A 57,438-nucleotide genomic window follows, 5' to 3' on the forward strand; every position below is an offset into this window, starting at 1 on the left:
ATCGCCAGCATCGACGAGCAGGGCAAGCTCGACCCCGCGCTGCGTGAAGCCATCGAAAACGCCGAAACCAAGCAGCGCCTCGAAGACCTCTACCTGCCCTACAAGCAGAAGCGCCGCACCAAGGCCCAGATCGCCCGTGAAGCCGGCATCGAACCCCTCGCCAATGCGCTTCTGGCCGACCCGACCCTGGTGCCGGAAAGCGAAGCCAGCGCTTACCTGAACGCCGAAGCCGGTTTCGCCGACACCAAATCGGTGCTCGACGGTGCCCGCCAGATCCTGATGGAGCGCTTCGCCGAGGATGCCGAGCTGATCGGCAAGCTGCGCGAATACCTGCAGGATCACGGCGTCGTCGCCTCGACGGTGATCGCCGATAAGGAAAACGACCCGGCCGCCGCCAAGTTCCGCGACTGGTTCGACTTCCGCGAAGCCATCGGCACCGTGCCGTCCCACCGGGCGCTGGCCCTGTTCCGCGGCCGCAACGAAGGCTTCCTGCGCCTGCAACTGGCCCTCGACTCCGACCCCACCGACGGCAGCACGCCCGGCCCCAACCCCTGCGAAGGGCGCATCGCCGGCCATTTCGGCGTCAAGGACCAGGGGCGTGCCGCCGACGCCTGGCTGCGCGAAACCGTGCGCTGGGCGTGGAGCGTCAAGATCTCCCTGCACCTGGAACTCGAACTGCTCGGCCAGCTGCGCGAGCAGGCGGAAGAGGAAGCCATCCGCGTCTTCGGCCGCAACCTGAAGGACCTGTTGCTCGCCGCCCCCGCCGGCGCCCGCGCCACCCTGGGCCTTGACCCCGGCCTGCGCACCGGCGTCAAGGTGGCCATCGTCGACCAGACCGGCAAGCTCCTCGACACCGCCACCATCTACCCCCACGAGCCGCGCCGCGACTGGGACGGCAGCCTGCATACCCTGTCCAAGCTGTGCGAGAAGCACAAGGTGTCGCTGATCGCCATCGGCAACGGCACCGCCAGCCGCGAGACCGACAAGCTCGCCGCCGACCTCATCAAACTGCGCCCCGAGCTGCACATGACCAAGATCGTCGTGTCGGAAGCCGGCGCCTCGGTGTATTCGGCGTCCGAACTGGCCGCCAAGGAATTCCCGGACCTAGACGTCAGCCTGCGCGGCGCCGTCTCCATCGCCCGCCGCCTGCAGGATCCGCTGGCCGAACTGGTCAAGATCGACCCCAAGTCCATCGGCGTCGGCCAATACCAGCACGACGTCAACCAGACCCGCCTGGCCCGCGCGCTGGATTCAGTGGTTGAGGACTGCGTGAACGCCGTCGGCGTGGACGTGAACATGGCCTCCGTCGCCCTGCTGACCCGCATCTCCGGCCTCAACGCCACGCTGGCCGCCAACATCGTCGCCCACCGGGACGCCAACGGTCCCTTCCCCAACCGTGCCGCGCTGCTCGACGTGCCGCGCCTCGGCCCCAAGACCTTCGAACAGGCCGCCGGCTTCCTGCGCATCACCAGCGGCAGCAACCCGCTCGACGCCTCCGCGGTGCACCCGGAAGCCTATCCGGTGGTCGAGCGCATCCTCGCCGACATCCAGAAGAACGTCCGTGACCTGATGGGCGACGCCCGCGCCATCGGCCAGCTGAAGGCCGAGCGCTATACAGACGAACGCTTCGGCCTGCCCACCGTGCAGGACATCCTGAAGGAACTCGACAAACCCGGCCGTGACCCGCGCCCCGAGTTCAAGACCGCCAGCTTCAAGGAAGGCGTCGAGGACCTGAAGGACCTCGCCGTCGGCATGATCCTCGAAGGCGTGGTCACCAACGTCACGAACTTTGGCGCCTTCGTGGACATCGGCGTCCATCAGGACGGCCTGGTCCACGTATCGGCCCTGTCCGACCGCTTCGTCAAGGACCCGCACACCATCGTGAAGGCCGGTCAGGTCGTGAAAGTGAAGGTCACCGAAGTGGATCTGCCCCGCAAGCGCATCGCCCTCACCATGCGCATGGGCGACCAGCCCCAGGCCGGCGGCCACAAGCCCGGCGGCGACCGGCGCGACGCACCGCGCGGCGGCCAGCGCCCGGCCGGCAAACCGAACCGCGAACCAGCCCTCGCCGGCTCGCTGGCCTCCGCCTTCGCCAAGGCCCTCAAGAAATAAGCCCGCGCCCACTCCGGGACGGCTAAAATCCGTTCCATCTGTTTGATTTTCCAGCGACGCCCTCCGGGGCGTCGCGCTGTTTTCCCGATGACCACGATCTACGGCATAAAAAACTGCGACACCATGAAGAAGGCCTTCGCCTGGCTCGACGAACATGGCGTCGCCTACACCTTCCACGACTACAAGAAGTCCGGCATCGACTCGGGCAAGCTGCACGCCTGGAGCAAGGCCATCGGCTGGAAGAGCCTCGTCAATACCCGCGGCACCACCTGGCGCAAGCTGTCCGCCGAGCAGCAAGCCATCGAGACCCAGAGCGCCGCTGTGCAGCTGATGCAGGAATTTCCCAGCCTGATCCGCCGCCCGGTCATCGAGACCGACAGCGGCCAGTTGCTGGTCGGCCTCGACACCACCCTGTACACCAGCTTCCTCACCGCGACGGGAACCCCGGAATGAGCAACTCCTACATCCAGCGCTTCCTGCTTGAGGACCTCGACATCCGCGGCGCCGTCGTCAAGCTCGACGACGTCTGGCAAGGTATCCTCGAAAACCGCGACTACCCGGCCAACGTCCGCGACCTGCTCGGCGCCATGAGCGCCATCGCCAGCGTCATCGGCGGCAACCTCAAGCAGGCCGGCCGCCTGACCATCCAGCTGCAGGGCCACGGCCCGGTCAGCCTGCTGGTGGTGGACATCAACGAAGCCCTCAACCTGCGCGGCTACGCCAAGGCCACCCCCGAAGCCGCCGGCCAGCACGGCATCGCCGACCTGCTCGGCGACGGCCAGCTGCTGCTGAGCCTCGACATGCCCGGCCTGCGCCACCCGTACCAGAGCTATGTGCCGATCGAGGGCGACAGCGTCGCCGAGATCTTCGAGCACTACCTGACCCAGTCCGAACAGCAACCCGCCGCGCTGCACACCGCCGCATCGGAAAACGCCGCCGCCTGCCTGTTCCTGCAAAAGCTGCCGGACGCCGACAAGAAGGACGCCGACGGCTGGGACCGCGTCACCCGCCTGGCCTCGACGATCCGCCCCGAAGAACTGCTCAACCTGCCCGCCGACGAAGTGCTGCTGCGCCTCTTCCACCAGGAAACCGTGCGCCTGCTGGACGCCCGCGAAGTCACGCACGACTGGCCACAGGACTGGGACAAGGTACGCGACATGCTTCGCTCCCTCGGCCGTGCCGAACTGGAGTCCATGCTGGCCGAACACGGCGAAGTGCTGATCCACGACGACCTGTCGAACCACGAATACCGCTTCAGTGCGGACGACATCGGCGCGCTGTTCGACGAACCGCCCACCCTTCACTGACACAACCCCTTGCACCCGCGGACTTGCCCGAAACCCTGCCGAAAAGTAGACTTCCACGGCTTTAGTCCGCACTCACGCAGCAGATCTTCTATGGCCGACGCTTCCCAGGGCAAATTGATCGAGTTCAAAGGCGCCAGCCTGGCGGTGATGACCGCCTACGTCAGGGAGACGGACGCCGTGCGTCTCGCCGACGCCATGCACATGATGATGGGCGGCATGCCCGACTTCTTTGCCGGCGAACCGGTAGTGCTCGACTTCTCCCAACTGACTGGTGCCCCCGACTGGGTGGACTGGACCGCCATCACCAGCCTGCTGCGGCGCTACCAGGTGCAGCCCATCGGCGTGCGCCACCTGCCCGGACACCTGCACGAAGGTGCCCGTCGCGCCAACCTGGCGATGCTCGGCCAGGAAGGCATGTCGGCCGAAAGGCCCGTCGCCACGCCGCAACCCGCAGCGCCGGCGCCCCAACCCGAACCCGTGGCGGCGCCCGCTCCGGCCCCTGCGCCGGAACCCGTTGCCGAAGCCCAGCCGACTACCGGCAGTTCCGTGGCCCCCACACTGATCGTCGAGCGCCCGCTGCGCTCCGGCCAACAGGTCTACGCCAAGGGCGGCGACCTCGTGCTGCTCGCCGGCATGAGCCCCGGCTCGGAAGTCATCGCCGACGGCAGCATCCACGTCTATGGCCCGCTGCGCGGCCGCGCCCTCGCCGGCGCCCGGGGCGACACATCGGCCCGCATCTTCAGCACCAATTTCGGTCCCGAGCTGGTCTCCATCGCCGGGGTGTACCGCACCTTCGAACGCGGCATCCAGCAAAACGTCGCCGGGCGTGCCGCCCAGGTGCGCCTCATCGGCTCGGACAACCAACATACTCTCGAAATCACCCCGCTTCAGAACGACCACTGAAGCGACACCACTATTTAAGGGGATCCCGTGACACGCGTCATCGTAATCACGTCCGGCAAGGGCGGCGTCGGCAAGACCACCACCAGTGCGAGCATCTCGTCCGGGCTGGCCTTGCGTGGCTTCAAGACCGCGGTCATCGACTTCGACGTCGGCCTGCGCAACCTCGACCTGATCATGGGCTGCGAACGCCGGGTGGTGTACGACCTGGTCAACGTCATCAATGGCGAAGCCAACCTGAGCCAGGCCCTGATCAAGGACAAGCACTGCGACAACCTGTTCATCCTGCCCGCCTCGCAAACCCGCGACAAGGACGCGCTGACCGAGGAAGGCGTCGAGAAGGTCCTGAAGGATCTCTCCCACCAGGGCTTCGACTACGTGGTCTGCGACTCCCCCGCCGGCATCGAGCGCGGCGCCGTCATGGCGCTGACCTTCGCCGACGAGGCCATCGTCGTCTCCAACCCCGAAGTCTCCTCGGTGCGCGACTCCGACCGCATCCTCGGCATCCTGCAGAGCAAGAGCCGCCGCGCCATCGAAGGCCGCGAACCGGTCAAGGAACACCTCCTGATCACCCGCTATGCAGCCAAGCGCGTCGAAGAAGGCGAAATGCTGTCCTACAAGGACGTGCAGGAGCTGCTGCGCGTGCCGCTGATCGGCGTGATTCCCGAATCCGACGACGTCCTGCAGGCCTCCAACCAGGGCACGCCCGCCATCCACCTGAAGGACAGCGACGTCGCCTTCGCCTATCAGGACGTGGTAGCCCGCTTCCTCGGTGAAGACCGCCCGCTGCGCTTCGTCAGCTATGAAAAGCCCGGCATCCTGAAGCGACTCTTCGGAGGCAAGTAAGATGTCCCTCCTTTCCTACTTTTTCGGCTCGAAGCCCAAGACCGCCGCGGTAGCCAAGGAGCGCCTGTCGCTCATCATTGCCCACGAGCGCACCAGCAACCGTGCACCGGACTTCCTGCCCGCGCTGCAGAAGGAACTCATCGAAGTCATCTCCAAGTACGTCAATGTCGGCCTCGACGACATCAAGGTCCAGCTCGAAAAGCAGGACAACTGCGAGATCCTCGAAGTGAACATCACGCTGCCCGAGCAGCCGCAGAAATAAACCCAACAGCCCGGATGGTGAAATTGGTAAACACAGCGGACTTAAAATCCGCCGCCTCACGGCCTACGGGTTCGATTCCCGTTCCGGGCACCACCCAACACCAAGCAATGGCCCCTCACGGGGCCGTTGTTATTTATGATCGAGAAGATCGTAATTACTCGTCGTGATCGGAGGGTAAGGCAGTGACCGCCAGAGATGTGGAATCCGCGCTGCTCGCCCGGTGCTCTTCCGTTGCACGAGAAGCTGCGCAATCGGCCCAGGACCAGCGCGAGGCCAATGTGTTCCGCTTGGCGGCGATGGTCGTCCAGTCTCGATTTCCCGTCGAATCCAGGTGCTTGCTGCAAGCCAGCGAGCAGTATTTCGCCTTGCATCCGAACGAAAGACTGGCTCCGGCAGATGTCGTCAGAAAGGGCTGGATTTTCAGCCTGCCTCGCTTGCGGGACATGCTGACACACCAGTTCTACAGGCATTGAAGCCATGTCGGCCAACCAGATGTTTCATACCCACACGGCCCTGGCGGAGGGATTGCGGGAGTTGTTCAAGCAACTTGCAGAACGGCTGTCACTGTGCAGCCCCGTAAATGTGTACCTGGCGGGTGGGATGGCCGTTCATCTCTACACGGCCAATCGCGTCACGACCGATGTAGACGCGGAATTCGGGGGACGCATCCATCTTCCGAATGATCTGATGGTCGAGGTCACGCTGGAGGATGGAAGCCAGCAGGTCGTCTATCTCGACACCAATTACAACTCGACCTTTGCACTGTTGCACGAGGACTACCTGGATGACGCCATTCCGGTAGATCTCGGCGTGGATCAGCTTCGCGTGCACGTCCTTTCGCCCGTTGATCTTGCCGTAAGCAAGATCTCCCGCTTCGCCGACAACGACAAAGAGGACATTGCAGCATTGGTTCGACTCGGCCTGACAAGCGCCGACGAAATCGAGCAACGTGCAACGAGCGCCCTGGCGGGTTACGTCGGCGGGCAAGCCATGCTGCAACTGAATCTGCGGGATGCAGTCGCCATGGCTCGTCGGGTTGAAGCGGAAGGGCTGTCAGCCACACAAGCACACAGCGGCGAGCATCAGCCTCATAAAGAATGAATGGACGCACAATGACCCACATTTTTGCGGACTCGAAATCCGCCTCTTCGCAGCCTACGGGTTCGATTCCCGTTCCGGGCACCACCTTTGCCGGCGTCAGCCGTTTCGCGCCGTGATCGTCCTCGACCTCAGCTGCGAGCAGGGCCATCGCTTCGAAGCCTGGTTCGCCTCCAGCGACGCCTTCGAAAACCAGCTCGCCCGAAATCTGGTGAGCTGTCCCCACTGCGGCACTCACCAGGTCAGGCGGCTGCCCTCCGCGCCCTACGTGCAGACCTCGTCCCACTCCCGGCCGCCTGTCGCGGAGCCGGACCCGCAGGCCATCGCAGCCAAGCTGATCGAAGCCCTGCGTACCGCCGCCCGGCAGTCCGAGGACGTCGGCGAGCGTTTCGTCGAGGAAGCCCGCCGCATTCACCATGGCGACGCCGAAGAACGGGCCATCCGCGGTCAGGCCAAGCCCAGCGACATGATCGAACTGCTGGAAGAAGGCATCCCCATCCTGCCCGTTCCGCCGGACAAGGACGACCTGCACTGAGCCTCCGCGCCGGGGATACACCTCATCCCCCGCCGTTCACCACCGCAACCCGCCCCTCCGTCTCACGGACGAGCCGCTCGGCCAGCGCGTGGCGGGCCGCGGCTTCGCCATGGACCAGACGCACCTCCGCCGGCAACACCAGCATGCGGGTGACGAAGCGCACCAGATCGTTCTGATCCGCATGCGCCGAATAGCCGGACAGGGAATGAATGCCGGCCCGAATCCCGACGCGCTCCCCATCGATCTCCACATAGCCGCCCTGCGGCCCGTAGGTCTGGATCGCATGGCCCGGCGTACCGCGCGCCTGGTAGCCGACAAACAGCACATCGTGGCGCGGGTCGTGCAGCATCGCCTTCAGATAGTTCATCACCCGCCCGCCGGCACACATACCACTGGCCGCGATCACCACCGCCGGCTCGCCGCTGCGGGCCAGGCGGCGCACCGTCGCCTCGTGTTCCACATGATCCTCTATCCCCGTCAGCTGCTCGAAGGCCAGCGGCTTGCGGCCGGCACGCACACGGGCCAGCCCCTCCTCGTCCCAGAACGGCTGCAGTTCCCCATACAGCCGCGTGAAGCGTCCGGCCAGCGGTGAATCCAGATAGAACGGCAAGCTCGCCCAGCTTGCCGCATGGGGCCCCGGCTGGCGCCGCTGCTGGTACAGGATGTCCTCGAACTCGTAGAGCAACTCCTGCGTACGGCCGATGCTGAAAGCCGGCACGATCACCGTGCCACCGTTGCCGAGCGCCTTCTCCACCACCGTCTGCAGCTGCCGGCGCCGATCGTGGCGGTTCTCGTGGATCTTGTCTCCATAAGTGCTCTCCAGCACCACCACATCCGCCGCCTCAGGCGAGCGTGGCGCCGGTAGCAGCGGCGTGAACGGCGCCCCCAGATCGCCCGAGAACACCACCCGCCTCACCGCGCCGCCGGCCCGCGTCAGTTCCACCTCCACATAGGCCGAACCGAGAATGTGCCCGGCGCGCTGCAAGCGAATCCGGCAACCCGCCCCCTTTGCCCCATTCCCATCGAAAACCCGGTACCAGGTATTCCACTTGAGCGGGCGGATGCGCTGCTCGACCATCTCCAGATAGCGCTCCACCAGCCGCGCATCGCGGCTCACCCCGAACGCGAAGGCATCCGCCAGCACCACCGGCAACAGCTTGGCCGACGGCTCGCTGCACAGGATCAAGCCCTTGAAACCCGCCGCCAGCAACCACGGAATCCGCCCCACGTGATCGATATGCACATGGGTCACCACCAAGGCCCGCACAGCCTCCAGCGGAAAACCGATCTCCAGCCGATCCTGCGCCGCCGCACCGTCCGGCGCCGTCTCCGCGCCCTGGAACAGGCCGCAGTCGATCAACAGGCTGTTGATGTCATCGATGAAGAGCTGGTGACACGATCCCGTCACCCCGTCGACTGCGCCGTGATGGATGATGTTTGCATTCATGGCCGCAGTTTATACGGCGCACAAAAAATTCCATACAAATAAATTGAGGTCCTTCCGAAAGCCCCTGGACCACAAGTCACATTGCAAGGCGGAGCATCGCTGTATATCTTTGTGTACAACGAAATCTCCGGAGCCGCCGTCATGAACCGTCCCACCCATCTGTTCCAGACCGATAATGCCGCCACCACGACACCCGCCTGGATGGAAGACGCGTTCCCCCCGCCGGCCAGACTGCCCGCCGGCAGCTTCGTGCGGCGGCGCACGCGGCTGCACGAGCTCGACGGCTATTTCCACTGCTCGCTGATCGGCACCTGCCTGAGCACCGCCGATCTACGCAAGCTCATCCCCAAATATTCCGAACTGGATCGCACCAAGGCCACCGACCTGGACATCCACCACATGGCCGTCCGCCTTTCCGGCGAAGGCGGCCCCGGCGCCAAGGCCCTCAACAAACTGCTCGACACCCTCTATGCCGCCGACCTGAAGCGCTTCCAGCGCCACAAGAACGACGACGAACTCTATGCGGCCTGGACCGAATGCCTGCGCCACGGCGACGTTCCCGGCGCCTACTGGGCCCTGATGACCCACCCGGCCACCTCCCTCAGCCTGCGTCAGCAGGTCTTCGGCGAAGTGCACATGCTGTCCCACCTGGTCGGGGCGGCCAATCGCGCCGACATCCGCCGCCTACTCGCCCTCGAAGAAGACAACGCCCACCTCAAGGAAAAGGTCGAACGCCAGCAAGCCCGCCTGCAGGAACTCGCCCAGCAACACAGCGCCCTCGAACGGCAGCGCGCCGCCGCCCCCCTCCCCACCCCGGCGGACACCCGCATCACCCAACTGGAAGCCCAGGTGCACGCCCTCGAAGCCGCCCTGCAAACGCAAAACCAGCAGGCCGCCCACCACGAGGCCCGCGCCAACAAACTGGAAGAGCGCCTGCAGGAAGCCGACGCCAAGGCCCAGTCCCTCAAGACCGCCCTCACCGAATCGCGTCGCTTCGGCGACGAGATCCGCGCCGAATTCGAAGCCATCGACCGCCACCTCACCGCCCAGTTCTCCGACGCCGGCCCCGCCCAGGGCAGCATCGCCGACGCCCTGCGCGGCAAACGCATCCTCTACGTCGGCGGCCGCCCCCATTCATCCCAGGCCATCCACGCCATGGTCAAGACCGCCGGCGGCGAACTCATCCTCCACGACGGCGGCATCGAAGACCGCCGCGGCCTGTTTGCCAGCAGCCTGGCCAACACCGACCTCGTCGTCTTCCCCACCGACTGCGTCGGCCACAACGCCGTCGCCCTGCTCAAACGCGCCTGCGAACGCCACGGCGTCCCCTACCGGCCGCTGCGCAGCGCCGGCCTCGCCAGCTTCGCCGCCCTGGCCGCCGAACTGGCACGGACGGAAAGCAGCAGCACCGCCTGCCCGCCCCCATCCCGCTTCTGCCTGCACCACGGCTAGAACACCTGCCCAAGTACCCAGTAGAAGCGAGCCCTGCGCCGGGGTGCTCCGGCGCGCTACATTTCCTTGCATTTCTTAACCGCCCCTTGCGGAGACTTCGGAAAGAATGCCTTCCGGATTCCCCCACCTGCGAAGGAGACACCCATGAGTCATGCACACGAGAATCTGAACACCAGGACCACTGCCGGTTTCCAGTTCACCTTCACCGACGGCCAGATAACGGGTATCGGCACTGTGTACGGCACACACACCCATAGCCTCACCATCCCCAGCAACACCACCTTCACGGTAACGGACGGCGTCGTCACGGAAACCCTCACCAAACCGTGGGGCACCGACACCATCCAATACACCCAGGACACAAGCGACGCCACGCTCTACCACATCACGTCCGAAACCCACACCATCGCCGAGCCCGACACCACCGACAGCCAGGGCCACCTCCACGGCTACACCTTCACCATCAGCGACGGCGCCGTGACGGGCGTCCAGATCGTCACCGGCACGACGGGCGACGACGATGACGACGGCAAGACCATCACGCACAACCGGGAGATCCTGCCCGGCCAGCACTTCACACTGAACGCCGACGGCAGCATCACCGAAACCACCCTGTCCGGCAGCACCGTCAAGACCATCCAGTTCGTCGCCGATGACACCAGCGGCTTCTACGCCATCGCCTCCGAAACCACCACCTTCATCCAGGCCGGCAGCGCCACCACCCGCCTCAACGTGCAGCCCCTCATCCGCGACAGCTTCACCTTCGACGCCAACGGCGCCATCACCCAGGTTGAAGCGGTCCGCCCCGACGGCAGCACCAAGATCCTCAACACCTCCCCCAACACCACCTTCACCGAACTCGAAGCCGGCTACGTCCTGGAAACCTTCACCAAGGGCCACAAGAGCTACTTCGAGGTTTACCACGACGGCAACGGCGACGGCATCTACACCAGCGTAGCCCAGGGCAGCGGCACCGCCGTCGACCTCGTCGGCCTCAAGGCCCAGATCGACGCCACCGTCGACGTGCTGACCTGAGCCCCCCGCTTAGTGAAGGGCGAACGAATCCGCCATCGCCTCGCCCTGCACGAAGTGCGCGCCCCCCGGATCGAGTTGCGCAGCAGTCACACCGACCGGCGCAACCGATGCGGGGGCGCCCCCCCTTACGCTTTGCCGCCCTCCAGCCACGCCCTCACCTTGCTGGCGGGCATCGGACGGGCGATGGCGAAGCCCTGGGCGGTTTCGCACCCCAGACGCGTCAGCTGGACCACATGGGTGAGCGTTTCAGCCCCAGTGGCAACCACCGGCCAGCGAAAAGCGTCCGCCAGGGCCAGGATGCTCCGCACAACGGCACGGTCATCCGGATGTTCCAGCATGCGCCCGACGAAGCGGCGATCGATCTTCAATCGCACCGGCGGCAAGCCACTCAGATAAGTGAAGCGCGCAAAACTCGTCCCGAAACCATCGATGGCAAAGCGGATGCCCAGCTCCGTGCACGCCCGCACCTGCCTCAGCAACGCCGGCATCTGCTCGATCAATGCCCGCTCCCGCACCTCCAGCTCGAGATCGGCGGCGGACAAATCGGGATAGGCATCGATCAACGCCCCGATGTACGCACTCAAATTGCTGCGCTGGAGCGAACGTGCCGAAATATTCACGCTGACCGGCACCCGCACCCCCACCGCACGCCACGCCGCCATCTGGCGCACGGCCTCGTGCAGCACCCACAGATCGATCCTCTCCGCGGCCCCTGCGTCGTCCAGCAACGTACGGAAATCCCGCGGCAACAGAATCCCCCGGTCCGGGTGCCGCCAGCGCAGCAAAGCCTCCATCCCCGTCGCCTGCTGCGTGCGCAGCCCCAGCTGAGGCTGGAAGAACAGGCAGAACGCCCCGCGGGCAAAACACTCGAAATCCCGCCCGAGCTGGCGCGCCGCCGACAGACTCAAAAGCGAATCCGGGTTGTCACACTCGAACATCGGCACGCCTCACCCCCCAATCATCGTCAAACCGGAAGCACTCCGCCCAAGCCCGCACCTGCTCGGCCGGCATCGGTGGCGCCACACAAAAGCCCTGGATCACATCGCAGCCCAGTTCCGCCAACAGGCTCGCATGCGCCGCCGTCTCCACCCCCTCGGCCACCACGGTGTGATGGAACGCATGCCCCAGGCCCAGCACACCCGCCACAATAGCCCGGTCCTGCTCATCGTCCACCATGCCCGCCACAAAGGAACGATCGATCTTCAGACTGCCCACCGGCAGGCACTTGAGATGGCTCAGGGACGAAAAGCCCGTACCGAAATCATCGAGCGCAAAGCGGATCCCACCCGCCGCGCACCGCTCAATCTGCGCCCGCACCTGGGCCAGTGGCGCGATCAGGGCCGTCTCGAGAATCTCCAGCTCGAGATCCAGCGGCGACACCTCCGAACTGCGCGCAAACAAGCCCTGCAGATACCCGCACAAACCGACGCGCCGCAGCGCATGGGGAGACACATTCACGCTCACCGACGTCCTGAACCCCGCCCGCCGCCACGCAGCCAACTGGCCCACTGCCGCCTGCAGCACCCACAAGTCGATCTGCTCGGCCGTCCACGGATCGGCCAGCAAACCCGCAAAGTCCTGTGGCAACAATATCCCACGGCTCGGGTGACACCAGCGCAGCAAAGCCTCAAAGCCCACCAGGCTGCGCGCGCCCAAAGCCACCTTGGGCTGGAAGAACAAGCAGAACGCCCCCTGCCCGCCCTCCGCCTCGCCCCCTATCCCGCCGGAATCCAGACCGGCGGCAAGCTCATCACCATCACCTATCACCGGCCTTCTCCTCCATGCGTACCGCCGGGCTGAAACGCTCCGGGTACAGCAACTGCTCCTCGTTGATCACATGCCTGCCCAGCGCCTCCGCCAGGCGCGCCGCCAGCTCCGGCGAAGGGCGCTGCACACCGCACTCCAGCGCCGAAATATGCGGCTGGGTCACCTGAACCAAACGTGCCAACTGGCTCTGGGTCAGCCCCAGACTCATGCGCACAAGGCGCAGCGGCGTTGTCATGAAGCCAACCTCATATGCAAAACATGTATCAGTAACTATAAGTTTCGATTATCAAACAAGTCAACAGCATTAATTATTTACCGGCATATAGGTATTACCTATATTTTAAGTCCTATGAAGATAGGACAACGAATCAAAGCAACACGGGAACTTAGGGGGCTCAGCCAAGGAGAACTCGCCCGGCGGGTTGGAGTGTCTCAGCCCGCCGCATCCGAATGGGAAAGCTGCCGAACCGAACCCACCGTCGAAAACCTCCGCGCCCTCGCCGTGGAACTCGACCTGTGGTTTGAATGGCTCGTCACCGGGCGCGGCGCCCGCGACTACGACCCCAACCAGCCCCAGCCCCCCGAATACCGCGTCGCGCCACCCCTCCCCGCCGACGAGCGCGACCTCCAGGCCGCCTACCGCAAGCTCACCCCCGCCCGCCGCGAAGCCCTGCTCGACTTCCTCAAGCGCTGGGGCTGAACGCCCCGGAACACCGCGCCCCGCAGTGCCCCCGCACGCGGGGCGTCCGGTGCTACCGCACCCGCCAGACAAGCTCCACCGCCCCCTCACCCCGCCCCTCCGGGCCGCCCCCTGCCTGCGCCCCGCCTCCCCACGTTCCGCGTCTCCTCCCCTTCGGCGACAGCGCCCGGCCCCCCTGCGCCCGGCCCCCCTGCGCCCGGCCCCTCAAAATATTCACATACAATATTCAATTAGGGTAACCTGTAAATCCATGAGATGTTTGGCCTGCGCCACAAAATCAAACCAGCGCGACGCATGAAAATTCCATCCCGTTGCTTCGCGTAAAGATCCAGCGGGGCCGACAAGCGATTTTTTGGATCCAAAAAAACAATTTTTCATATGAAAAATCAATTTTTTCAACCCACAAAACTGTTCCGCCAAGCCACTCAACCCTCGCGCCATCCCACCCAATCATCAAGACGCGTGACGCCATGCTTTTAACGCCTGGCCCAAAGCGCGCGACACGCCGCCCACTGTTTTTTTCGTGCCGCCGCAGCATTTCGTCCCATGAAAAAATTTTCCGTCGGCGTGAAAAATCCGATTTTTCCTATGAAAAAAAGATTTTTTCCCAAGAAAAAATCGTCCGGCGGCATCGCCAATTCCCCAATTCAGAGCACGTCAACATCCCGCAAAGCCAGGCGGGAAGCGGGTTTCCGGGCTTATGCCGAAACCTGCGCAAGCGCTTCAAGGTTCATTGAGCACTTCTTTCAACCAAGCAGCACAAACTGGAGACGATGAAATGGCAAAGAGTTACTACCTGCCCAAGGACGACAACGGCAAAGTGGCCCTACTGGACCTGCTGGCCACCCGCTTGCCGATCTATGCGGAAACCCTCGAAGTCAGCCCCGCCGACCTTGCCAGCCTGCAAGCCGACGCAGCCGCCTTCCGCTACATGATCAACGCCCACAACGTCATCCAGGGCAATGCACGCCTGTGGACGACCTTCAAGAACCTGCAGCGCGACGGCGGCGCCGGCACCGGCGCCTTCCCCCCGGCCGCCAACCTCTCGGCCCCGGTGCCCACCGTGCCGCCCGGCATCATTCCCCGCGTCACCGCCTTGATCGCCCGCATCAAGACGGCCCGCAACTACACCGAAGCCATCGGGCAGGATCTCAGCATCGTCGGCAGCAACCAGATCGTCGATCCCGACGGCTGGAAGCCCATCATCGACATCGCCATCAAGGCCGGCCGCCCGGTCATCCAATGGACCAAGGGTGACGCCGACTCCATCGAGATCTGGGCCGACCGGGGCGACGACAAGGGCCTCAGCTTCCACACCATCACCACCGACCCGGCCTACACCGACGCCAGCCCCGCCCCGAGCACCTCCGCCCTGTGGAAATACAAAGCCATCTACCGCCTGCGCGATGAGCAGGTCGGCAACTGGAGCGACGTGATCAGCGTGGCCGTCGGCAGCTGAACGCCGGCTGCGCCGGGCCTGGCACAGCCGTTCAGGGGGCGCCGCCGCCCCCCGCCGAAGCACCCGGCGGCCGCTGGCTTTTTTGAGCAGGCCGGTCGGCCGGAAACCGATCTCAAGTGAATTAAGAGTCGGAGCCCAATGCCGCAGGTCACAGACTCGCGGGTCCAATTGACCGCAATATCAATGCCATTACAGCCTATCGGGTGCTCATCGGCCGGAGCATTCGTGCAACAGGTTTTACCCTGTTGTTCCCGGACCGCTGCGTACCAATCCCATTCAATGGTTCATGCGATGGATAAAGATACCGGGTTCTGCCTGATCTTCGCGCTGGATGGACAACAGTTCGCGCTGCCGCTGCCCATGGTGGAAAAGGTCGTACGCGCGCAGGCCATCACCCCTTTACCCCAGGCCCCCACCGTCGTCTCGGGAATCATCGACTTTCACGGCGAGATTGTGCCGGTCATGGACATCCGTCTCCGCCTCGGCCTGCCCGCCCGGCCGATCGCCCTCTCCGATCAGATCATCATTGCGCGAACGCCCCATCGCCCCATTGCCTTCGCAGTCGAAAAGATCCTGGACGTCGCGGCATGGCACGATCAGGACAGGGTCCCCGCCGAGGCGGTCGTTGCGGGAGTCAAGTTCCTCGACGGCGTGCTCCGGAACCAGGCAGGCATGATCCTCATGTACGATCCAGGCGCCTTCTTCCTGCCGGAAGAACATCAACAGCTGGACCGGTTGGTGAGCTAGGCCCGCAATATGGACGCACCGGCCGACGCCTTCGACGATCCGATCCGCAGCGCCCTCTGCGAAATGCTGTCGATGCGCCTGGGCCTGCATTTTCCGCCGGAGCGCTGGCCGGACCTCCTGCGCCGCATGGCCCCCGCCGCCGCCGAACTGGGCTACCGTACGGTTCGGGACGGCCTGCACGGCTTGCTGGCCAAGCCCCTGGGGCAGCGGGAGCTGGAGGTGCTGGGGCGCCATCTGACCGTGGGAGAAACCTATTTCTTCCGTGACCCCGAGATCTTCGCGGCCCTGGAGCAGCACCTGCTGCCGGATCTGATCCGTCACCGCCGCGACACCACTCGGCGCATCCGCATCTGGAGCATCGGCTGCAGTAGCGGCGAGGAAGCCTATTCCATCGCCATCGCCGTGGCGAACAGGCTGCCCGACATCGAGCAATGGAATGTCTCCATCCAGGCCACCGACATCAATCTCCATGCGCTGACCCAGGCCCGCGAAGGCGTCTACGGCAACTGGTCCTTCCGCACACCGCTCCCCCCGGCGTGGCAACGCTGGTTTTCCGCCCCGCGTGCCGGCCATCGGGCCGTTGCACCGCAGATCAAGTCCCTGGTGAGTTTCTCCTACCTCAACCTGATGGACGGCCACTACCCGGCGGTCGTCACCAACACCAACGCCATGGACCTGATCTTTTGCCGCAACGTCCTGATGTATTTCCATCCGCAACGGGTGGCGGAGGCCCTGGAACGGATCGGCAACAGCCTGCTCGGCGGCGGCTGGCTCGTGCTCAGCCCGGTGGAAAGCGCACTGGTCACCGCCCCCCCGCTGCGCCCTCGCCACCTGCCGGGCGTCCTGTTCTACCAAAAGGCGGAAGCGGACGGCACCTGGCCGCTTGCAGCTGAGCCCATGACACATCCTCCCCACACGGCATCAAGCACCCCCGCCCCCCATCATGGGCGAACATCCCCACTGATTTCCGAGCCCTCTCCTCCCGCCCCCAGCCTACCCCCGCCCCCACCCGCACCGGACCTCGCACAGACCTTGGTCCGGCAGGCGCGTGAGCAGGCCGATCGCGGCCGGCTGGCTGAAGCCCTGGCCTCCTGCGACCAAGCCATCGCCCAAGACAAGCTCAACCCGGCCTGGGCTTTTCTGCGGGCCTCCATACTGCTCGAACTGGGGTATGACGACGACGCGGCCGCTGCCTTGCAGCGCACACTGTACCTGGACCACGATTTCGTCATGGCCCACGTCACCCTCGCCAATCTGTTGCAGCGCCGCGGCCGACATGCGAGTGCGTGCAAGCACTACCGCAACGCCCTGGAGTTGCTCGCGCCACTGGATGCACAACAGGTTCCACTGGAGGCCGATGGGATGACCGCCGGACGCCTGCGGGAGTACATCGCAGCAACCCTCGCAGCGGGCGGCGAGGCCGCCCCCGGTCAAATGGAGCGATGACATGAGCAGGGAGAAAGCGGCTGCGCCCCGGCGCAGCATCGACTGGAGCGATGTCCACCGCCGCCTGGAGCAGGTCCGGCATGCAGTGGAGAACGACGGCACTCCGGACGCGCAGGAAACGGCACGCATCCTGGCTGCCCGGGCTCAGGCCCTGGCCACGCCCAAGCTGGCGGAAAGCGACGGCGAGACCATCGACGTGATCGAGTTCCTGCTCTCCGGCGAACGCTACGGCATGGGCTTCACGTACGTGCGGGAAGTCTTCCCCCTCCTCGACCTGACCCGCCTGCCCTGCACCCCACCCTTTGTGCTCGGCATCGTCAATGTCCGTGGCGAGATCGTCTCCGTGGTCGATCTGCGCAAGTTCTTCGATCTGCCCGAAAACGGGCTCGGCGATCTCAACAAGGTCATCGTCCTGCACTCTACGGCGATGACGTTCGGAATCCTGGCAGATAGCGTTATGGGGGTCCGGACTGTGCCACGGAGCGAACTGCAACCCTCCCTGCCGACCCTGACGGGACTGCGGGAACGATATCTCCTGGGCGTGACCGGCGATCCCATGGTCATTCTCGATGCAGCCAAGCTGCTGGCCGACCCGCGTCTCGTCATCGACGAGTCGGTGGCCCCATGACGGGGACAACTACCGGAAGAAGGAGCCGACGATGAAAGCCTCGATAGGTACGAAGCTCTGGTTGAGTTTGCTGGCGGTCCTGGCCGTCCTGATGGTCGTAGCGGGGGTGTCCTACCTGAGCACGATAAAACAGGCGGAAACCGTGCGATGGGTCACCCACACGCGGGACGTACAGGGGAAGCTGAAGGATCTGCTGATCCTGCTGCAGGATGCCGAAACCGGGCAACGGGGCTATCTCATCACCGGCGAAGACCGTTACCTGCCCCCATTCCTCTCGGTGCAGAACGGCATCGACAGCACCTTGCGGTCGCTCCGCGACCTGACGACGGACAACGCCAACCAGCAGAGGCGGCTGGATACCCTGGGCCCACTGCTGTCGGGCAAGCTCGACGAACTCAAGGAGACCATCTCCCTGAGGAAGAACAAGGGCTTCGAGCCGGCACGGCAAGTCGTCATGACGGACCGGGGGAAGAAGGCCATGGACGACATCCGCGTCCTGCTGAAGGACATGGAAAACCAAGAACTCGCGCTCCTCAAGGTGCGTGAGGAGGAAGCCCGCGTACAAACCGACAACACGGCGCTGATCATCGTCGGCGGCTTGCTCGCGGCAATGGGGCTGGTGCTCTGCGCCGGACTCTTCCTGACCCAGCACATCGCCCAGCCGCTGAAGGCCGTCAGCGACGCGGCAGAGCAGATCGCCGTCGGTAATCTTGCCGTCGACCTGTCAGCAGGCGCGCGGGACGACGAAGTCGGGGTCCTGATGCGTACCTTCGCCCTCATGGCCAGATCCCTGCAGGACATCGCCCTGGTGGCGGACAGGATCGCCGCCGGCGACCTGACGGCCCGGATCACCCCCCAGTCGAGCCAGGACGTGCTGGGCAACGCCCTGTCGACGATGGTGGAGAACCTGCGCCGGATGACTCAGGAGGTCGGAGAAGGCATCAACATACTGGCAGCCTCGTCGAGCGAAATTGTGGCAGCCACATCCCAGGTGGCATCGAGCTCGGCGGAGACGGCAACCGCCGTGAGCCAGACCATGGCAACCGTCGAAGAAGTGAAGCAGACCTCGCTACTGGCGGCGGACAAGGCCAAGCTGGTTTCGGAAACCGCCCTGCGCACAGTGGAAATCTCAAAGAGCGGACGCAAGTCGGTGGAAGACTCGGTGGAGTCCATGCACCGGATCCAGGAGCAGATGGAGTCCATCGCCGAGAGCATCGTGCGGCTTTCCGAACAAGGCCAGGCCATCGGCGAGATCATCGCCACAGTCAACGATCTGGCGGAGCAGTCGAACCTGCTCGCGGTGAATGCAGCGATCGAGGCCGCCAAGGCCGGCGACCAGGGCAAGGGCTTCTCGGTGGTGGCGCAGGAAGTGAAGAGCCTGGCCGCCCAGTCGAAACAGGCCACGGCGCAAGTCCGGGCGATCCTCGGCGACATCCAGAAGGCCACGGGCGGCGCGGTCATGGCGACCGAACAGGGCAACAAGGCGGTGGAAGCCGGCGTCAAGCTATCGGCCGAGGTGGGCGAATCGATCCGCATACTGGCCGAGAGTATTGCCGAGGCGGCACGGGCCGCCACGCAGATCGCCGTCTCGTCGCAGCAGCAACTGGTGGGCATGGACCAGGCCGTGCTGGCGATCCAGAACATCCGCGAAGCCAGCATCCAGAACGTGGCGGGCACCAAGCAGACCGAAAGCACCGCGCAGAACCTCCATGAACTGGGCGTACGGCTCAAGCAACTGATCGCCCGCTACCAGACCTGAGCCATGGAGAAGAACGACGATGCCTTCCGCAAGCGTCTCCTCGCCACCTTCAGAAACGAAGCGGCGGAGCACGTCCAGGCCCTTTCCTCGGGTTTGATCGCCCTCGAAAAGACGGCGGCGCCCGAGGAGCGGCAGGGCATCGTCGAAACCGTGTTCCGCGAGACCCATAGCCTGAAAGGAGCCGCTCGGGCGGTAGGCAAGAGCGAGATCGAGACACTCTGCCAGTCCATGGAGAGTTTCTTTTCCCTGCTCAAGCAGGGTAAGGCCAGCGTCTCCGCCGGGCAGTTCGATCTGCTCAACGAAGCCGTGGATGTGCTGAGCGCCCTGCTGGGGAGCGTCGAAGAGGCGCCCACCAAGGCCCAACTGGCGGCAGTCCGGGAGTTGCGCCAGCGCCTGAGTGCCAACGGCCCCCGGAACACGGAGGCGCCCGCCCCCGTTGTGCGGAATGACATTCCCCCGGATCCCCAGGCTCCGCCGAGCGCCTCACCGCCCGAAGACACGGCCGGCGTCGCCGCCGGACCCACGATGGGCAAGGCCCTCCCCGACCCGCCCCCGCTCCGGGGCGGAGATACGGTGCGGGTGCCCGTGGCACGGCTGGACGCCATCCTGTTTCAGTCCGAATCCCTGCTCGCCGCCAAGCTCACGGCCCACCAGCGGGTCATGGACGTCCGCGCGGCCCAATCCGGCGTCATTGCGCTGGCCCGGCAGAGGGCCCGGATCGCACCGGAGGCCAGGGCCTTGCTGCGGCGCCTGGAACGCAGGGAACAGCGCGGGGAAGCGGGCAACCGGCGCAAGGACGACACCCGCTTGCGCCGGTTGCTGGAATACCTGCAGCAGGAAGATGACTTCATCAAGACCCACGCGATGCGCCTGGAAGCCCTGGCCAAGGCGGCCGAGCACGACTGGCGCAGCCTGGGGAGCACGGCCGACGGCCTGCTCGACGACGTGAAGATGGCGCTGATGCTGCCCATCTCCTCGATCGCGGAGGTGCTTCCCAAGTTCGTCCGGGACGGCTCCCGCAGCCAGGGCAAGGACGTGGATTTCAGGATTCGCGGCGCCGAGACGGAGATCGACCGGCGAATCCTGGAAGACCTGCGCGACCCCTTGATCCATCTGGTCCGCAACAGCCTCGACCATGGCATCGAGAAGCCGGAGACGCGGCTGGCGGCGGGCAAGCCGCGACGGGGCCTGATCGAGCTGAGCGCCAGCCAGATCGAAGGCAGCCGCATCGAGATCGTCATCGCGGACGACGGCGCCGGCATTCCCCTCGACAAGGTTCGCGATGTGGCCCATCGGCTGCAACTGGCCCCCCCCTCTGGCAACGGCGACGCCGGCAGCACGGCTCTCGACGACGCCGCCTGCCTCGAGCTGATCTTCCAATCCGGCGTGTCCACCAGCCCGATCGTCACCGATCTGTCCGGTCGCGGCCTGGGGCTGACCATTGTGCGGGAGAAGGTGGAGCGCCTGGGCGGCTCGGTCTCGGTCGGCGCGTCTCCCGCCGGGGGAACCCGTTTCCGGCTCGTGCTGCCCCTGACGCTGGCAACCTTCCGCGGCGTGCATGTGCGCAGCGGCGAACGGGAGTTCATCTTCCCGAACGCACACCTGACCCAGGTGGCACGGGTCGCCAGACAGGCCATTGCCACGGTGGAGAACCGGGAAACCATTCCGCTGAACGGCCAAGCCTTGTCTCTGGCACGCCTGGCTCAGGTGCTCGGCATCCCCGCCGACAAGGCGCAAGCGCGAACGGAGAGCGTGCAACTGGTGGTCGCGGGGACAGCAGAGAACCGCATCGCTTTTCAGGTGGACGAGGTCCTGGGCGAGCAGGAGGTGTTGGTCAAGGGCCTGGGCCGGCAATTGCGGCGCGTACGCAACATTGCCGGCGCCACGGTGCTGGGCAGTGGCCGGGTGGTACCGATCCTCCACGTCCCCGACCTGCTCAAATCGGCGCGGCATGCTGCGCCCTCCCCGGAGCCCGCCACCGATGCCGCCGCGGCGCGCAAGTCCCTGCTGGTGGCGGAGGACTCGATCACCTCGCGCATGTTGCTCAAGGGCATCCTCGAAGCGGCCGGCTATAACGTGAAGACCGCGGTGGACGGCCTCGACGCCTACACCCAGTTGCGCACCGAGCCCTTCGACCTGCTGGTGTCCGACGTGGATATGCCGCGCATGAACGGCTTCGATCTCACCGCCAAGGTGCGCGCCGACAAAGCCCTCGCCGACCTGCCGGTGGTGCTGGTCACGGCCTTGAGCTCCCGCGCAGACCTGGAGCGGGGTGCCGAAGCGGGCGCCAATGCCTACATCGTCAAGGGCAGCTTCGACCAGAGCAACCTGCTGACAGCCATCAGAAGGCTCCTATGATGACCAGCACCAAGCGTATCCGTGTCCTGGTGGTGGAGGACTCCGCCGTGCAGCGCGAGTTGCAGGTGCACCTGCTCAACAGCGACCCGCAACTGGAAGTAGTCGGCACGGCCAGGGACGGGCGCGAAGCCATAGAACAGGTGCGGCGCTGCCAGCCCGACGTGGTGACCATGGATTTCCATATGCCCCACCTGGACGGTGCGGCGGCCACCCGCATCATCATGGAAAGCCTGCCGGTGCCCATCGTGGTGATCTCTGGCAGCTCCGCCCAGCATGAAGTGGCCGAAACCTTCCTGGCGCTGGACGCCGGCGCGCTGGTCATCATCGAAAAGCCTTACCTGCCGGATAGCGAGGCCGCCCGCAAGATGGTCGAAACCGTCAAGCTGATGGCCGAGGTCAAGGTAGTGCGGCGCTGGTCCGCGGCCCAGACGGGAAAGGCCACGCCGGTGCGGACCGAGCCGGACCCGACGTCCCCGGTGAGCCTGGTCGCCATCGGCGCATCCACGGGCGGCCCCCTGGTCCTGCAGACCATACTGGCCAGCTTGCCGCGGGACTTTCCCGTGCCCGTGCTCATCGTCCAGCACATCAGCCCCGGCTTCACGGAAGGATTCACCGAATGGCTGGCCGCGGCCAGTGGCTTTCCCGTGCAGATGGCCACCCAGGACGCCCGACTGGAACCCGGTCGGGCCTACGTGGCCCCCGACGGCCGGCACATGGAGGTCAAGGACGACGGCCATGGCGGCCACAGGATTGTATTGACCGGGGGCGAACCGGAGAACGGACACCGGCCGTCCGTCTCCCACCTTTTCAACTCCGTGGCGGGGGCCGTGGGAGACAAGGCGGTGGGCGTGCTCCTGACCGGCATGGGCAAGGACGGCGCGGCCGAGCTGGGCCTCCTGCGCCGGAAGGGGGCCGTCACCATTGCCCAGAGCCGCGAAAGTTCAGTCGTGGCCGGAATGCCCGGGGAGGCTATCCGGCTCGATGCGGCGGCCCACATCCTGGCGCCGGCCGAGATTGGCGGCCTTCTGGCGCTCCTGGTGAAACGCCGCAACGGCAACAGCATTCACGAACCGTCAAAGCGTTGAGAAATCGAGGTACATCATGCAACCCGCCCCCAATGAAGCGAGCGCCGTAGATATCCTGGTCGTCGAGGACAGCCCCACCCAGGCCGAACAACTGTGCTACCTGCTGCAACAGCATGGCTACCGGACCCGCATGGCGGCCAACGGCCGCCTTGGCCTCGAAGAAATCCGGCGTTGCAAACCGACGCTGGTCATCAGCGACATCGTCATGCCCGAAATGGACGGCTACGCCCTGTGCCGGGCCGTCAAGGCCGATCCCGAACTCAAGGACATCCCGGTGGTGATCGTCACCTCCCTGTCCGGCATCCAGGACATTGCCCGCAGCCTGGAATGCGGCGCCGACAACTTCATCCGCAAGCCCTACGAGCCCCACGCGCTGCTGGCGCGGGTCGAGTACATTCTGCTCAATCTGGAACTGCGCAAGGGCAAGCGGATCAATATCGGCCTCGAGGTCTACCTGGGCGGCAAGAAGCACTACATCACTTCGGAACGGGAGCAGATCATCGACCTGCTGATCTCCACCTACGAAGAAGCGGTGCGCATGAACGAGGAGATGCAACAGCAGCAGATCGAGATTGCCCGCTCCAGCCAGACCCTGGCCGGGCTCTACCGTATCGCGGACGAATTGAACCGGGTCAGCACGCCGGCCCAGGTCTGCGAACTGGCCCTGCAGGCCACGATGGACCTCCCCAAGTTCGAGGCCGGCTGGATCTACCTCGCCGACGCAGACGGCAAGCAGAGCTATCGCCTCGTCGCGGCCAGCAAGACCGGCACAGCCGCTTCGCAGCGGGGGGCCGACACCCTGGAGTGGATCGGGGACATCTCGTCCGCCACCGCCACCGGGCGCAACGCCAGCGTTCCGCTCGCCCTGGAGCGGCGCCACCTGGGGGTCATCCAGCTGCTGGCAGTGGACGGAGAGAGCTTCAACGACGAGGATCTGAACGTCCTCGACACCATCGGCAACCAGGTGGCCGTAGCCCTGGAACGGGCACACCTGCACCAGCACCTCGAAAACCTGGTGGAGCAGCGCACCGCCGCCCTGCAGGCCGAAGTGGTCGAACGGCGCCGGGCCGAAGAGCGGGTGGTCAGCCTCAACCGCATCTACGCCGTGCTCTCCAACATCAATACGTTGATCGTGCGGGTCCATGAACGGGAGGAGCTGTTCCGCGAAGCCTGCCGCGTCGCCGTGGAGTTCGGCCACTTCGGCCTGGCCTGGGTGGGGATGACAAGTGCGGACAACGCGCATATCAAACCCACCGCCTGGCATGGCGTGGGCCTGTGGGCCGAGAGCATCGGCTTCGCAGCGGCGACCGATGTCGGCAACCTGGACGAGGCCCTGGTCAACGAAGCCATCCAGCAGCAACAAACCGTCGTCTGCCGCGACCTGACGCAGGCCGCCAGCATGCCCCTGGCGGCGCTCGCCGTGTCGCACGGCTACCACGCCCTCTGCGCCCTGCCCCTGCAGGTGGACAAACAGACCGTGGCCCTGATGTTCCTCTATGCGCACACGCCCGAAGTGTTCAATGCCGACGAGATGCACCTGCTGGAAGAACTGGCCGGGAACATCTCCTTTGCGCTCGACCATATCGCCAAGGAAGAGCGCATCAACTACCTGGCCTACTATGACGCGCTGACCGGTCTGCCCAACCGCGACCTGCTACTGGAACGCCTGCGCCAGAGCATTGGTTTCGCCCAGCGCCACGGCAGCACAGTCGCCGTGATCTGCCTCGACCTGGATCGTTTCAAGATCGTCAACGACGGCCTCGGCCACTATGTCGGCGACAAGCTGCTGCAAACCGTGGCTGGCCTGCTGTCGGGCATGTTGCGCGACGGCGACACGGTCGGCCGGCTGGTGGCCGACAAATTCGTCATGATCTGCGCCGACCTGCGCGATGCGGACGATCTGCCCCCTGTCATCGAGCGGCTGCAAGCCGTGCTGCGCGCCCCCATCCCCATCGGCGAAGAAAGCACCAATCTCACCGCCAGTGTCGGCATCAGCTTTTGCCCCAAGGACAGCGACGACCCGATCACCCTGGTCAAGTACGCCGAACTGGCCATGTATCAGGCCAAGGAACGGGGCGGCAACCAGCACCGCTTGTTCACCACCGAGCTGGACACCCGGGTCTCCGAGCGGGTGAAGCTGCAAAACCGGCTTGGCACGGCGCTGGAGGCCGGAGAACTGGTGGTGTATTACCAGCCCCAGGTCAGCGCGATGAACGGCGTGGTGTGCGGCATGGAGGCCCTGATCCGCTGGCGGCACCCTCAATTCGGCCTGGTGCCCCCCGGGCAGTTCATTCCCGTGGCCGAAGAAAGCGGACTGATCATTCCCATCGGAGAGTGGGTGCTGCAGGAAGCCTGCCGGCAGAACCAGGCGTGGCGCGACGAAGGCCTGTCCGACTTCCCGGTTTCGGTCAACGTCTCCATCGCCCAGCTGCGCGACAACCGCCTGCTCGCCGCAGTGCGCCGCGCGCTCAACGAGACCCGCCTCGATCCCCACTACCTGGAGCTGGAGCTGACCGAGAGCATGGTGATGGAGAACCCAGAGATGCTGATTGCCTTCCTGCAGCGCACCCGGGAAATGGGCATACAGATCTCCATCGACGATTTCGGCACGGGCTATTCCAGCCTCAATTACCTGAAGCGCCTCCCCCTCGACCGGCTCAAGGTGGACTACAGCTTCGTCCGCGACATCACCCGTGACCCGGCCAGCGCCTCGATCTGCCGCGCCGTCATCGCCATTGCCCACAACCTGCGCCTGGGGGTGGTGGCCGAGGGGGTTGAAACCGAGGGCCAGGCCAGCTACCTGGCACGCCACTATTGCGAAAGCCTGCAAGGCTATTACTTCAGCAAACCCCTTCCCGCGGATGAGATCACGGCCCTGCTGCGCAAACGCGAGCCCCTGATCAAACTGGCCTCCGAGCTGAATGCCCGGCGCACCCTGCTGCTGGTGGACGACGAAGAGAACATCCGCAACGCCCTGCGCCGCCTGCTGCGCAGCGATGGCTACCAGATACTGGTGGCGTCGGGCCCCACCGAAGCCTTCGAGCTGCTGGCCACCAACCGGGTGGGCGTGATCCTGGCCGATCAACGCATGCCCGACATGAGTGGCACCGAGTTCCTGCGCCGCGTGAAGGACATCTACCCCGAGGCGATCCGCATCGTCCTGTCCGGCTACACCGATCTTGATACCGTCACCGCATCGATCAATCAAGGCTCGGTATACAAGTTTCTGGCCAAACCCTGGGACAACGACGCCCTCCGCGAAATCCTGCGTGAAGCCTTCTGGCGCTACGAACTCTCCAAGGGGATCGCCACCGACTGGTACTCGGCGGGCAGCGTCCAGGGTCTTCATGGCGGACAATGATGCCCATGCCGATAAACGGTAAACATCCCCAACGGCAAACTCGGCAAATTTGATACTCTTGTAAAATCCAACAGGAGCAAACGCCCCCATGAATGCGGTAGAGATTTTCCCGTGGAGCGCAAATTTCGAGACGGGGATCGCGGAGATCGACGAACAACACCAGCAACTGGTCCGGCTGGTGAATCGACTGGCCAGCCATCTGGCCTATTCGGCAGATCTGCCGGGGCTCGATGAGATCTTCGGCGAGCTTGCCGCCTACGCCCAGTACCACTTTGCAACCGAAGAAGTGACCTGGCACGAGGCCCTGCCGGACGACCCATGGGAAGTCGAACACCGCAAGACGCACCAGACCTTCATCGACGACGTGATGCGTCTGCGCAATACCCAGGCCGGCAAGTCCACCGACATGACCGTCGAAGAGATCCTGAGCTTCCTGTGCCAATGGCTGGCCTTCCACATCCTCTACAGCGACCGGCGCATGGCGCAGGCCGTCATCGCCATCCGCGCCGGCCAGCCCCTGGAAGACGCCAAGCGGCACAGCAACAGCGCCATGAACAGTACCGTGCGGGCCCTGATCGAGACCGTGCTGGCAATGTACGACAGCCTGTCCAACCGCACCCTGCAGCTCATGAAGGAACTCGGCGCCCGCCAGAAACTTGAAGCCAAGCTGCGACTGGCCGGCAGCGTATTCGACAACACCCTCGAATCAATCTGCATCATCGACGACGTTGGCAACATCATCGACGCCAACCCGGCCTTTGCCCAAAGCTGCGGAACGAGTCGCGACGAACTGCTGGGAGCCCCGCTCGCCACCTTCAAATCCGGCCTCGGCAACGATGACAACAACGCCCCTGCCATATGGAGCGCGGTAAACAGCAGCGGCCACTGGAGTGGTGCCATTCAGTGCCGGGCGCCCAGCGGCGAACTCTCTGCCGAGTGGCTGACCCTTTCCTCCGTCCGCAATGGCGATGATTTCGGCATCGGCCATTACGTGGCCGTCTTCTCCAGTGTCGGCGGCCTGATCCAGCGCCAGCAGGCCATGGAACACTGGGCCCACCACGACGCCCTCACCGGTCTGCCCAACCGCCTGCTCCTCAAGGACCGCCTCGAACAAGCCCTCGCCCAGGCCCGCCGCGGCGGCGGCCTGTTGGGCGTGTGCTACGTGGACCTGGACGACTTCAAACCGGTCAACGACACCTTCGGCCACGCCGCCGGCGACCACGTGCTGCAAGTCACCGCCGAGCGCATCCGCAAGGAACTGCGCGGCACCGACACCGTCGCCCGCATCGGCGGCGACGAGTTCGTGATCCTGCTGAACGGCCTGCAAGAGGGCAGCGACCGCCTGGCCTGCCTGGACCGCATCATCGAAGCCATCCGCCAGCCCATCGCCCTGGGCCACGACGGTGCCGGCCCCAGCACCCGCATCTCCGCCAGCATCGGCATCAGCTTCTCGCCCCGTGACGGCCGCAACGCCGACGATCTGCTCCACCACGCCGACCAGGCCCTGTACCAGGGCAAACTGGCCGGCAAGGGCGGCTACCGGATCTACGCGCCAACGGACGCAGCCTGACTCAGCAGTCCCCGTACTCCTGAATCCACGCGATCAGCGCCCGCGTGGACTGATCCAGCCCCTCGCTATCCGTCTCACCAGTCAAGGCCGGCAGCAGGCGGCCGGCGAGTTGCTTGCCCAGCTCCACCCCCCACTGGTCGAAAGAGTTGATGCCCCAGATCACGCCCTGCACGAACACCTTGTGCTCGTACAACGCCAGCAACATGCCCAGGTAGTAAGGCACGATGCGCGGCAGGATGATGGTGGTGGACGGCTGGTTGCCGGCAAACACCTTGTGCGGCAGCAGCGAGGCCATCTGGTCCGCCGGCACGCGGGCGGCCTCCAGTTCGGCCCGGGCTTCCGCCTCGGTCTTGCCGAAGGCCAGGGCCGCACTCTGGGCCAGGAAGTTGGCCATCAACGGTGCCTGGTGCCCCGGCAAAGGAAAATCGCTCTGCGCGCTGGCAATGAAATCACAGGGCACCAGCCAGCCACCCTGGTGCAGCAGCTGGAAGAACGCGTGCTGCCCGTTACTCCCGATCTCGCCCCACACAATCGGGTTGGCCTGACAGGACAGCGGCTGTCCATCGCGCCCCACCGTCTTGCCGTTGGACTCCATCTCCAGCTGCTGCAGGAAGGACGGCAGGAAACGCAGGGACTCGTGGTAAGGCAGCACCGCACTGGTACTCGCCCCCAGGAAATTGGTGTTCCACACCCCGATCAGCGCCATCAGCACCGGCAGGTTGCGCTCGAACGGCGCCTCGCGGAAATGGTTGTCCATCGCCTGCGCACCGGCCAGCAAACGCTCGAACCCATTCATGCCGATCGCCAGCGCAATCGGCAAGCCCACCGCCGACCACAGGGAATAACGTCCGCCCACCCAGTCCCACATGCGGAACACGTTGGCCGCAGGCAGTCCGAAAGTCTGGGCCTTCTCCATGGCCGACGTCACCGCCACGAAATGCAGCGGCAAAGCCCGCGCCGCATCGTCGCCCGCCGCCGCACACAACCACTCCCGCGCCGTGTGCGCATTGAGCATGGTCTCCTGCGTTGTGAAGGTCTTGCTCGCCACGATGAACAGCGTGGAACGCGGATTCAGCGAATCCAGCAGCTTGGCCAGATGCGCACTGTCCACGTTGGACACGAAATGCATCTTCAACCCCTGGCGCTGATAAGCAGACAGCGCCCGCACCACCGTCTTCGGCCCCAGATCCGACCCGCCAATCCCGATGTTCACCACATCGCGGATCGCCTCGCCGGAAAACCCGCGCCACAGCCCGCCACGCACCTTCTCGGAGAATTCCCGCATCTGAGCGCGCACGGCGCGCACTTCGGGCATCACGTTGCAAGTGGCCGAGGGAAACACACCGGGCTTCATGTAACGCAAAGCCGTGTGGAGAACCGCGCGATCTTCGCTTACATTGATCTTATCACCGGCAAACAACCGCGCCCGCCAGCCTTCCAAATCGGCGACCTTAGTCAGATCAAGCAGGAGTTCAATCGTGCGCTGATCGACACGCTGCTTGGAGAAGTCGACGAGCATGCCTTCGAGTTCGAAGGAGAGGCGGGAGAAGCGCTCGGGGTCAGATGAAAAAAGATCACGTAGATGGACTTGCTCAGCACAACGTTTGTGCCCGGTCAGAGCCTGCCACACAGATGTAGTAGTAAGCATAATTGAAGTTTAGGAGAACACTGCGCAAAAGAATACACTCATTCAACATGAAAACTCAAACATCATTTATTACAATCAATACTACGAAATATAGTTTCCCTACAAAAGGAGAACACCATGCACCAAAGATCTAAACTTTCAATCTTAATAATGGCCTCCATTTTTTCCACTGCAGTTTATTCAACAGAAAGAAACATAGGAGTCAATGTCACAAACATCTTTCTTCTACCCATAGAAGAACAAGAACGTACCATTCGAGCCATAAGTGATGCCCATGTAAAATCAATTAGAACGAGCATCCCAAACACAAAAGACGGCATAGAATTTGCCAGGCGCATACAAAAGAACAATATAAAAATACACCTTATCATCCGACTAGATGAAAGCATCCCCTCCTCAACTCCTCGTCGGGAATATGATCGAGCAAACTTCCCCCGCGTGTGGCCTTCACCTCCGCTTTCAAGCCTCGACCCCAATTACTTTCGCTCATTCTTTAGAAAAAAACTAACTGATCTATCTGGCGCTGGCATACAGATATCTGCATTTGAAATATTTAACGAGATCAATACCGCAGCTTTCAATGCAGACTTTCCTGTACCTGGGGAAGGGCGCCAACTTGGATACGCTGATCTAACAACCTCAGACACAGGCATTAAAGTTGCGAAGGGGCTCGACAGGTACATCGAAATTCTAAAAATAGCGAAAGAAGAACTCCAGGCATCTCAAAATTACAAGAACACACCTCTAATTAGCGCTGGACTAGGCGGCATTGAAGCACCCGAGGGAAAGCTAGACAAAATCAACACCGATCTTATCAGTATAAATGCCACCATTAAGTATCTAAACCAACATGGAGCAAGTAACTATGTAGACGGCTACGGGGTACACGTATATCCGTGGGAAAATGGCCCCGGAAATCCAACTGAAGCGGTGAGACGCAAAGAGCGACTTGACCGCTATGTGCTAACAAACTGCGGAAAATTGGCCAACTCTCCGCCGTGCTGGATCACCGAATGGGGCTTCAAAGCAGACTCAGCATCCTGTCCGACGGAAGACAAGAAGCGACTATTATTGGTGGACGAAACGAGAAAAACCTTTGAAACATATATGAGGAACGGCCAAGTCTCAGCAATTTACTATTACACTTGGAATTCAGATCCATTAAACCCAAGAAACAACGACGAAAACCGCCTAGCTGCATACCTATGCAACCGCTTGACAGAATCAGGAAAAAGGGCGATAGAGGACTAAGAAGAAGGGCTAGAGCCATTCCTCTTAGTCAACTCAATTATGAACGGCCAATGGGGTAGTACTCAAACCCTGCAGCCCGCATGAACGAGGGATCAAACATGTTTCGCCCATCAAAAACAACCGGATTATGCAAGCGGCTCTTAATAAGTTCAAAGTCCGGACTGCGAAACTCTTTCCATTCAGTCACAATCACAAGTGCATTTGCATCATCCAAAGCGCTATTAGGACGCCCGGCAAATGAAAGCCCTTTTTGATCACCAATAACTCTCTCAGCCTCTTGCATTGCGACCGGATCATATGCAGCAACGGTCGCACCGCGCTTTAGCAACTCCTCGACAATTATCCGACTCGGAGCCTCACGCATATCGTCAGTATTCGGCTTAAAGGCAAGCCCCCAAAGCGCAAATCGCATTCCGCTCAAATCAGGGCCATACCGCTTAATAATTTTCTGAACGAGAACCAATTTCTGCGCGTCATTAGCCTCTTCTACTGCAGTAAGGACTCGAACGTCAACCTGCGCTTGAGCAGCTATTTTTATAAGTGCCTTCACATCCTTCGGGAAGCACGAACCGCCGTAACCGCACCCAGGATAAAGGAAATGTCTTCCAATACGAGGATCACTTCCGATCCCTTGCCGCACAAGCTCAATATCAGCACCTAGCTGTTCTGCCAAATTTGCCAACTCATTCATGAAACTAATACGAGTGGCAAGCATAGCGTTCGCCGCATATTTGGTCAGCTCCGCGGACCGCACGTCCATGAAGACCAACTTGTCGTGATTGCGTTGAAAAGGGGCGTAAACTTGCCGCATCACATCAACGGCCCGTTCATCTTCAGCTCCGACCACGATGCGATCAGGACGCATGAAGTCTTCAATTGCAGCACCTTCCTTCAAAAACTCCGGATTTGAGACTACGCTAAAAGGAAAGCTAACCCCTCTATTGGCCAACTCCTCATCGACAGCGGCCTTAACTTGATCCGCAGTCCCTACAGGAACCGTCGACTTATCAATAACAACCCTGTATCCGTCCATATAGCGACCGATATTCCGTGCCGCCGAAAGTACGTATTTCAAATCCGCCGATCCATCCTCATCCGGAGGCGTACCTACAGCGATAAACTGCACTTCGCCAAACAAGGCTGCGCGTTCGATATCGGTCGTAAACTGGAGCCGTCCGGCCTCCACGTTCCTGCGCACCACTTCCTGCAGCCCAGGTTCGTGAATTGGAATTCCGCCTTCTTCAAGGATCTTGATTTTCTCGGGATCTACATCCAGACACAGCACATTATTACCAACATCAGCAAGGCAAGCCCCCGAAACCAAGCCAACGTAACCAGTGCCAATTACAGTTATCTTCACTTTCAATCCCTTCAAGAAATCACTTATTCACAATAAAGTTGTACCAACTGTTTATGAAGTCGATTTACAGAGAATTCCTTCTTGAATCTCTCATAACCAGCCACTCCAACTGCAGTCAAATCCATACGAGAAAGCATTTTTATTGATGAGGCCAGATCCATCGATGACTCGGACGGGAACACAACACCTGTAACTCCGTCATCAACAATTTCTGGCAACGCCCCAGCGTTAGATACAACGACAGGCAACATTGCCCTCATGCCTTCAATTGCTACCAAGCCGAATCCTTCCCAACGAGACGGAACTATCAGAATATCTGCGGCAGAATATAAGGTCTCCAGCTGAGCAGCGTTAACCCATCCAGTTAGCGAACAATTGCTGATGCTTTTAACAGCCCCCCCCCCAACAACGACGTCGCCAGCAATGACAAGATGGAATTCATCACTTAACGACTCCATTGCTTCGATAAGTACGTCTACACCTTTCTGCCTATCCAACCGCCCAACAAACAAAAGCCGAACCTTCGCTCTCTCAGGCCAGACAGGGCCCGAAACAGGCATAGCCTTTTGTCTTTCAATCGAAATCCCATTCCTGATAACCATCAAACGATCTCTAGGAAACCCCGCTTTGAGAGCGGCCTGATGCTCATAATCAGAAATACAAATCACTTTGTAGCAGAGTCGAGACAAAACAAGCTCAACAAGGCCAAGAGCCTTCTTCGCCCCCCCACTCAATGGTCTATCCCAAGCCCATCCATGAGGGCAATACACAACTCTGCAATTTGGCCCCAATACGCGCATAATGGGACGAACACTAAATCCAGCAAACGTTGAATGAATATGGAGCACCTCGGGCAGATAAGCCCGACTGAACTCAGCACAAGCAAACGCTAGCCGAATCGCCCTTCTCCATCGCGGGCCGCTGTCGTCGTAAGAAATGACCTTGGCAATTTCATTGACGCGTCCCAACTCGCCAATCTGAGATATCGGTACCATCAGGGCTACATTCTCAGCCCCGAATTCATTGACTTGAAGTGGCACCAACTCTCGAAAATAGGTGGCAATACCACCCTTAATCGTCTCCGCAACATGGAGAATACGCATTTATCAACTCCGGCAACGAGTATCACGTCCGTTTCTGCAGAGTACGAGCAGGCACTCCGCCAACGGTATCCCCATCAGCAACGCTTCGAACGACAACAGCATTTGCTCCGATACGAGAGTGACTTCCGACAGAAACATCCCCAACGACGCATGCACCCGCGTATATAACAACTCCGTCACCGACAACTGGATATGACGTATCTGATCCGCCACCGAGTCCCAAAGTGACGTTTTGAAATATCGTCACGCCCTGACCGATTTCCACGCCATCACCCACAACTATACCAATAGCATGAGGCAAACACAAACCCTTACCTATATAAGATCTAGGGGACAAATAACAGGAATGCCTCTTGATAATATTTTTCCATAGCATTTTTGAAAGGAGGCGAAAAAAGCCACCCTTCCAAAAAAAATATGATGAAAGCCGATACTTAACCACAGCGGAAAACCCAGGATCTACATAGAACTTCAAAAGAAGATCAATGATCGACTTTCCACCTTCAACAACCCGCAAGTCGTCCCGAAGAGTTTCCACAAGCCCCTGACGTACTTTTGAATTATTTCTTCTCATACTGCTTAGACCTTCTCTTTACGGCCTCAATGACCCCCATCGGAACACTAAACAGAATCACTGTCTTAACAAGACCGTACCACGCATAGACATTTAAAAAATCGAAGTATTTCAACTGAAGAGAAAGACGTGCGCGCAGCTGAACTTTTCTCTTACGGACAGACACTCCCTGAGAAGAGACCTGATAATCCATTAGATAGCGGGGAATATTAGCGAACGAATACCCTTGCCTTGACGCTCGACAAAGAAACTCATAGTCCTGAGCTACGGAAAACTCTTCATTGTATCCACCAAGCTCTCTAAACACCGACGCTCGAAAACACCAGCTAGGATGCAGCAGAGGGCTATTCAAATGTAGAAACCTTTTGATATCTCCTGGCTCGCACGGCGGACTGAAGTGAAAAAGAGTCTTTCCAACATCAGACTCGTCAAAAAACCTAGCCCATGTTCCCACCCCATGGATTTCCGGCCGTTGGGACAAGAACTCAAGCTGCTCGAAGAATCGGTCACCATTAGCAATATCATCTGCATCCATTCTAGCGATGAATCTATATGGCTTTTCCAGAATTACTCCCAGCCCAATATTTAGCGCCTTCGTCAGCCCCTTATTCTGATCCAACCGAACCAAGCTTACCGCTTGATTGTATTTATTCGGCAATTGAACTGGAGGACTCGAAGCGTCATCAACAATATAAACATCTACTCCAACTTTAGAGTCCAAAAGGCTATCGAGAGCACGAAAAAGAGTATTTCCGTCATTGTGCGTCGCTAAAAGAACCGCAGTTTCGTTACTCATAGTACCTTACGTATCCAAAGCAAAATTAGTCGTAGCACGTGTCTTAATTGTGGCAGGCACTCCAACAGCTAACGCACCGGGCGGAACATCAACAAGAACGACCGAATTAGCGCCAACTACCGCGCTCTCCCCGATGCTTATATCACCAATAATCTTTGCTCCCGCACCAATAAACGCGTTTGCACCGACTTTAACCCCAGTGTTGCTCCCCCGCCCTTTCTTTCCTATCGTGACACCTTGTAGGATAGTTACTCCCGAAGATATTTCCGCGACCCCAATGACAATTCCGATTGGATGCGGGAAATAAACACCCGAAGAGAGAAGAGCATGGTATGAAATTTCACATCCAGTCAAAACGCTGGAAAAATACCAAACAACTCTGGCCGCTAATTTCCCGAAAACCGGCACCCTCAACAGCATTCGCTGGAGACGATATAAAAGTAGCGCATGCAGGCCCCGCGAAAATAGTAATGCGACAACTACGGAAGGAAAACTTGAAGAGGACGAATGGGCCAACACATCCCCTTTCATCACAAAAAACACATTCCTTTCCATTTCCATATCGAAGCTCACACGCGCCTATTATTTCTATAAAATCGCTGCTCAGGATCGTCCGACATGACATAGGCGCACAGGACACCAATCAATACCCAGACGGAAAAATTTCGAAAGCTGTCGTAGCTGATGCCGCTTAAAAACACGTAAAAGACTGCGCTAAGCAAAGCACGTCCAATTCTTGCTACGCCACCCTTCCTTTCCTGATCGCGAATCTTCTTCAACAACAAATACAGCATGTAACAGTGCACGCCATACCAAGACAATAACCCAACCCCCCCCAACTCCGCTCCAATTCTGAGAGGAAGAGAATATACCGGCGGCCAAGTAAAATCGGGATCAACAAACCAGTTATTTATTTCATAACTATTCCATGCCCAGCTAGGAAGCATGTCATACGCAATAAACGCATATTGACCCAAACCGATACCAACTACCGGGTTGTCTACAAATATGGTGAATGCCGCAACATTCGATGCATACCGGCTCAAATTCGAAACACTATCTCCAGCCAGGATGCTGTCAACGACATTATCGTGAACAAGGACTAGCACGCTTCCCACGGCTATCACACTCAATGGAAAGACAACAAATATCACTACTTTCTGAAGCGACTCATTTAAACCAAGTAGAAATCTGTTTACTACCAACCCACCCACAAGGCCAATTAAAAGAACGGTCGCAGTCCGAGCATTCGCAACCACCATAAATACAACCACAAGCCAAAACAGATATCTGAACCACTTTCCGTCTTTGTCTGCATGCTGAGCCTGAGCCAACCTGGCAATTACGAACATATACCCTAGAAACAACCCAAAGACCGACGGCTCAAACGTAACACTTTGAAGTCGCCAAGGGCTAAATGAAGGCCAACGCCCTGCACGAAACACCTGAGATATAAGATCGTACACACCAAGAAGGCCATCGCTGAACCAGGCCCCCAACTCAATGGATGAAACGACAACGCAAAATCCAAATATCCATATAGAAGGCCCAACAACAAATCTATAGAGAGAGTCTCCAGAACGGACGACATTAAATGTCAAAATAGCAACAACTATTCCAAAATAAAGAACAGGGAGCGAACTAATATACTTATTTAAACCAGTTCTTCCCTTCAGCTCCGACCCAATTATTTGATCGAAATTGAATGCAAAACTCAGAGCCACCGAGACTGTAATAAAAAGCACCAGCCAAAAAAAGGGCCTTGGAACTCTCATATTCTTGATGTACGGAACAGCAAGAACTACTGACAACAAGAAAATATAGAAAGCCCCCTCCATGGCGTATTCGCCAAGAAATGACAATCCAGCAATCCCGCTGAACGGGATCGCCATCACACCAAGCCGAAAGAATCTTTTATAGATATGGGTCACAGCCACGGCAATCCGATAAGCTCATCGAGACACATTCCTAAACGTACGATACCGATAAATGTACGTCACAAAATATGCGATCCAAGTACTTGCTATAGCACCTGACAACTGAAACTTAAGAACAAGCGAGATATTTGAGAGAAAAGCCACCAACAAACATAACAATGTCAACCTCATGAACAGAAGATCCATTCTCGCCGTGTATAACTTGTACCCCTCCAAATCCGCAACGATTCGAACAAGCACCCCCACCAACAAGAATGCAAAACTCCCATACTGCGACTGAAGCTCGGCCTGCTTCACGTACGGAGCAAACCATGGAAATGCTGCGATAGCCAAACAAACTAATATCAACGATGCAGCCACTGACCTTCTAAAGCATGACAAGAAAAGAGCGTCAAATCGCTTATAGTCTTTCTTTACATGGGACGAAACCAAACCAGGTCTCGCGACCTGCATTACTCCTGAACTCACCAGATTATAAAGAGCCATGCCAACCGAGGAAAAGAACGTATATACGCCAGCTTCCGCAACCCCCAAAAAAGCCCCAATCAAGTACCTATCAATATAAAAGCTCGCATTACTCGCAATCTCACTTATATAAAGATACTTTGATCCTTTAAGGTATTCACGCCCCCATGAATACGCCTCCAAGATATTCAAACAGACTTTTTCCCAGGGCCACTTCCTCAAGTGATATCCACTGCATGCTGTCGTAATGAGCAAACCAACAGTCCAAAACTGCAGTAGGGTGGCAAAGCTCGTGCTTTCCTTTTCAAAAAAGACAAAGGCTGTGTAGGCGTAAATCCATAGCGATGACCGCACAAAAACTAAGATGTTCGCAAGCACAGGCCTGCCAGTTGCTATAAGCAAATTGAAGGCGTCGTTGTTAACATGCTCAAAAAATATGATAACCACAAGAAGGCTCCAGAACGGAGCATTCTTAACGACGTCAACGCAACCTCCAACGAACAGAAGAGGAAGATAAACGCTAAAAACTATTGATCCATACCGTGACAACTTCACTACAGTGACATCTAGGCTCTCATGGGAGGCATCTCTCGCTAATGTTTGCGCAAATCCGAAGGATGCCATCACGGGAACGATTGCAACCGCACCTACGATCATGCCGTAGACCCCAAGACTCTCTAGCCCTAAGAATCTCGCGATTACAATCGTAATCCCAAACTTTGCAGCGAGCGTCGCTACTCTCGTGCTCATTACAAACAGCGACACCCAATTGCCGTTCTTCATAGACAAAGCTTAAATGACCTATATAACTTCTTAACGCAGGAATTTCAAAAGGCTACCTGAGTTCACACTAACCAAACCATTGATGCACAAAAGTCCGCACTACACACTGTCTTTATATGAATAGCGGTACACATAGCCTTTATAGCCATATCTATAGCGCTGCTTATCTACATTCAAATCATTGAATACAAAGCCTTTTACATGGACACCAGACTGATGCAATCGCTTAACGGCCTGCTCCAACTCTCTAATCGGATGACGACCTGCTCGTGCCACCATGAGCGTGGCACCAACATGGCGACCGATAATTGCGGCATCCGACACAGCCAGAATTGGCGGAGCATCGACGATGACCGTATCAAAGCGTTCCCCCAACTTTTCAAGCAATTCTTCGAAACGCAAATGCATCAGTAGTTCAGAAGGGTTCGGAGGGATCTGGCCTGTCGTGACGACCCACAAGTTTTCGACCGAGGTAGGCTTTACGATGCTCTCAATACTCGAACTGCCTGCCACGTATTCCGACACCCCAGTTTCCCTGCTAAGGCCAAACTCCTTATTAATATGGCCACGGCGCAAGTCAGCATCAACAATCACCACACGTTTGCCCGCTTGGGCTAGCACAGCACCGAGGTTCTTGGAAATAAAACTCTTGCCCAAGCCAGGACTGGCACCAGTAATCAACAGCGAATTCTGCTGAGCATCAAGCAGAGCAAAGTGAATTGTTGTGCGCAGGCTACGCAAGCTCTCGATAGCATCGTCCTCTGGATTAGAGATCGCCAGCAAGGCCCCTCCTCCTCCTCTGGCACTCTTGCCACGTTTGCTCATAGTGGCCTCCTCGTTGCTATGGGGAATTGACGCATAGACTGGCAACCCCAACTTGGACTCCACCTCTTCCGGATCTTCAACCACCACATTCAGCGTTCGAAGCACCCACACGACCACGAAACTGACAATCAGCCCCAAAAAACCACCAATAATAAAAATGACAAATGGTTTCAAGCTAACCGGCTGCGTCGTTACTGCTGCAGGATCAACAATACGCACATCACCGATGGTGCCGGCTTTGGTTACACGCAATTGTTGAGTCGTGTTGACAAGGTCGGTGTATAGCGTCGTGTAAACTTCTACGTCCCGCGCCAGACGCAACACAGTCTGCTGAGTGTCAGGCAGCTTTGCGATGGCGCCATCAAATTCGGCGCGACGGGCCTTGAGTTTCTCGATCTTTGCATCGGCGGCCTGAATACGCGGGTGCTCCGGCGTGAAATACTGGCGGAGCTCGTCCCGTTCCTGCTTCAAGGCAACAATTTGGTTGTCCACGTCGACAATAGAGCCCAGCACGCTCTGGGTTTCGATAGACAGATCGAGGGAGCCTCGGTTCTGACGGTAGCCGTTGTAGGCAGCCTCGGCTGCATCGAGTTGTCGCTTGACTTCCGGCAGTTGGGTTTCTAGGAACTGGAGGGTGTGCTCAGCCTCGGCGGAGCGACGCTCGACGTTCTGGCGCACATAGGTATTAAGGATGTCATCCAGAACGACGCCTATCTTGTCCGCGTCATCCCCCTTCAGGCTGACTTCGAGAATGCCCGACTTCTTGCCCCGTTCCTTGATGGTGTACTGCTTGGTGAGCCTGTCGAGAGCTTCATCAGGGGAAAGGCGAATCAGCTTGAAGCGGGTGCCAGGGCGAGCAACGACCTTCGGAACAAAAATGGAAAAGCCATTAGCCGACGCACGCTCGCCAACCTTGCCACTCAGAACGGGCTCATCACCATCAGAAAATAGCTCGAAATGCCCCCCCTCGCCGAGCACGAAGGTCAGCTTTTCATCCAACCAATCGCGGGGCACCTCCAATGCATCCACCTGAATCTCTTCTCCACCCCACGCAAAGCTCGACAGGCCGAACCATGGACTGTTCAGCCCTTCATCCTTGTAGCGACGTGCAATACCCTGACCAATAATCGGAAAGTAGCGGGGATCAGCCTGGATGTTGAGGCGCTTCTTCTGGATGACCTTCTCGAGGACCATGCGGGAATTAAGGATTTCCTGCTCGGCAGCCACTGTCGTGTCACCACCGATGCCGAGCAGCGGTCCCAAGTCCTTAAGAGCCGACATGGCGCTATTGCCACCAGGTCCTTTTTCCTCCACCTGGACCAGCCCATCAGCCCGGTAGACCGGCTTGACAATGAACACCCAGGCCGCACCTAGCAGTATGCCGAAAGCCGTGACCGCAGCGATGATCCAGCGGTACTCCATGAGGATGCCGATGATCTCACCAAGCGCTAGGCCCTCGTCGTCCTGATCGTCAAGCCTGGAATAAGTTTGCGGCGGCAACTGGGAAGATTTGAGTTGATCGTGTTCCATGAACGGTCCGTAGTTCTTGTCTCTCTCTTGCTCCCGCCCCCAAAAAACACAGGGGACGGAGTGATTTCCTGGCCTAGGCCGAAGCTGGCCAGCCCGAAATGCTTACGGCTGCCGGCCACCAAACAGCGGATAGCGCGCGTTGCTGGTCTGGTAGAGCATCTGGGCGGTGGGAAGGATGTTGGAAATCACCCTGTTCCAGCGCACCACATCGGCGGCGTCCACATAAACGATGTCCCGCGGACGCAGCGGGAACTTGTCAGCCAGCAGCATGGAGTCCGGCGAGCTGCCATCCAGATGAAAGAGTTCGGGAGTTTGGCCCTCGCCGCGCATCACGTAGATCCATTTGGGATTGGAGCGATCCTGGCTGATGTAGCCAGCATCCGCCAGGGCCTCGGCCAGCGTGGAGCGCTTCTTGGTCATGACCAGGGAGCCGGGCTTGGTGACTTCACCGAGGATGAAGACCTTATTGAAGCTGCGGTCGGAGACGTTGAGGATGTCCCCCGCCTCAAGCAAGGTGTTCTGCTCGGTGGCGCCGTTGTCGTACATGGCTTGGATATCCACCCGGTAGGTGACGCCCTTGCGGGTGAGCAGCACATTGCTGTAGTCCGCCTCGGGCGTGAAACCGCCCGCCAGGTTGACGGCTTCGAGCACCGTCATGGGGATATCGGTGATGTATTGCTGGCCGGGCTTGCTCACTTCTCCCACCACATAGACGCGCTGGCTGCGGAAGGCTGCCATGCGCACGTCGATCTGGGCTTTTTCGATGTACTTGGACAGCTTGCTGACCAGCAGTTCGCGGATCTGCCGGGTGGTCTTACCCGCAACCGGGAGTACGCCTACATAGGGATAGTAGATGGTGCCGTTTTCCGACACCACGGTACCGGCCTGATCTGCAGAGCGATACTGGCCGGCCGGGGTGGTGAGTTCGGGGTGATCCCAGACGATGATGGTCAGGATGTCACCGGGGCCGACCTTGTAATCCGGCGATGGCGGAATGACGGGCGCGGTGCGGCGGCCTTCGCCTGCCAGGGCGGACGGGCTGGCGGCGGGCTTGGGTGGTTGCGCGTTGCGGAACTGCTCGATGATCAACTCGGCGGTGATCGGCTTGATTGCGACATTGTCTGGCACCGGTTCAGCCGCGCCCTGCTGCTTGACGGGCAGTTTGACGGCGGATTGTTCGCGCATGGAATAGGCGCGATCGCCGGGCACGACGGCACAGCCCGCCCCAAGCAGCGATACGATGCCGGCCGCGATCAGACCACGGGCAAGGAACTGTGTATGAGAACAGGAAAAATTTGAAGTGGGCAGGTCTGTGGAGTCGCTCATGGTCCAATTTCAATATGCTGGAGCCGCCTCGCGAAGACCCACCCTGGATGCCCACATGATGTGCAGGCCCCTTCTACGGCACCTTTTCCCATGCCAGACATGAGCAGGCGTTCGGTCTTCGGTCTGGCCGACGCCCCCGTTTATAGGTGACGAAAGCATGACCGAGCGGCCGGAACGTCAATCGCCCCGACACGCTCGAAAAATTTACAAAGAGCCCTGTAAACAGAAATTTATGGGCCCAATCCTAGCATGCAAGCTGGGAATTTATTTCAGGCGAATTACCCGCCTGAGGTGTAAATAGATAACTCTTTGTAAATAACGACATCAACCTGAAACGCGCTTACCCACCAGAACAAGCACCAGCGCCAGGCTGGTCAGGATCTGAGTGAGGCCGACTTCGGTTTCGTCCGAGGTGCTGAGTTCCACCGCCGACACCTTGCCCTGCCCCGCCCCTGCCGGCACATACCGGCTACCGTACGCGGCTCGCTCGGCCGCGCCCCCCTGGTCGCCATAGATCAACCCACTGGCCCCTGCGACGATCGTGGCCGCAACTCCACCGGAGACATGCACGCCACCGCCACCTTCACCTCCTGCAGCCCATGAGGGACTTGCAGCCCATATGCCTATGGCTACAACGAATGGAAGAGCAGTTTTGCTTTTCATGATGGCAACACCATGCAGTCAATGATCGATGAATTTTATGTAGCAACAATCAAGCCAGACAATGCTTCGCAACATTTGAGGTTTGTTAAATTCACAACAATTCATTATGTTGCGGCAAAACATGCTTTTTGCACTTGCAGCATAGACCGCAAAAAAATGTGTCGACTGTTAAATTTTCCGACACTAACTTAAGTTATAGATGGTCCGGCCACCGAAAAATTGACATGACAAAGTACAAACAACTCATGTAACATAAATTATGTCTTTGTTTATTAAAGACTTTAATTTTGCTAACACAAACCATACCAAATGTTCGTGCATTATTTCGCGACCGAGGCGGTTTGGTGAATGTACGGTACCTCTACTCCGATGTATGCTGCAACGCAAAATCCCAACGGGATCGACATGTATAGTTCCATCGAGAACCATCACAGTTTTCTGCGCCCCAGCTATACGCTGACATCGGCGATAGAGGCTTTTCTGTACCCCGTGACAGCGGTATTGGTGCTGCTGGCATTGGCGCTGGCCAACGGCCAGCATGTGGGGTCTGCCTACATGGTGCTGGCGATCCTCACCTTCTCGCTACTGTTTCCGGGGGTCACACGTTTCAACGAGCGCCCGCGCCGGGTGATCCGCAAGGCGGTCACCAGCTGGGTGTTGTTTACGGTCTTGCTGGGCAGCTTTGGGGTTGCCAGCGGCTACATCAACCATTTTCCCCGCCCTGCGCTGCTGGGCTGGGTGCTGATCACCCCGTTTGCGCTGCTCACGGTGCATTTTGTGGCCCGCCATGTGCTGCTGGGCGTGCTGGCCAAAGGCAAGCGACAGCGCACCGTTGTGGTGGGCGGCGTCAATGAGGTGGGGCTGCGCATTGCCCAGCAATTCAGTGACAACCCTTACCTGGGCTGCCGGGTGGTCGGCTTCTTTGATGACCGCGCGCTCGACCGCCTGCCCGAGACAAATGGTTTGCCCACGCTGGGCCGCATCAATGAACTGGCCGAGTTCGTCAAGCTGAACCACGTGGACCATATCTACCTGGCGCTGCCGATGGCGAGCCAGCCGCGCATCCTGTCCTTGCTGGACGATCTGAAGGACACCACGGCGTCGATCTTCTTCGTACCGGACATCTTCGTGACCGACCTGATCCAGGGGCAGCTCCATTCGGTGGGCAATACGCCGGTGGTGGCGGTCTGTGACACGCCGTTTACGGGCTTCCGCGGGCTGGCCAAGCGGCTGTCGGACATCGTGCTGTCGTCGATCTTCCTGGTGCTGCTGGCGCCGATCATGCTGGTGCTGGCCATCGGCGTGAAGATGTCGTCGCCCGGCCCGGTCATCTTCAAGCAGCGCCGCTATGGGCTGGATGGCAAGGAGATCCTGGTTTACAAGTTCCGCTCCATGCGCACCACCGACAATGGCCCGGTGGTGAAGCAGGCCACCAAGGGCGATCCGCGCATCACCCCCTTTGGCGCCTTCATCCGCAAGACCTCGCTGGATGAGCTGCCGCAATTCATCAATGTTCTGCAAGGCCGCATGAGCATCGTCGGCCCCCGCCCGCATGCGGTGGCCCACAACGAGACCTATCGCAAGCTGGTCAAGGGCTACATGGTCCGCCACAAGGTCAAACCGGGTATTACTGGCTGGGCCCAGGTGAGCGGCTATCGGGGTGAGACGGAAACGGTGGACAAGATGGAGAAGCGCATCGAGTTCGACCTGGAGTACCTGCGTAACTGGTCGCTCGGCTTCGATCTGTGGATCATCTTCAAGACCGTGGCCGTGGTGTTCAAGGACAAGAACGCGTACTGAGCCTTACCGGCAGCGCAAAAAGACAGAGGCCAGGATCATCTCCTGGCCTCTGTCTTTTTGCGCCCTCCGAGCACACTGGAGGGCGTCTGCATGGCGTTTGCTCAGCGGCCGCGGGAATCCCCCCAGCGCAGGGGGAATTCGTCGTCACCGACGTAATAGGCATTGCCCTGACGATTTACGCAGTACTGGGGCGAGATGATCATTTCGCTGAAGCGCTGGCCTTCGGCAAGGCGGGTGTACTCGAAGAGGATGCTGCGCTCAACGCGCACGCCCGACTTGAGATGACTGCCGTGGCCGAGCCAGGTGGGGCCGATGACGGACACGCCCGGGTCGATGCGGACGCTGGAGCCGATATAGACGGGGCCGACGATCTGCACGCTGTCCCAGGCAATGGAGGTGTTGGGGCCGACCCACACGCCCGGACGGATCTCCTTGCCGGGCATGTCCATCTGGGCGACCTCGCCGCTCAGCACACGCTGCAGAACCGTCCAGTAGTCCGACAGGCGGCCGATGTCGATCCAGTTGAAGAAGCGCTTCTGGGCGTAGAAGGGCAATTCCTGCTCGACGAGCATGGGGAAAAGCTCGCTGCCGATGTCGAAGGCCTTGCCCGGCGGCACGAGCTTGAGGACCTCGGGTTCGAACAGGTAGATGCCGGTACTGGCCAGCGTGGACTTGGCCTCTTCGGGCGTCGGCTTTTCCTGGAAGGATTTGACGTGCCCCTCGTCGTCGGCAACGACGACGCCGTAGTTCTGCACCTGGTCACGCGGGACGTCGAGGGTGACGACGCTGGCCACGGCCTGTTTGGAGCGATGTTCGTGGATGGCGGCGCCAAGATCGAGGTCGATGATGGCATCGCCGCAGATCACAAGCGTGGTTTCGTCGAAGAAGCCGCTGAAGTCCTGGATCTTGCGCATACCACCGGCAGAGCCGAGGGGCTTGGGCACGACCTCGCCGTGGTCGCGGACGCCTTCGTAGGAGTAACCGATGGAAACGCCCCAGCGGTGGCCATCGCCGAAGTAGTTTTCGATCTTGTAGTGGTTGTAGGCCACGTTGATCATGATTTCGCGGATGCCGTAGCGCGCAAGGTGCTCGATGAGATATTCGAGCACCGGCTTGCCCAGGATCGGAACCATGGGCTTGGGAAGATTCTTCGTAAGCGGACGAACCCGCGTCCCCTGCCCCGCGGCAAGGATCATACCTTTAGCCAAAACACCACTCCTGTCTTAAGCGGGCCCAGGAAGATTGCCGTTGGGCGGCAACACCACTCCCGCGAGTTTTTACAAGGTTTCTTTCGGCATGAATTTTAACACTTCGAAGAACATTGGAATGACGCCATCGGCATTGTTCGCCACAAAAGATTATGCGTTGGTCAAATCCGCTTGAGCCACACCAGCACCTGCTGATGGATGAGGTCGTACGCGGCCTGGTGGGCCGCTTCGCCGCGGCGATAAGGGTCGGGGATTTCCAGCTTGCTCCAGTGGCCGAGCAGGAAGGCTTTGCCGCGGGCAGTGGGATCGAGACCGAGGACGTAATCGAGGTGATGCTTTTCCATCACAAGGATGAGGTCGGCCCAGCGGGTGTGCTCGCGCTCGATCTGGCGCGCACGATGGGCCTGCATGGACACCTGACGGGCCTCCATGAGGGCGAGTGCGGTGTCGTCGGCTGCGTGATTGACAAGGGCACCTATGCCCGCCGAACGCACGTCCGCCGGGCGAGCGGCACGCTGGAGCTCGTGGCGCAAAAGGTATTCGGCCACGGGGCTACGACAGATGTTTCCGGTACAGACAGTCAGGATATTGTGGAACACGGAAGAAAGTCTCGCAGGGACGGATGATCAGCCGCGCATTCTACGCGCCCACATTGCCATCCGGGACATTCCTGACGGCGAGCTTTCATTGGGTGTGCGTAAACGCAAAAAAAGAGGAGCCCTTGGGCTCCTCTTTTTACTGTGGCGGAGTGGACGGGACTCGAACCCGCGACCCCCGGCGTGACAGGCCGGTATTCTAACCAACTGAACTACCACTCCGCGCTGACCTTACCGTTTCAGCCTGTCTGGACTGAAACTGCCTGCACATTGCTGCAGGACTTGTGTCCTGGCGTCCCCACGGGGATTCGAACCCCGGTTATCGCCGTGAAAGGGCGGTGTCCTAGGCCTCTAGACGATGGGGACCCGGTGCTGCTTAACCTGTGGTGGAGGTAAACGGGATCGAACCGATGACCTCTTGCATGCCATGCAAGCGCTCTCCCAGCTGAGCTATACCCCCACGATACTGCTGGTGCCACTGGCGTCCCCACGGGGATTCGAACCCCGGTTATCGCCGTGAAAGGGCGGTGTCCTAGGCCTCTAGACGATGGGGACCTACAAACTATTGGCGGAGTGGACGGGACTCGAACCCGCGACCCCCGGCGTGACAGGCCGGTATTCTAACCAACTGAACTACCACTCCACACTACAACCTTCTGCTCCAGCCTGTCTGGGCTGGAACTGCCTGCTTGCTGCTGCAGGGCTTGTATTCTGTGGTGGAGGTAAACGGGATCGAACCGATGACCTCTTGCATGCCATGCAAGCGCTCTCCCAGCTGAGCTATACCCCCACGATACTGCTGGTGCCACTGGCGTCCCCACGGGGATTCGAACCCCGGTTATCGCCGTGAAAGGGCGGTGTCCTAGGCCTCTAGACGATGGGGACCTACAAACTGTTGGCGGAGTGGACGGGACTCGAACCCGCGACCCCCGGCGTGACAGGCCGGTATTCTAACCAACTGAACTACCACTCCACACTGCAACCTTCTGCTCCAGCCTGTCTGGGCTGAAACTGCCTGCTTGCTGCTGCAGGACTTGAATCCTTGGCGTCCCCACGGGGATTCGAACCCCGGTTATCGCCGTGAAAGGGCGGTGTCCTAGGCCTCTAGACGATGGGGACCCGATATTGCCGTCTTCTTGGTGGAGGTAAGCGGGATCGAACCGCTGACCTCTTGCATGCCATGCAAGCGCTCTCCCAGCTGAGCTATACCCCCGTCGAAGAAGTGCGCATTCTAGTTACTTATTTACTGTTTGTAAACCCCTTTTTGCATCAAGGGCACCTCTGAACCACACTTTGCCCCACCTGGACGCAAAAAACCCCGCCTGAGGCGGGGTTTTGGGACCTTTCCGGGGAAAGGAAGCCGATCAGGCAGCCTTGCGACGGCGCAGAGCAGCCATGCCAGCCAAGCCAAGGCCAACCAGGGCCATGGAGGCAGGCTCAGGAACGGTTACACGGACACCACCGTTGACGATCGAGAAAGTGCCGTCGATCTTGCCATCGGTCAGGCTGCCGGGAGCCGCATCCAGCGCAGCGAAAATACCGCTGAAGCCGGTGCCGCCGACATCGGTTTCAGTGACGTCGATGGTCCAGTTGCCACCGCCCAGGGAGTGAACCACGGACACGCTACCGGTACCGATGGTCGCGCCAAGCGGCCCAAACATGTTGCCGAGCAGCAGGTTGAGGGCGCTGGCACTGCCGGTGAAGCTGCCACCGCTCACGGCCGAGCCGTCGGACGTGAAGGTGTTGTTGGTGAAGTCATACACGAAGTGCGTGCCGGTCAGGCCGCTGGTGGTAATGGCGCCCGTACCGAGAGAAATCCAGCTCGGGGTGGAGGAGACCAGCGGAACCGCGCCACCGTAATTGACAGTGACAGTACCTTGGCGCTCGGCGCTGACGAGACCGGTGCTCGGCACGTAGAGATCGACCAGACCGGTGAGGCCGGTCAGTTGAATCTGGTAGGTGTTGGGGTTGGCATCGGCGAAACCGCTGATGTTGAAGTTGCCGTTGAGATTGGCGGTGGAGGTGAAAACGCCGGCGTTGGCGACGTTGGCTACACCAAAGGTGAGTGCTGCGCCGATGGCGACTGCGAGTTGCTTCTTGATCATGCTTAAGCCCTTTCCGCTGGATTCACAGGGTTGATTTCGAGGACTGCTCACCATCCCATACGACTTTGGGGCTGATGAAACTTATCACGAAAGAAACAAATGCAAGTGGTGTGCCATTTCCATTAACTCCGCGGAATCACTAAAGAAACTCATGCTGGGTTTCTCGCCCAAGTGGCATGTGTAAAAAATCCTGACACAAAGCCTTCAGCACAAACCCGTTTTTCCTGACGTCATAAGACTTTACCGGGGTTCATCAACCCTGCCGGATCCAGCGATGTTTTGATGCTGCGCATCAATTCCAGCTCAATCCCTGACTTGTAAGCCGGCAGGATAGTTCGCTTCAGCTGGCCGATCCCGTGCTCAGCAGAGATCGATCCATCCAGGGCGGTCACCAGGTCATGGACAATACGACCCACTGCAGCCGTGCCGCCGATGAAGGCATCATTCTCTTCGCGCAAGGGGCGCGACAGGTTGTAGTGGAGATTGCCGTCGCCCAGGTGGCCAAAGGCGACGATGCGGACGCCCGGATGGGCGGACCGGAGGGCCTCCCCTGCCCGTTCGAGGAACTCGGGAATGGCGCTGATCGGCACGGAGATATCGTGCTTGATACTGAAGCCTTCCCGCTTCTGCGCTTCCGAGATGTTCTCCCGCAGGGACCAGAGTGCGGCAACTTGGCTCTCGGAGCTGGCAACCACGCCATCATGAACCGCGGAATCGGCAATCGCCGTCGCAACCTCTGCCTCGAGGAGTTCGGCCAGGCCGGCATCCAGGAGGGTGTCGGTCAGTTCGACCAACACGTACCACGGGTAGGCCACCTGCAGGGGATCACGGGTACCGGGGATGTGCTGCAGCACGAGTTCGAGGGAGGTCCGACTGACCAGTTCGAAGGCGGTGACCCGGTCGCCGGCCATGCCGCGCAGACGCGACAGCAGCGCGACCGCTGCGGCGGGACTGGCAACTGCCAGCCAGGCGGTGACGCTGCTGCGCGGACGGGCAAAAAGCTTGAGGGTAGCTGCGGTGACGATACCGAGGGTGCCTTCGGCGCCGATGAAGAGGTGCTTGAGGTCATAGCCGGTGTTGTCCTTGCGCAGGCTGCGCAGGCCGTTCCAGACCTGGCCGTCGGGCAGGACGACCTCCAGCCCGAGCACCAGTTCGCGGGTGTTGCCATAGCGCAGCACCTGCACGCCGCCAGCATTGGTGGAGATGACGCCGCCCACTTCGCAGGTGCCTTCGCTGGCAAGGGACAGGGGAAAGAAACGGTCGGCCTCCAGCGCCGCGGCCTGGACGATGGCCAGCGGCGTGCCAGCCTCCACGGTAATCGCGTTGTTGGCCGGGTCGACCCGGCGGATGCGCCGCAGTCTGGACAGGTTGACCACGACCGCCAGCCCGTCGGCCAGCGGTGTGGCGCCGCCACACAGGCCGGTGTTGCCGCCCTGGGGCACGATGGGCACACCACGGTCCACGCAGGTTCGTACGACCGCGGACACTTCTGCAGTATCTGCGGGGAAGACGACGGCCTGCGCTGCGCCGGTGTAGCGGCCGCGCCAGTCTGTGAGGAAAGGCGCCATGTCATGGTGGACAGACAGGCAGTGGGATGGGCCGACGATTTCGCGCAGGGAGTCTATCAGTGCAGACATGGGGTGGAACTCGCTAGGCAGAAGGAGAAAACATGGCCCCGCCGGTTTGCCGGAAAACAGGCTGTATCAGCGTTGCTCCAGGGCGCGCCGGATGGCCGGCAGGGCGACTTCGACGGCAGCCTCGCCTTCGGCGATGGCTTCGGCGCCTCTGTGATAGTCCATCAGCCCGAGTTGGGCAAGGCGCGGGGAGATCAGCACGTCGGCGGGTTCGCCGGCCATGCGGCTGCGGGCAATGCGGACGGACATGATGGAGATGCTGTCCTGCATCACGCTGAGCATGGAGGGGAGTTCTTCGCCATCGATCGCCGGTGCTTGACCGTCATCGTTATCGCCGTTGCCGTTGCCGTTGCGCCCAAAGCGCGCGAGGAGCTTGCGGGACCAGTGGGGCACACCGTTGCCGTTGCCATTGCCGCTACTCCCTCCCTTCCCTGCCGGCGGCCGGTTGCGCCAGGCCCAACCAACCACGTCGGAGTTGAGCTCGACGGCGATGACCAGGTCAGCGCCCATGGCGCGGGCGAGGGATACCGGTACCGGATTGACGAGGGCACCGTCCACGAGCAGGCGGCCGTCCTGCCAGACCGGGGCGATGAGCCCGGGTAGCGCAATGGACGCGCGCACGGCCGCGGAGACGCTACCTTCCCGCAGCCAGATTTCGTGGCCGCTGTGCAGATCGGTGGCGACGCAGCCGAACTGGTGCGGCAGCGCGGTGAAATCCCGGTCGACAAACTGGCGCTCGAAGAAGGCGATCAGCCGATCCCCCTTGATGAGCCCACCCCGCAGGCCCATGTCCATCAGGCCGACGACGCGCTGCCAGCCCAGGCTTTCGACCCAGACCGCGAGTTTTTCGACGTCGCCAGCGGCGGCCACGGCACCAACGAAGGCGCCGATGGAACAGCCGCTGATGATGGTCGGCTCGATGCCTTCGCGGGCCAGCGCCCGCAACACGCCGATATGCGCCCATCCCCGCGCGGAACCGCTACCGAGTGCGATGCCGATGCGGGGTGCGCGCTTCATGGGATGACCTAGATCGGCTCGGCGTAGAGGTCGTGCACGTCACAGTCGGTGATGCGCACGCGGGCGAATTCACCGGGCTCCAGATTTTCGCCGGCGGGGATGATGACCAGACCGTCGATTTCCGGCGCATCGCCAGGCGAACGGGCCAGAGCGCCCTCCTCGTCGATTTCGTCCACAAGGACGGTCATCTCTCGGCCGATGAAGCGCTCCAGGCGCTCGGTGGAGATATCTTCCTGGAACTCCATCAGCTGGATGCGGCGCTCTTCGCGGATCTCTTCGGGCACGGCGCCGGGCAGATCGTTGGCCGCTGCGCCTTCGACCGGCGAGTAAGCGAAGGCGCCGACGCGGTCGAGCTTGGCTTCTTCGAGGAACTGCAGGAGTTCTTCGAAATCGGCATCGGTTTCGCCGGGGAAGCCGGTGATGAAGGTGGAGCGGATGGTGAGATCAGGACAGATCTCGCGCCAGCGGCGGATGCGCTCGAGGTTGTTCTCGGTGCTGGCCGGACGCTTCATGGCCTTGAGGATGCGCGGGCTGGCGTGCTGGAAGGGCACGTCGAGGTAGGGCAGGATCTTGCCTTCGGCCATCAGCGGGATCAGTTCGTCCACGCTGGGGTACGGATACACGTAGTGCAGGCGCACCCACACGCCCAGGTCGCCGAGAGCGTTGCAGAGGTCGTAGATCTTGGTACGGACGGGCTTGCCGCCCCAGAAGCCGGTGCGGTACTTGGTGTCGACGCCGTAGGCGCTGGTGTCCTGGGACACCACCAGCAGTTCCTTGACGCCAGCATTGACGAGGTTTTCGGCCTCACGCATCACGTCGCCGATCGGGCGGCTGACGAGGTCGCCGCGCATGGACGGGATGATGCAGAAGGTGCAGCGATGGTTGCAGCCTTCGGAAATCTTGAGGTATGCGTAGTGGTTGGGCGTGAGCTTGATCCCCTGCGGCGGCACCAGATCGATGAAAGGATCGTGGGGCTTGGGCAGGTGCTTGTGCACCTCGTGCATGACCTCTTCCGTGGCGTGCGGGCCGGTGACGGCCAGCACTTGCGGATGGGCCGCCATCACCACGTCGTCCTTCGCGCCCAGACAGCCGGTGACGATGACCTTGCCGTTCTCGGCCAGGGCTTCGCCGATGGCGTCGAGGGATTCTTCCACCGCGGCATCGATGAAGCCGCAGGTGTTGATGACGACGAGATCGGAGCCCTCGTAGGACGGGGAAATCTCGTAGCCCTCGGCCCGCAGGCGGGTGAGGATGTGCTCGGAATCGACGAGGGCCTTCGGACATCCGAGGCTAACGAAGCCGACTTTGGGAGCGGCCGGGTGCTTGGCTTGGGTCATGCGCTGAAAACCTGAAGGGGAAAAGCATAAGGGCCGCGATAACAGCGCGGCCCCGTTTGGATTACTTGTCTGGTGTGCCAGGCGGTTCGCTGGGGGGCGTCTGCTGGTCTTTTTTGTCTGCGGGGAAACCGCCCGCAAAATTTGGGAACTGGAAGCCGGAGAACAGGTTGCGGGTCTGGCTATCGAGCTGTTCCTGCATCTGGGTGTACATCTTCTTGCTCTGTTCCATGTAGGCACCCATCATGCTCTGCATGGCGGGCCCCTGGAAATTCAGGAACTGGGCCCACAGATCCTGGCTGACGGTGGCATTGTCACCGTAAACCGAACGGACCTGTTCCTGCATTTTGGCCTGCATGTCGGTGAAGGCCTTGATGTTGTTTTCGAGATATTTGCCCATCATCCCCTGCATGGCATTGCCATAGAAGCGGATCATCTGGGACAGCAGGTCGCTGGTGAACATGGGCGCACCACCGGCCTCCTCTTCGAGAATGATCTGCAGCAGGATGTTGCGGGTCAGATCCTCCCCAGTCTTGGCGTCGACAACCTGGAAATTGGCGTTTTCGAGGACGAGTTCCTTGACGTCAGATAGCGTGATGTAGGAGCTGGTCTGGGTATCGTAAAGGCGGCGGTTCGGGTACTTTTTTATCAGGCGAATTTGATCGGCCATCTGTGTCTTCTCCTTGGCGAGAGGGTCGCCGCGGATGATTATACTGCGCTGCGCAAGAAAAAGCCCCGCGCGGGGCGGGGCTTCCGTGAGCCATTTTGCAACGGCTTACTGGTAGTACAGGCCGCCATTCACGTTGAGGGTGGCGCCAGTGACGTAGCCAGCCAGTTCGGAGGAGAGGTAAACAACCGCCGCACCGATCTCTTCCGGCTTGCCCAGACGCTTGACGGGCACGGTGTCGATGATGGCGTTGCGGACTTCTTCCTTGATGGCCATGACCATGTCGGTGCCGATGTAGCCCGGGGCGATGGCGTTAGCCGTCACACCCTTGGTGGCCAGCTCGGCAGCCAGGGCCTTGGTGAAGCCAATCACGCCAGCCTTGGCGGCGGAGTAGTTGGTCTGGCCGGCCTGGCCCTTGACGCCATTCACGGAGGAGATATTGATGATGCGGCCCCAGCCACGTTCGGCCATCTTCGGGGAGATGGTGTGGGTGACGTTGAACAAGCTGGTCAGGTTGGTGGCGATGACGGCATCCCACTGACCCTTTTCCATCTTCGGGAAGAACTTGTCGCGGGTGATGCCGGCGTTGTTCACCAGGATGTCGATCGGGCCGACTTCAGCGGTGATCTGCTCAATCGCGGCCTTGCATTGCTCGTAGTCGGAGACGTCGAAGCCGTACACCGGAACGTCCAGGCCTTCGGCCTTGCGGGCTTCAACCCACGCATCCTTGGCGGGATCGCCCGGGAAGAAGTTGCCAACCACGCGGACACCAGCGGCAGCCAGGGATTTGACGATTGCAGTGCCGAGACCACCGACTGCGCCAGTAACGAGAGCGATGCGTTGAGTCATTTCACTTTCCTTTTTGTTGCGGTGCCAGATGAACACCGATTAGAACATATGCTGACCGCCGTTGATAGAGATGTTGGCCCCGGTGACGAAGGCCGCCTCGTCCGATGCCAGATAGGCAATCAGACCGGCGATCTCCTCCGGCTTGCCGAGGCGGCTCATCGGAATCTGCGGCAGGATCTTGGTTTCGAGGACCTCTTGCGGAATGGCGGTGACCATCTTGGTGCCGATGTAGCCCGGTGAGATGGTGTTGACCGTCACTCCTGCCTTGGCCACCTCCAGCGCGAGCGCCTTGGTGAAGCCGTGCATCCCGGCCTTGGCCGCGGAGTAGTTGGTTTGCCCGAAGGCCCCTTTGATACCGTTGACGGACGACACGTTGATGACACGCCCCCATTTGCGCTCGACCATGCCGTCCATGACCTGCTTGGTCATGTTGAAGACGCTGTCGAGGTTGGTGCCCATGACGGCGTCCCAGTCGGCCTTGGTCATGCGCTTGAAGGTCATGTCGCGGGTGATGCCGGCATTATTGACCAGCACGTCCACGGGGCCGATGTCGGTGGTCACCTTTTCGACACACTGCTTGCAGGAGTCGAAGTCGGCCACGTCGCAGGGATAGGCCTTGAAGCCGTAGCCCATGTTGTTCATGGTCTGCAGCCACTCGCCGGCCTTTTCGTTGCCCGGCGAGTAGGTTACGACCACCTTGTAGCCAAGGGCAGCCAGCTTGATGCTGATCGATTCCCCCAGGCCGCCCATACCACCGGTCACCAGTGCTACTCGTGCCATGTTTTTCTCCCTCCTTGTCTTGATGTATGCGGGGGTCGCGCTGACGTCGGCAGTGCCCCCGGAACCCGCTCACTGCCGACGTGTTCTTTATTTGTTTTGTCGGTCTTTGGTGTGGCAGCTCAGGCTTTTTCTTTTACATAACGTCCAGGCGCAGCCTCGATCACCTTGTATTTTGCATTGCCCGGCTTGTTTCGCGCAGCCACCAGACTGCCACTGCGCGGTTTGAGCCATTCTATCCAGTGCAGCCACCAGCTGCCCTTTTGTTCTGTGGCAGATTGCAACCATTCTTCGGGAACCGACGCAGCGGAATCGCTGGTCCAGTAGCTGCGGCGGTTCTTTGAAGCCGGATTGATGGCACCGGCGATGTGGCCGCTGGCGCCGAGCACGAAGGTGGTTTCGCCGCCAAGGAGCTGGCGCACCAGGTAGGCGCTGGCCCACGGCACGATGTGGTCTTCGCGGGTGGCGAGCAGGTAGGCCGGCAGGTCGACCTTGCCGAGATCCACCTTGACGCCGAGCATTTCGAGCTTGCCGGGCACGCGCAGGTTGTTCTCGAGGTACATGTTGCGCAGGTACCAGGCGAGGAAGGGGCCGGCCAGATTGGTGCTGTCGGAGTTCCAGTACAGCAGGTCGAAGGCTTCCGGGGTCTTGCCCTTGAGGTAGTTGCCGACGACGTACTGCCAGATGAGATCGTTGGCGCGCAGGCTGGAAAAGACCTGGGCCAGTTCCTGGCCGCGCAGCAGCCCGCCCTTGCCGATGGCGGCTTCACGGGCGGCCACCGAGGCTTCGTCCACCAGGCAGCCGATTTCGCCTGCGTCGCTGAAATCGAGCAAGGTGGTCATCAGCGTGAGGCTTTCGGCGGGATCTTCACCCTTGGCGCGCAGCACGGCAAGAGCCGACGACAGGATGGTGCCGCCGACGCAGAAGCCGAGCACGTGGGGCTTCTGCACCTTGGTGACCTCACGGACAGCCTGCAGCGCAGTGATCGGGCCTTTTTCCAGGTAGTCGTCCCAGCCGAAGTGGGCTTCTTCGGCCTTGGCGTTCTTCCACGACACGAGGAAGACCGTGAAGCCCTGCTCGACGATGAAGCGCACCAGGGAGTTGGCCGGCTGCAAGTCCATGATGTAGAACTTGTTGATGCACGGCGGGACGATCAGCAGCGGCGTCTTGTGGACCTTGTCGGTCAGCGGCGCGTACTGGATGAGCTGGATCAGCTCGTTTTCGTAGATGACGGAGCCCGGCGTGGTGGCCAGATTGCGGCCGATCTCGAAGGCCGAGTCGTCGGTCATGGAGATGCGGCCCTTCTCCATGTCGCCGATCAGGTTCTTGATGCCCTGAGTGATGCTCTCGCCCTTGGTTTCGAGCGCAGTCTTGATGAATTCGGGGTTGGTCGCCGCGAAGTTGGACGGGGACATGGCCTCGACGTACTGGCGGGTGAGGAACTGCATGCGTGCCTTTGCGCGGCCATCGGCGATGGGCAGCGCATCGGCGAGCTTGCCGAGGTAGTCGGAATTAAGCAGGTAGGCCTGACGGATGTAGTCGTAGACCGGGCTGGAGGACCACTCCGGCGCATTGAAGCGGCGATCGCCCGGTTGTGGCTGCACCATCGGCTCGACGGGCTCGCCCGGCTTGGTCTGAGCGATGCTCGCCCACAGGCGGGCATGGGCTTCGGCCAAGGACTTCTGCAGCGCGGCGAGCTCCGCGGCTTCGGGCGGCGGAACCTGCTGGGCAGCGGCTGGCGCCACCTGCTGGATGGCGGCGTTCTGCTTGCCGAGGAAATCGAAGAAACCTTCGGCCAGGGACTGGCCGAACTTGAACATGCCCTGCAGGGCTTCTGCAGACTGCTCCGGTGTTACAGACATCCACCTCTCCTTTGCTTGTATCCGACCAGGAAAATCACAGCGCGGTTGTTACCGGAGTGGGCAGACGCGATGCCGGGCGGCACGCTTCTCGACCCCGGGCCCATACGACGGCCTGTAGAATCCGGGTATGTATATTGTCGCTATCGCTTGGATTTTCGTCGCCTTGATGGCTACCGTGACCGAAACCACGGTTGTCGGCGCCGTTCTTACGTTCTTGTTCTACGGGCTTGCGCCGCTCTCCCTTTTTGTGTGGATTTTTGGCACATCGGCCCGCCGCCGTCGTTTAGCCCAGCGCCCGCTCGGCGAGGGGGTGGGCAAAGACGATGGAGGCAATGCCGGCGGCAATCAATAATACCTGCTGGATGGTGGCGCGCAATTCCGTACGCTTGTGCAAACCCGGAATGAGATCCGCCACAGCCACGTAAATCATACTCGCGGCCGCCAGGGCTAGGAACATAGGTACCAGCGCCTGTACTCGGGACAGCGCAAAATAGGCCAGCAGGCCGCCGACCAGGGTTGCGACGCTGGACAGCAGGTTGAAGGCCAGGGCCTTGGCACGGCTATAACCGGAGTGCAGCAGGATCAGGAAATCGCCGACTTCCTGCGGGATTTCGTGGGCGATGATGGCCAGCCCGGTGACGATGCCGAGGGGCGTGCTTTCGACGAAGGCCGCCGCGATGAGGATGCCGTCCACAAAGTTGTGGAAGGTATCGCCGACGAGAATCAACAGACCGCTGCGCCCGTGGTCGTGACCGCCACCGCTATGGTGGTGGTGTTCGTGGCCGTCGCAGCCTTCGTCGTGGCAGTGGCGCCACAGCACCAGTTTTTCGAGCACGAAGAAGATCAGGATGCCGGCGAGCACGTTCATCGCAGCGCGCTCGGGGGTTTCCGCTGCTTCGATGGCGTGGGGCAGCACCTCCAGGAAAGAGGCGCCGAGCAAGGCACCGATGGCGTAGCTGATCAGGATGGGGACCCAGTTGGGGCGCGCCGCGAAGGCGAACCCGGAGGCGACCAGCACGCTGAGCAGGCCGCCGGCGAAACTCATGAAGATGATCCAGGCAAGGGGAGTCATGGCTCTACAGCTTTCAGGGGGCCGGGCAGTATAGCTTTAGTCTTCGTTTCGACCGCCAGGACTTAGGCCAGCCAGATCAGGCTGGCCATGCGCCCTGTCCGGCGATCGCGCCGGTAGGAGAAGAAGCGTTCTTTTTCGGTGACGGTGCAGGTGTCGCCGCCATGAACGGCGTGGATGCCCAGTCGGGCCAGACGCTGGCGGGCCAGCAGATAGATGTCGGCAAACCATTTTCCCGGTTGCACGCCGGGGCGGAAGGCCTCATTGGCAGCGGGATCGACCACCAGGAAGGCGGCGCGAACCTCGTCGCCAACTTCGAAGGCTTGCGGACCGATGGCCGGGCCGAGCCAGGCCAGCACCTCGGACGGCGGCACGGCCATTTTTT

Annotated in this window: 52 protein-coding genes and 12 tRNA genes (2 of these 64 only partly in view); 26 read left to right on the forward strand and 38 right to left on the reverse strand. The window is 60.6% G+C overall.

Annotation, left to right across the window (positions count from 1 at the left end):
• The 11 genes from AC1PPK_RS22940 to AC1PPK_RS22990 all read left to right on the forward strand — a co-directional run.
• A protein-coding gene (locus tag AC1PPK_RS22940; protein WP_481115306.1) for a Tex family protein crosses the window boundary here: on the forward strand, positions 1-2,112 show its 3' portion. It extends 216 nt beyond the left edge of the window; the window shows 2,112 of its 2,328 coding nt (coding positions 217-2,328); the start codon falls outside the window, past its left edge; it ends in the stop codon at positions 2,110-2,112.
• 87 nt (positions 2,113-2,199) lie between these two features.
• Positions 2,200-2,565, forward strand: a complete 366-nt coding sequence (locus AC1PPK_RS22945) for an ArsC family reductase (protein WP_481115307.1) — start codon at positions 2,200-2,202, stop codon at positions 2,563-2,565.
• Positions 2,562-3,419, forward strand: coding sequence for an Hsp33 family molecular chaperone HslO (gene hslO / locus AC1PPK_RS22950; protein ID WP_481115308.1), 858 nt, complete (start codon positions 2,562-2,564; stop codon positions 3,417-3,419). Before AC1PPK_RS22945 ends, hslO begins: the two co-directional genes overlap by 4 nt.
• A gap of 90 nt (positions 3,420-3,509) precedes the next feature.
• Positions 3,510-4,322: a septum site-determining protein MinC gene (gene minC / locus AC1PPK_RS22955; protein ID WP_481115309.1), complete on the forward strand. Its 813-nt coding sequence runs from the start codon at positions 3,510-3,512 to the stop codon at positions 4,320-4,322.
• Positions 4,323-4,349: 27 nt separating this feature from the next.
• On the forward strand, positions 4,350-5,165 hold the full coding sequence (gene minD / locus AC1PPK_RS22960; RefSeq protein WP_481115310.1) for a septum site-determining protein MinD: 816 nt from the start codon (positions 4,350-4,352) through the stop codon (positions 5,163-5,165).
• Position 5,166: 1 nt separating this feature from the next.
• Positions 5,167-5,427 carry a cell division topological specificity factor MinE gene (gene minE, locus AC1PPK_RS22965; protein WP_481115311.1) on the forward strand — a complete coding sequence of 87 codons (261 nt, stop codon included), beginning with the start codon at positions 5,167-5,169 and terminating at the stop codon, positions 5,425-5,427.
• Positions 5,428-5,435: 8 nt separating this feature from the next.
• Positions 5,436-5,520, forward strand: a tRNA-Leu gene (locus tag AC1PPK_RS22970).
• Between the two features lie 89 nt (positions 5,521-5,609).
• The gene (locus AC1PPK_RS22975) at positions 5,610-5,900 is read left to right on the forward strand and encodes a hypothetical protein (RefSeq protein ID WP_481115312.1); all 291 of its coding nucleotides are present in this window, start codon (positions 5,610-5,612) and stop codon (positions 5,898-5,900) included.
• Positions 5,901-5,904: 4 nt separating this feature from the next.
• Positions 5,905-6,528 (forward strand): DUF6036 family nucleotidyltransferase, encoded by a 624-nt coding sequence (locus AC1PPK_RS22980; RefSeq protein WP_481115313.1) that lies wholly within the window; start codon positions 5,905-5,907, stop codon positions 6,526-6,528.
• Positions 6,513-6,612, forward strand: a tRNA-Ser gene (locus AC1PPK_RS22985). Before AC1PPK_RS22980 ends, AC1PPK_RS22985 begins: the two co-directional genes overlap by 16 nt.
• 28 nt (positions 6,613-6,640) lie before the next feature.
• Positions 6,641-7,060 (forward strand): DUF1178 family protein, encoded by a 420-nt coding sequence (locus AC1PPK_RS22990; protein WP_481115314.1) that lies wholly within the window; start codon positions 6,641-6,643, stop codon positions 7,058-7,060.
• 22 nt (positions 7,061-7,082) lie between these two features.
• On the opposite strand, the gene AC1PPK_RS22995 is transcribed toward AC1PPK_RS22990, so the two are convergent.
• The gene (locus tag AC1PPK_RS22995; RefSeq protein WP_481115315.1) at positions 7,083-8,507 is read right to left on the reverse strand and encodes an MBL fold metallo-hydrolase RNA specificity domain-containing protein; all 1,425 of its coding nucleotides are present in this window, start codon (positions 8,505-8,507) and stop codon (positions 7,083-7,085) included.
• A gap of 141 nt (positions 8,508-8,648) precedes the next feature.
• Between AC1PPK_RS22995 and AC1PPK_RS23000 the strand changes: the two genes are divergently transcribed.
• Both AC1PPK_RS23000 and AC1PPK_RS23005 read left to right on the forward strand, forming a co-directional pair.
• Positions 8,649-9,959, forward strand: coding sequence for a DUF2325 domain-containing protein (locus tag AC1PPK_RS23000; RefSeq protein ID WP_481115316.1), 1,311 nt, complete (start codon positions 8,649-8,651; stop codon positions 9,957-9,959).
• A gap of 144 nt (positions 9,960-10,103) precedes the next feature.
• Positions 10,104-10,994: a hypothetical protein gene (locus AC1PPK_RS23005; RefSeq protein WP_481115317.1), complete on the forward strand. Its 891-nt coding sequence runs from the start codon at positions 10,104-10,106 to the stop codon at positions 10,992-10,994.
• A 125-nt stretch (positions 10,995-11,119) separates the two neighbouring features.
• Here the strand turns inward: AC1PPK_RS23005 and AC1PPK_RS23010 are convergent, their stop codons facing one another.
• Genes AC1PPK_RS23010 through AC1PPK_RS23020 form a run of 3 tightly spaced genes read right to left on the reverse strand, consistent with a single transcriptional unit; the run spans position 11,120 to position 12,996 of the window.
• Positions 11,120-11,932: an EAL domain-containing protein gene (locus tag AC1PPK_RS23010; protein ID WP_481115318.1), complete on the reverse strand. Its 813-nt coding sequence runs from the start codon at positions 11,930-11,932 to the stop codon at positions 11,120-11,122.
• On the reverse strand, positions 11,919-12,761 hold the full coding sequence (locus tag AC1PPK_RS23015) for an EAL domain-containing protein (protein ID WP_481115319.1): 843 nt from the start codon (positions 12,759-12,761) through the stop codon (positions 11,919-11,921). Before AC1PPK_RS23015 ends, AC1PPK_RS23010 begins: the two co-directional genes overlap by 14 nt.
• Entirely contained in the window at positions 12,751-12,996 is a 246-nt protein-coding gene (locus AC1PPK_RS23020) for a helix-turn-helix transcriptional regulator (RefSeq protein WP_481115320.1), read from the reverse strand. The genes AC1PPK_RS23015 and AC1PPK_RS23020 overlap by 11 nt, the downstream gene beginning before the upstream one ends.
• Positions 12,997-13,110: 114 nt before the next feature.
• On the opposite strand from AC1PPK_RS23020, the gene AC1PPK_RS23025 reads away from it, so the two are divergent.
• On the forward strand, positions 13,111-13,461 hold the full coding sequence (locus AC1PPK_RS23025) for a helix-turn-helix domain-containing protein (protein WP_481115321.1): 351 nt from the start codon (positions 13,111-13,113) through the stop codon (positions 13,459-13,461).
• Positions 13,462-13,674: 213 nt separating this feature from the next.
• On the opposite strand, the gene AC1PPK_RS23030 is transcribed toward AC1PPK_RS23025, so the two are convergent.
• On the reverse strand, positions 13,675-13,902 hold the full coding sequence (locus tag AC1PPK_RS23030; protein ID WP_481115322.1) for a hypothetical protein: 228 nt from the start codon (positions 13,900-13,902) through the stop codon (positions 13,675-13,677).
• A gap of 29 nt (positions 13,903-13,931) precedes the next feature.
• On the opposite strand from AC1PPK_RS23030, the gene AC1PPK_RS23035 reads away from it, so the two are divergent.
• From AC1PPK_RS23035 to AC1PPK_RS23080, 10 genes are all read left to right on the forward strand, one after another.
• Entirely contained in the window at positions 13,932-14,198 is a 267-nt protein-coding gene (locus AC1PPK_RS23035; RefSeq protein ID WP_481115323.1) for a hypothetical protein, read from the forward strand.
• 41 nt (positions 14,199-14,239) lie between these two features.
• Positions 14,240-14,920, forward strand: a complete 681-nt coding sequence (locus AC1PPK_RS23040; RefSeq protein WP_481115324.1) for a hypothetical protein — start codon at positions 14,240-14,242, stop codon at positions 14,918-14,920.
• 291 nt (positions 14,921-15,211) lie between these two features.
• A complete protein-coding gene (locus AC1PPK_RS23045) occupies positions 15,212-15,667 on the forward strand; it encodes a chemotaxis protein CheW (RefSeq protein ID WP_481115325.1) in 456 nt (151 codons plus the stop codon).
• A gap of 9 nt (positions 15,668-15,676) precedes the next feature.
• Complete coding sequence (locus AC1PPK_RS23050) at positions 15,677-17,113, forward strand: CheR family methyltransferase (RefSeq protein ID WP_481115326.1); 1,437 nt, start codon at positions 15,677-15,679, stop codon at positions 17,111-17,113.
• A 1-nt stretch (position 17,114) separates the two neighbouring features.
• Positions 17,115-17,741 (forward strand): chemotaxis protein CheW, encoded by a 627-nt coding sequence (locus AC1PPK_RS23055; RefSeq protein WP_481115327.1) that lies wholly within the window; start codon positions 17,115-17,117, stop codon positions 17,739-17,741.
• A gap of 31 nt (positions 17,742-17,772) precedes the next feature.
• Positions 17,773-19,500, forward strand: a complete 1,728-nt coding sequence (locus AC1PPK_RS23060; RefSeq protein WP_481115328.1) for a methyl-accepting chemotaxis protein — start codon at positions 17,773-17,775, stop codon at positions 19,498-19,500.
• A 3-nt stretch (positions 19,501-19,503) separates the two neighbouring features.
• The gene (locus tag AC1PPK_RS23065) at positions 19,504-21,858 is read left to right on the forward strand and encodes a hybrid sensor histidine kinase/response regulator (protein ID WP_481115329.1); all 2,355 of its coding nucleotides are present in this window, start codon (positions 19,504-19,506) and stop codon (positions 21,856-21,858) included.
• Entirely contained in the window at positions 21,855-22,943 is a 1,089-nt protein-coding gene (gene cheB / locus AC1PPK_RS23070; protein ID WP_481115330.1) for a chemotaxis-specific protein-glutamate methyltransferase CheB, read from the forward strand. The genes AC1PPK_RS23065 and cheB overlap by 4 nt, the downstream gene beginning before the upstream one ends.
• 16 nt (positions 22,944-22,959) lie before the next feature.
• Positions 22,960-26,304: an EAL domain-containing protein gene (locus AC1PPK_RS23075; protein WP_481115331.1), complete on the forward strand. Its 3,345-nt coding sequence runs from the start codon at positions 22,960-22,962 to the stop codon at positions 26,302-26,304.
• A gap of 88 nt (positions 26,305-26,392) precedes the next feature.
• Positions 26,393-27,874, forward strand: coding sequence for a bacteriohemerythrin (locus tag AC1PPK_RS23080; protein ID WP_481115332.1), 1,482 nt, complete (start codon positions 26,393-26,395; stop codon positions 27,872-27,874).
• Position 27,875: 1 nt separating this feature from the next.
• Here the strand turns inward: AC1PPK_RS23080 and pgi are convergent, their stop codons facing one another.
• Positions 27,876-29,522 carry a glucose-6-phosphate isomerase gene (gene pgi, locus AC1PPK_RS23085; protein ID WP_481115333.1) on the reverse strand — a complete coding sequence of 549 codons (1,647 nt, stop codon included), beginning with the start codon at positions 29,520-29,522 and terminating at the stop codon, positions 27,876-27,878.
• 117 nt (positions 29,523-29,639) lie between these two features.
• On the opposite strand from pgi, the gene AC1PPK_RS23090 reads away from it, so the two are divergent.
• The gene (locus AC1PPK_RS23090) at positions 29,640-30,773 is read left to right on the forward strand and encodes a hypothetical protein (protein WP_481115334.1); all 1,134 of its coding nucleotides are present in this window, start codon (positions 29,640-29,642) and stop codon (positions 30,771-30,773) included.
• 37 nt (positions 30,774-30,810) lie between these two features.
• Here AC1PPK_RS23090 and AC1PPK_RS23095 read toward each other — a convergent pair whose 3' ends face one another.
• The 10 genes from AC1PPK_RS23095 to AC1PPK_RS23140 all read right to left on the reverse strand — a co-directional run bounded on the left by AC1PPK_RS23095 (position 30,811) and on the right by AC1PPK_RS23140 (position 42,042).
• A complete protein-coding gene (locus AC1PPK_RS23095) occupies positions 30,811-32,133 on the reverse strand; it encodes a UDP-glucose dehydrogenase family protein (RefSeq protein WP_481115335.1) in 1,323 nt (440 codons plus the stop codon).
• A 23-nt stretch (positions 32,134-32,156) separates the two neighbouring features.
• Positions 32,157-33,236, reverse strand: a complete 1,080-nt coding sequence (locus tag AC1PPK_RS23100; RefSeq protein WP_481115336.1) for a glycosyltransferase family 4 protein — start codon at positions 33,234-33,236, stop codon at positions 32,157-32,159.
• A 22-nt stretch (positions 33,237-33,258) separates the two neighbouring features.
• On the reverse strand, positions 33,259-33,810 hold the full coding sequence (locus AC1PPK_RS23105) for a serine O-acetyltransferase (protein ID WP_481115337.1): 552 nt from the start codon (positions 33,808-33,810) through the stop codon (positions 33,259-33,261).
• On the reverse strand, positions 33,797-34,606 hold the full coding sequence (locus tag AC1PPK_RS23110; protein WP_481115338.1) for a glycosyltransferase: 810 nt from the start codon (positions 34,604-34,606) through the stop codon (positions 33,797-33,799). Before AC1PPK_RS23110 ends, AC1PPK_RS23105 begins: the two co-directional genes overlap by 14 nt.
• Positions 34,607-34,612: 6 nt before the next feature.
• Entirely contained in the window at positions 34,613-35,179 is a 567-nt protein-coding gene (locus AC1PPK_RS23115; RefSeq protein WP_481115339.1) for a serine O-acetyltransferase, read from the reverse strand.
• Positions 35,176-36,543, reverse strand: coding sequence for an O-antigen ligase family protein (locus tag AC1PPK_RS23120; protein ID WP_481115340.1), 1,368 nt, complete (start codon positions 36,541-36,543; stop codon positions 35,176-35,178). The genes AC1PPK_RS23115 and AC1PPK_RS23120 overlap by 4 nt, the downstream gene beginning before the upstream one ends.
• Positions 36,544-36,558: 15 nt before the next feature.
• Positions 36,559-37,758 carry a lipopolysaccharide biosynthesis protein gene (locus AC1PPK_RS23125; protein ID WP_481115341.1) on the reverse strand — a complete coding sequence of 400 codons (1,200 nt, stop codon included), beginning with the start codon at positions 37,756-37,758 and terminating at the stop codon, positions 36,559-36,561.
• 132 nt (positions 37,759-37,890) lie between these two features.
• The gene (locus AC1PPK_RS23130; RefSeq protein ID WP_481115342.1) at positions 37,891-40,146 is read right to left on the reverse strand and encodes a polysaccharide biosynthesis tyrosine autokinase; all 2,256 of its coding nucleotides are present in this window, start codon (positions 40,144-40,146) and stop codon (positions 37,891-37,893) included.
• 102 nt (positions 40,147-40,248) lie between these two features.
• Entirely contained in the window at positions 40,249-41,472 is a 1,224-nt protein-coding gene (locus AC1PPK_RS23135; RefSeq protein ID WP_481115343.1) for a polysaccharide export protein, read from the reverse strand.
• Between the two features lie 324 nt (positions 41,473-41,796).
• Entirely contained in the window at positions 41,797-42,042 is a 246-nt protein-coding gene (locus AC1PPK_RS23140; protein ID WP_481115344.1) for a hypothetical protein, read from the reverse strand.
• 498 nt (positions 42,043-42,540) lie between these two features.
• Here AC1PPK_RS23140 and AC1PPK_RS23145 point away from each other — a divergent pair, with 498 nt between their 5' ends.
• Complete coding sequence (locus AC1PPK_RS23145; protein WP_481115345.1) at positions 42,541-43,935, forward strand: undecaprenyl-phosphate glucose phosphotransferase; 1,395 nt, start codon at positions 42,541-42,543, stop codon at positions 43,933-43,935.
• Between the two features lie 101 nt (positions 43,936-44,036).
• Here AC1PPK_RS23145 and AC1PPK_RS23150 read toward each other — a convergent pair whose 3' ends face one another.
• The 22 genes from AC1PPK_RS23150 to pgeF all read right to left on the reverse strand — a co-directional run.
• Positions 44,037-45,131, reverse strand: a complete 1,095-nt coding sequence (locus tag AC1PPK_RS23150; protein WP_481115346.1) for a nucleotidyltransferase family protein — start codon at positions 45,129-45,131, stop codon at positions 44,037-44,039.
• 173 nt (positions 45,132-45,304) lie between these two features.
• Positions 45,305-45,742, reverse strand: a complete 438-nt coding sequence (locus AC1PPK_RS23155) for a low molecular weight protein-tyrosine-phosphatase (RefSeq protein WP_481115347.1) — start codon at positions 45,740-45,742, stop codon at positions 45,305-45,307.
• 142 nt (positions 45,743-45,884) lie between these two features.
• Positions 45,885-45,961 (reverse strand) — tRNA-Asp (locus AC1PPK_RS23160).
• Positions 45,962-46,029: 68 nt separating this feature from the next.
• Positions 46,030-46,105, reverse strand: a tRNA-Glu gene (locus tag AC1PPK_RS23165).
• A gap of 18 nt (positions 46,106-46,123) precedes the next feature.
• Positions 46,124-46,199, reverse strand: a tRNA-Ala gene (locus AC1PPK_RS23170).
• 19 nt (positions 46,200-46,218) lie between these two features.
• Positions 46,219-46,294, reverse strand: a tRNA-Glu gene (locus tag AC1PPK_RS23175).
• Positions 46,295-46,305: 11 nt separating this feature from the next.
• A tRNA-Asp gene (locus AC1PPK_RS23180) sits at positions 46,306-46,382 on the reverse strand.
• 71 nt (positions 46,383-46,453) lie between these two features.
• Positions 46,454-46,529, reverse strand: a tRNA-Ala gene (locus AC1PPK_RS23185).
• Between the two features lie 19 nt (positions 46,530-46,548).
• Positions 46,549-46,624, reverse strand: a tRNA-Glu gene (locus AC1PPK_RS23190).
• 11 nt (positions 46,625-46,635) lie between these two features.
• Positions 46,636-46,712, reverse strand: a tRNA-Asp gene (locus AC1PPK_RS23195).
• Between the two features lie 70 nt (positions 46,713-46,782).
• Positions 46,783-46,858, reverse strand: a tRNA-Glu gene (locus AC1PPK_RS23200).
• A gap of 18 nt (positions 46,859-46,876) precedes the next feature.
• Positions 46,877-46,952 (reverse strand) — tRNA-Ala (locus AC1PPK_RS23205).
• A gap of 151 nt (positions 46,953-47,103) precedes the next feature.
• Positions 47,104-47,844 carry a PEP-CTERM sorting domain-containing protein gene (locus AC1PPK_RS23210; protein WP_481115348.1) on the reverse strand — a complete coding sequence of 247 codons (741 nt, stop codon included), beginning with the start codon at positions 47,842-47,844 and terminating at the stop codon, positions 47,104-47,106.
• 230 nt (positions 47,845-48,074) lie between these two features.
• Complete coding sequence (locus AC1PPK_RS23215; protein WP_481115349.1) at positions 48,075-49,481, reverse strand: FAD-binding oxidoreductase; 1,407 nt, start codon at positions 49,479-49,481, stop codon at positions 48,075-48,077.
• Between the two features lie 66 nt (positions 49,482-49,547).
• Positions 49,548-50,495, reverse strand: coding sequence for a patatin-like phospholipase family protein (locus tag AC1PPK_RS23220; protein ID WP_481115350.1), 948 nt, complete (start codon positions 50,493-50,495; stop codon positions 49,548-49,550).
• An 8-nt stretch (positions 50,496-50,503) separates the two neighbouring features.
• Positions 50,504-51,832, reverse strand: a complete 1,329-nt coding sequence (gene rimO, locus AC1PPK_RS23225; RefSeq protein ID WP_481115351.1) for a 30S ribosomal protein S12 methylthiotransferase RimO — start codon at positions 51,830-51,832, stop codon at positions 50,504-50,506.
• 61 nt (positions 51,833-51,893) lie between these two features.
• Positions 51,894-52,499 carry a polyhydroxyalkanoate synthesis repressor PhaR gene (gene phaR / locus AC1PPK_RS23230; RefSeq protein ID WP_481115352.1) on the reverse strand — a complete coding sequence of 202 codons (606 nt, stop codon included), beginning with the start codon at positions 52,497-52,499 and terminating at the stop codon, positions 51,894-51,896.
• A 105-nt stretch (positions 52,500-52,604) separates the two neighbouring features.
• Positions 52,605-53,345 (reverse strand): acetoacetyl-CoA reductase, encoded by a 741-nt coding sequence (gene phbB / locus AC1PPK_RS23235; protein ID WP_481115353.1) that lies wholly within the window; start codon positions 53,343-53,345, stop codon positions 52,605-52,607.
• 39 nt (positions 53,346-53,384) lie between these two features.
• Positions 53,385-54,125 carry an acetoacetyl-CoA reductase gene (gene phbB, locus AC1PPK_RS23240; RefSeq protein WP_481115354.1) on the reverse strand — a complete coding sequence of 247 codons (741 nt, stop codon included), beginning with the start codon at positions 54,123-54,125 and terminating at the stop codon, positions 53,385-53,387.
• Between the two features lie 119 nt (positions 54,126-54,244).
• Entirely contained in the window at positions 54,245-55,984 is a 1,740-nt protein-coding gene (locus tag AC1PPK_RS23245) for a PHA/PHB synthase family protein (RefSeq protein WP_481115355.1), read from the reverse strand.
• Positions 55,985-56,267: 283 nt separating this feature from the next.
• Complete coding sequence (locus tag AC1PPK_RS23250; RefSeq protein ID WP_481115356.1) at positions 56,268-57,056, reverse strand: ZIP family metal transporter; 789 nt, start codon at positions 57,054-57,056, stop codon at positions 56,268-56,270.
• Positions 57,057-57,118: 62 nt separating this feature from the next.
• Positions 57,119-57,438: the end of a peptidoglycan editing factor PgeF gene (gene pgeF, locus AC1PPK_RS23255; protein WP_481115357.1), read on the reverse strand. 418 nt of this gene lie beyond the right edge of the window; the window shows 320 of its 738 coding nt (coding positions 419-738); its start codon lies off the right edge, out of view; the stop codon is at positions 57,119-57,121.

This window comes from Zoogloea sp. JDB1, assembly GCF_056724025.1.

What these genes read in the sequence shown, in the direction of transcription:
- AC1PPK_RS22945 (WP_481115307.1), top strand. Translation starts at nt 2,200, where the DNA reads ATGACCACGATCTACGGCATAAAAAACTGCGACACCATGAAGAAGGCC.
- hslO (WP_481115308.1), top strand. Translation starts at nt 2,562, where the DNA reads ATGAGCAACTCCTACATCCAGCGCTTCCTGCTTGAGGACCTCGACATC.
- minC (WP_481115309.1), top strand. Translation starts at nt 3,510, where the DNA reads ATGGCCGACGCTTCCCAGGGCAAATTGATCGAGTTCAAAGGCGCCAGC.
- minE (WP_481115311.1), top strand. Translation starts at nt 5,167, where the DNA reads ATGTCCCTCCTTTCCTACTTTTTCGGCTCGAAGCCCAAGACCGCCGCG.
- AC1PPK_RS22980 (WP_481115313.1), top strand. Translation starts at nt 5,905, where the DNA reads ATGTCGGCCAACCAGATGTTTCATACCCACACGGCCCTGGCGGAGGGA.
- AC1PPK_RS22995 (WP_481115315.1), bottom strand. Translation starts at nt 8,507, where the DNA reads ATGAATGCAAACATCATCCATCACGGCGCAGTCGACGGGGTGACGGGA.
- AC1PPK_RS23000 (WP_481115316.1), top strand. Translation starts at nt 8,649, where the DNA reads ATGAACCGTCCCACCCATCTGTTCCAGACCGATAATGCCGCCACCACG.
- AC1PPK_RS23005 (WP_481115317.1), top strand. Translation starts at nt 10,104, where the DNA reads ATGAGTCATGCACACGAGAATCTGAACACCAGGACCACTGCCGGTTTC.
- AC1PPK_RS23010 (WP_481115318.1), bottom strand. Translation starts at nt 11,932, where the DNA reads ATGTTCGAGTGTGACAACCCGGATTCGCTTTTGAGTCTGTCGGCGGCG.
- AC1PPK_RS23020 (WP_481115320.1), bottom strand. Translation starts at nt 12,996, where the DNA reads ATGACAACGCCGCTGCGCCTTGTGCGCATGAGTCTGGGGCTGACCCAG.
- AC1PPK_RS23025 (WP_481115321.1), top strand. Translation starts at nt 13,111, where the DNA reads ATGAAGATAGGACAACGAATCAAAGCAACACGGGAACTTAGGGGGCTC.
- AC1PPK_RS23030 (WP_481115322.1), bottom strand. Translation starts at nt 13,902, where the DNA reads ATGGCGCGAGGGTTGAGTGGCTTGGCGGAACAGTTTTGTGGGTTGAAA.
- AC1PPK_RS23035 (WP_481115323.1), top strand. Translation starts at nt 13,932, where the DNA reads ATGCTTTTAACGCCTGGCCCAAAGCGCGCGACACGCCGCCCACTGTTT.
- AC1PPK_RS23040 (WP_481115324.1), top strand. Translation starts at nt 14,240, where the DNA reads ATGGCAAAGAGTTACTACCTGCCCAAGGACGACAACGGCAAAGTGGCC.
- AC1PPK_RS23045 (WP_481115325.1), top strand. Translation starts at nt 15,212, where the DNA reads ATGGATAAAGATACCGGGTTCTGCCTGATCTTCGCGCTGGATGGACAA.
- AC1PPK_RS23050 (WP_481115326.1), top strand. Translation starts at nt 15,677, where the DNA reads ATGGACGCACCGGCCGACGCCTTCGACGATCCGATCCGCAGCGCCCTC.
- AC1PPK_RS23055 (WP_481115327.1), top strand. Translation starts at nt 17,115, where the DNA reads ATGAGCAGGGAGAAAGCGGCTGCGCCCCGGCGCAGCATCGACTGGAGC.
- AC1PPK_RS23060 (WP_481115328.1), top strand. Translation starts at nt 17,773, where the DNA reads ATGAAAGCCTCGATAGGTACGAAGCTCTGGTTGAGTTTGCTGGCGGTC.
- AC1PPK_RS23065 (WP_481115329.1), top strand. Translation starts at nt 19,504, where the DNA reads ATGGAGAAGAACGACGATGCCTTCCGCAAGCGTCTCCTCGCCACCTTC.
- cheB (WP_481115330.1), top strand. Translation starts at nt 21,855, where the DNA reads ATGATGACCAGCACCAAGCGTATCCGTGTCCTGGTGGTGGAGGACTCC.
- AC1PPK_RS23075 (WP_481115331.1), top strand. Translation starts at nt 22,960, where the DNA reads ATGCAACCCGCCCCCAATGAAGCGAGCGCCGTAGATATCCTGGTCGTC.
- AC1PPK_RS23080 (WP_481115332.1), top strand. Translation starts at nt 26,393, where the DNA reads ATGAATGCGGTAGAGATTTTCCCGTGGAGCGCAAATTTCGAGACGGGG.
- pgi (WP_481115333.1), bottom strand. Translation starts at nt 29,522, where the DNA reads ATGCTTACTACTACATCTGTGTGGCAGGCTCTGACCGGGCACAAACGT.
- AC1PPK_RS23090 (WP_481115334.1), top strand. Translation starts at nt 29,640, where the DNA reads ATGCACCAAAGATCTAAACTTTCAATCTTAATAATGGCCTCCATTTTT.
- AC1PPK_RS23100 (WP_481115336.1), bottom strand. Translation starts at nt 33,236, where the DNA reads ATGCGTATTCTCCATGTTGCGGAGACGATTAAGGGTGGTATTGCCACC.
- AC1PPK_RS23105 (WP_481115337.1), bottom strand. Translation starts at nt 33,810, where the DNA reads ATGAGAAGAAATAATTCAAAAGTACGTCAGGGGCTTGTGGAAACTCTT.
- AC1PPK_RS23110 (WP_481115338.1), bottom strand. Translation starts at nt 34,606, where the DNA reads ATGAGTAACGAAACTGCGGTTCTTTTAGCGACGCACAATGACGGAAAT.
- AC1PPK_RS23125 (WP_481115341.1), bottom strand. Translation starts at nt 37,758, where the DNA reads ATGAGCACGAGAGTAGCGACGCTCGCTGCAAAGTTTGGGATTACGATT.
- AC1PPK_RS23130 (WP_481115342.1), bottom strand. Translation starts at nt 40,146, where the DNA reads ATGGAACACGATCAACTCAAATCTTCCCAGTTGCCGCCGCAAACTTAT.
- AC1PPK_RS23135 (WP_481115343.1), bottom strand. Translation starts at nt 41,472, where the DNA reads ATGAGCGACTCCACAGACCTGCCCACTTCAAATTTTTCCTGTTCTCAT.
- AC1PPK_RS23145 (WP_481115345.1), top strand. Translation starts at nt 42,541, where the DNA reads ATGTATAGTTCCATCGAGAACCATCACAGTTTTCTGCGCCCCAGCTAT.
- AC1PPK_RS23150 (WP_481115346.1), bottom strand. Translation starts at nt 45,131, where the DNA reads ATGATCCTTGCCGCGGGGCAGGGGACGCGGGTTCGTCCGCTTACGAAG.
- AC1PPK_RS23210 (WP_481115348.1), bottom strand. Translation starts at nt 47,844, where the DNA reads ATGATCAAGAAGCAACTCGCAGTCGCCATCGGCGCAGCACTCACCTTT.
- AC1PPK_RS23215 (WP_481115349.1), bottom strand. Translation starts at nt 49,481, where the DNA reads ATGTCTGCACTGATAGACTCCCTGCGCGAAATCGTCGGCCCATCCCAC.
- AC1PPK_RS23220 (WP_481115350.1), bottom strand. Translation starts at nt 50,495, where the DNA reads ATGAAGCGCGCACCCCGCATCGGCATCGCACTCGGTAGCGGTTCCGCG.
- rimO (WP_481115351.1), bottom strand. Translation starts at nt 51,832, where the DNA reads ATGACCCAAGCCAAGCACCCGGCCGCTCCCAAAGTCGGCTTCGTTAGC.
- phaR (WP_481115352.1), bottom strand. Translation starts at nt 52,499, where the DNA reads ATGGCCGATCAAATTCGCCTGATAAAAAAGTACCCGAACCGCCGCCTT.
- phbB (WP_481115353.1), bottom strand. Translation starts at nt 53,345, where the DNA reads ATGACTCAACGCATCGCTCTCGTTACTGGCGCAGTCGGTGGTCTCGGC.
- phbB (WP_481115354.1), bottom strand. Translation starts at nt 54,125, where the DNA reads ATGGCACGAGTAGCACTGGTGACCGGTGGTATGGGCGGCCTGGGGGAA.
- AC1PPK_RS23245 (WP_481115355.1), bottom strand. Translation starts at nt 55,984, where the DNA reads ATGTCTGTAACACCGGAGCAGTCTGCAGAAGCCCTGCAGGGCATGTTC.
- AC1PPK_RS23250 (WP_481115356.1), bottom strand. Translation starts at nt 57,056, where the DNA reads ATGACTCCCCTTGCCTGGATCATCTTCATGAGTTTCGCCGGCGGCCTG.